The sequence below is a fragment of the uncultured Tenacibaculum sp. genome (genome assembly GCF_947495995.1).
In the GTDB taxonomy this organism is placed as follows: domain Bacteria; phylum Bacteroidota; class Bacteroidia; order Flavobacteriales; family Flavobacteriaceae; genus Polaribacter.
In genome coordinates, this window is the sequence record NZ_CANMAX010000010.1 from 56,985 (window position 1) to 114,655 (window position 57,671).

58 protein-coding genes and 1 tRNA gene (2 of these 59 cut by a window edge) are annotated in these 57,671 nt (G+C 29.8%); 35 read left to right on the forward strand and 24 right to left on the reverse strand.

All coding sequences use genetic code 11. The annotated features are described in order from the left end of the window. Together Q1A15_RS18650 and Q1A15_RS18655 are read right to left on the reverse strand one after the other, a co-directional pair. A protein-coding gene (locus tag Q1A15_RS18650; RefSeq protein WP_299627559.1) for a hypothetical protein crosses the window boundary here: on the reverse strand, positions 1-717 show its 5' portion. 273 nt of this gene lie to the left of the window's left edge; the window shows 717 of its 990 coding nt (coding positions 1-717); it begins with the start codon at positions 715-717; its stop codon lies off the left edge, out of view. Positions 718-854: 137 nt separating this feature from the next. Continuing rightward, positions 855-939 (reverse strand) — tRNA-Ser (locus Q1A15_RS18655). Between the two features lie 307 nt (positions 940-1,246). On the opposite strand from Q1A15_RS18655, the gene aroC reads away from it, so the two are divergent. Together aroC and Q1A15_RS18665 are read left to right on the forward strand one after the other, a co-directional pair. Continuing rightward, positions 1,247-2,308 (forward strand): chorismate synthase, encoded by a 1,062-nt coding sequence (aroC, locus tag Q1A15_RS18660; RefSeq protein WP_299627561.1) that lies wholly within the window; start codon positions 1,247-1,249, stop codon positions 2,306-2,308. An 18-nt stretch (positions 2,309-2,326) separates the two neighbouring features. Continuing rightward, positions 2,327-3,403, forward strand: coding sequence for a hypothetical protein (locus tag Q1A15_RS18665; protein ID WP_299627563.1), 1,077 nt, complete (start codon positions 2,327-2,329; stop codon positions 3,401-3,403). A gap of 71 nt (positions 3,404-3,474) precedes the next feature. Here the strand turns inward: Q1A15_RS18665 and Q1A15_RS18670 are convergent, their stop codons facing one another. Together Q1A15_RS18670 and Q1A15_RS18675 are read right to left on the reverse strand one after the other, a co-directional pair. Beyond that, positions 3,475-4,194 (reverse strand): LytTR family DNA-binding domain-containing protein, encoded by a 720-nt coding sequence (locus Q1A15_RS18670; RefSeq protein WP_299627565.1) that lies wholly within the window; start codon positions 4,192-4,194, stop codon positions 3,475-3,477. Between the two features lie 17 nt (positions 4,195-4,211). After that, positions 4,212-5,306, reverse strand: coding sequence for a histidine kinase (locus Q1A15_RS18675; protein WP_299627567.1), 1,095 nt, complete (start codon positions 5,304-5,306; stop codon positions 4,212-4,214). A 210-nt stretch (positions 5,307-5,516) separates the two neighbouring features. Here Q1A15_RS18675 and Q1A15_RS18680 point away from each other — a divergent pair, with 210 nt between their 5' ends. Beyond that, on the forward strand, positions 5,517-7,832 hold the full coding sequence (locus Q1A15_RS18680; RefSeq protein WP_299627569.1) for an outer membrane beta-barrel family protein: 2,316 nt from the start codon (positions 5,517-5,519) through the stop codon (positions 7,830-7,832). 133 nt (positions 7,833-7,965) lie between these two features. Next, positions 7,966-9,030: a PA0069 family radical SAM protein gene (locus tag Q1A15_RS18685; RefSeq protein WP_299627571.1), complete on the forward strand. Its 1,065-nt coding sequence runs from the start codon at positions 7,966-7,968 to the stop codon at positions 9,028-9,030. 78 nt (positions 9,031-9,108) lie between these two features. Here Q1A15_RS18685 and Q1A15_RS18690 read toward each other — a convergent pair whose 3' ends face one another. Both Q1A15_RS18690 and Q1A15_RS18695 read right to left on the reverse strand, forming a co-directional pair. Next, positions 9,109-9,969, reverse strand: coding sequence for a hypothetical protein (locus Q1A15_RS18690; RefSeq protein WP_299627573.1), 861 nt, complete (start codon positions 9,967-9,969; stop codon positions 9,109-9,111). Positions 9,970-9,990: 21 nt separating this feature from the next. Beyond that, complete coding sequence (locus Q1A15_RS18695; protein WP_299627575.1) at positions 9,991-10,677, reverse strand: DM13 domain-containing protein; 687 nt, start codon at positions 10,675-10,677, stop codon at positions 9,991-9,993. 327 nt (positions 10,678-11,004) lie between these two features. On the opposite strand from Q1A15_RS18695, the gene Q1A15_RS18700 reads away from it, so the two are divergent. The 3 genes from Q1A15_RS18700 (at position 11,005) to Q1A15_RS18710 (ending at position 14,584) form a co-directional block, all read left to right on the forward strand. Then, positions 11,005-11,910: a helix-turn-helix domain-containing protein gene (locus Q1A15_RS18700; protein WP_299627577.1), complete on the forward strand. Its 906-nt coding sequence runs from the start codon at positions 11,005-11,007 to the stop codon at positions 11,908-11,910. Positions 11,911-12,003: 93 nt separating this feature from the next. Continuing rightward, positions 12,004-12,429 (forward strand): nuclear transport factor 2 family protein, encoded by a 426-nt coding sequence (locus Q1A15_RS18705; RefSeq protein WP_299627579.1) that lies wholly within the window; start codon positions 12,004-12,006, stop codon positions 12,427-12,429. A 1-nt stretch (position 12,430) separates the two neighbouring features. Beyond that, entirely contained in the window at positions 12,431-14,584 is a 2,154-nt protein-coding gene (locus Q1A15_RS18710; protein ID WP_299627581.1) for a DUF5916 domain-containing protein, read from the forward strand. Positions 14,585-14,653: 69 nt separating this feature from the next. Here the strand turns inward: Q1A15_RS18710 and Q1A15_RS18715 are convergent, their stop codons facing one another. The 8 genes from Q1A15_RS18715 to Q1A15_RS18750 form a co-directional block, all read right to left on the reverse strand. Then, complete coding sequence (locus tag Q1A15_RS18715) at positions 14,654-16,288, reverse strand: pyruvate dehydrogenase complex dihydrolipoamide acetyltransferase (RefSeq protein ID WP_299627583.1); 1,635 nt, start codon at positions 16,286-16,288, stop codon at positions 14,654-14,656. Between the two features lie 25 nt (positions 16,289-16,313). Further along, positions 16,314-17,303, reverse strand: a complete 990-nt coding sequence (gene pdhA, locus Q1A15_RS18720; protein WP_299627585.1) for a pyruvate dehydrogenase (acetyl-transferring) E1 component subunit alpha — start codon at positions 17,301-17,303, stop codon at positions 16,314-16,316. Between the two features lie 113 nt (positions 17,304-17,416). Next, entirely contained in the window at positions 17,417-18,085 is a 669-nt protein-coding gene (locus Q1A15_RS18725) for a hypothetical protein (RefSeq protein ID WP_299627587.1), read from the reverse strand. A 65-nt stretch (positions 18,086-18,150) separates the two neighbouring features. Next, positions 18,151-18,819 carry a M15 family metallopeptidase gene (locus Q1A15_RS18730; protein WP_299627589.1) on the reverse strand — a complete coding sequence of 223 codons (669 nt, stop codon included), beginning with the start codon at positions 18,817-18,819 and terminating at the stop codon, positions 18,151-18,153. 105 nt (positions 18,820-18,924) lie between these two features. After that, entirely contained in the window at positions 18,925-19,431 is a 507-nt protein-coding gene (locus Q1A15_RS18735; RefSeq protein ID WP_299627591.1) for a nuclear transport factor 2 family protein, read from the reverse strand. 25 nt (positions 19,432-19,456) lie between these two features. Continuing rightward, positions 19,457-21,478: a PspC domain-containing protein gene (locus tag Q1A15_RS18740; protein WP_299627593.1), complete on the reverse strand. Its 2,022-nt coding sequence runs from the start codon at positions 21,476-21,478 to the stop codon at positions 19,457-19,459. After that, positions 21,471-21,815 (reverse strand): PadR family transcriptional regulator, encoded by a 345-nt coding sequence (locus tag Q1A15_RS18745; RefSeq protein ID WP_299627595.1) that lies wholly within the window; start codon positions 21,813-21,815, stop codon positions 21,471-21,473. The genes Q1A15_RS18740 and Q1A15_RS18745 overlap by 8 nt, the downstream gene beginning before the upstream one ends. Positions 21,816-21,827: 12 nt before the next feature. Beyond that, positions 21,828-22,262: a DUF4870 domain-containing protein gene (locus Q1A15_RS18750; RefSeq protein WP_299627597.1), complete on the reverse strand. Its 435-nt coding sequence runs from the start codon at positions 22,260-22,262 to the stop codon at positions 21,828-21,830. A 163-nt stretch (positions 22,263-22,425) separates the two neighbouring features. Between Q1A15_RS18750 and Q1A15_RS18755 the strand changes: the two genes are divergently transcribed. Next, positions 22,426-22,881, forward strand: coding sequence for a DUF4442 domain-containing protein (locus tag Q1A15_RS18755; protein ID WP_299627599.1), 456 nt, complete (start codon positions 22,426-22,428; stop codon positions 22,879-22,881). A 42-nt stretch (positions 22,882-22,923) separates the two neighbouring features. Continuing rightward, positions 22,924-23,727, forward strand: coding sequence for a TIGR00266 family protein (locus tag Q1A15_RS18760; RefSeq protein WP_299627601.1), 804 nt, complete (start codon positions 22,924-22,926; stop codon positions 23,725-23,727). A 54-nt stretch (positions 23,728-23,781) separates the two neighbouring features. Here Q1A15_RS18760 and Q1A15_RS18765 read toward each other — a convergent pair whose 3' ends face one another. Together Q1A15_RS18765 and Q1A15_RS18770 are read right to left on the reverse strand one after the other, a co-directional pair. Next, positions 23,782-25,176 carry a TlpA disulfide reductase family protein gene (locus Q1A15_RS18765; protein WP_299627603.1) on the reverse strand — a complete coding sequence of 465 codons (1,395 nt, stop codon included), beginning with the start codon at positions 25,174-25,176 and terminating at the stop codon, positions 23,782-23,784. Positions 25,177-25,263: 87 nt separating this feature from the next. After that, a complete protein-coding gene (locus Q1A15_RS18770; protein WP_299627605.1) occupies positions 25,264-26,655 on the reverse strand; it encodes a TlpA disulfide reductase family protein in 1,392 nt (463 codons plus the stop codon). A gap of 269 nt (positions 26,656-26,924) precedes the next feature. Between Q1A15_RS18770 and Q1A15_RS18775 the strand changes: the two genes are divergently transcribed. After that, a complete protein-coding gene (locus tag Q1A15_RS18775) occupies positions 26,925-27,728 on the forward strand; it encodes an SDR family oxidoreductase (RefSeq protein ID WP_299627607.1) in 804 nt (267 codons plus the stop codon). Between the two features lie 4 nt (positions 27,729-27,732). On the opposite strand, the gene Q1A15_RS18780 is transcribed toward Q1A15_RS18775, so the two are convergent. Then, on the reverse strand, positions 27,733-28,539 hold the full coding sequence (locus Q1A15_RS18780) for an HAD family hydrolase (RefSeq protein ID WP_299627609.1): 807 nt from the start codon (positions 28,537-28,539) through the stop codon (positions 27,733-27,735). Between the two features lie 438 nt (positions 28,540-28,977). On the opposite strand from Q1A15_RS18780, the gene fsa reads away from it, so the two are divergent. The 4 genes from fsa to Q1A15_RS18800 all read left to right on the forward strand — a co-directional run bounded on the left by fsa (position 28,978) and on the right by Q1A15_RS18800 (position 32,570). After that, the gene (fsa, locus tag Q1A15_RS18785; RefSeq protein WP_299627611.1) at positions 28,978-29,631 is read left to right on the forward strand and encodes a fructose-6-phosphate aldolase; all 654 of its coding nucleotides are present in this window, start codon (positions 28,978-28,980) and stop codon (positions 29,629-29,631) included. 77 nt (positions 29,632-29,708) lie between these two features. After that, a complete protein-coding gene (gene menD, locus Q1A15_RS18790; RefSeq protein ID WP_299627613.1) occupies positions 29,709-31,367 on the forward strand; it encodes a 2-succinyl-5-enolpyruvyl-6-hydroxy-3-cyclohexene-1-carboxylic-acid synthase in 1,659 nt (552 codons plus the stop codon). Then, positions 31,367-31,789 carry a DNA-binding protein gene (locus Q1A15_RS18795; protein WP_299627615.1) on the forward strand — a complete coding sequence of 141 codons (423 nt, stop codon included), beginning with the start codon at positions 31,367-31,369 and terminating at the stop codon, positions 31,787-31,789. The genes menD and Q1A15_RS18795 overlap by 1 nt, the downstream gene beginning before the upstream one ends. A gap of 10 nt (positions 31,790-31,799) precedes the next feature. Then, positions 31,800-32,570 carry a transporter gene (locus tag Q1A15_RS18800; protein WP_299627617.1) on the forward strand — a complete coding sequence of 257 codons (771 nt, stop codon included), beginning with the start codon at positions 31,800-31,802 and terminating at the stop codon, positions 32,568-32,570. A 60-nt stretch (positions 32,571-32,630) separates the two neighbouring features. Here Q1A15_RS18800 and Q1A15_RS18805 read toward each other — a convergent pair whose 3' ends face one another. Next, positions 32,631-33,899 carry an alpha/beta hydrolase-fold protein gene (locus Q1A15_RS18805; RefSeq protein WP_299627619.1) on the reverse strand — a complete coding sequence of 423 codons (1,269 nt, stop codon included), beginning with the start codon at positions 33,897-33,899 and terminating at the stop codon, positions 32,631-32,633. 86 nt (positions 33,900-33,985) lie between these two features. Between Q1A15_RS18805 and Q1A15_RS18810 the strand changes: the two genes are divergently transcribed. From Q1A15_RS18810 to Q1A15_RS18825, 4 genes are read left to right on the forward strand one after another with little or no spacing between them, the layout of a single operon-like run. Next, positions 33,986-34,825 (forward strand): 1,4-dihydroxy-2-naphthoyl-CoA synthase, encoded by an 840-nt coding sequence (locus Q1A15_RS18810; RefSeq protein WP_299627621.1) that lies wholly within the window; start codon positions 33,986-33,988, stop codon positions 34,823-34,825. A gap of 58 nt (positions 34,826-34,883) precedes the next feature. Beyond that, the gene (gene purU / locus Q1A15_RS18815) at positions 34,884-35,753 is read left to right on the forward strand and encodes a formyltetrahydrofolate deformylase (RefSeq protein ID WP_299627623.1); all 870 of its coding nucleotides are present in this window, start codon (positions 34,884-34,886) and stop codon (positions 35,751-35,753) included. A 23-nt stretch (positions 35,754-35,776) separates the two neighbouring features. Continuing rightward, positions 35,777-36,385 carry a fumarylacetoacetate hydrolase family protein gene (locus Q1A15_RS18820; RefSeq protein ID WP_299627625.1) on the forward strand — a complete coding sequence of 203 codons (609 nt, stop codon included), beginning with the start codon at positions 35,777-35,779 and terminating at the stop codon, positions 36,383-36,385. Beyond that, positions 36,386-36,715, forward strand: coding sequence for a hypothetical protein (locus tag Q1A15_RS18825; RefSeq protein ID WP_299627627.1), 330 nt, complete (start codon positions 36,386-36,388; stop codon positions 36,713-36,715). Here the strand turns inward: Q1A15_RS18825 and Q1A15_RS18830 are convergent. Together Q1A15_RS18830 and Q1A15_RS18835 are read right to left on the reverse strand one after the other, a co-directional pair. Continuing rightward, entirely contained in the window at positions 36,712-37,686 is a 975-nt protein-coding gene (locus tag Q1A15_RS18830; protein WP_299627629.1) for an NAD-dependent epimerase/dehydratase family protein, read from the reverse strand. The two genes, Q1A15_RS18825 and Q1A15_RS18830, sit on opposite strands and share 4 nt — an antisense overlap. Then, a complete protein-coding gene (locus Q1A15_RS18835; RefSeq protein WP_299627631.1) occupies positions 37,686-38,471 on the reverse strand; it encodes an SDR family NAD(P)-dependent oxidoreductase in 786 nt (261 codons plus the stop codon). The genes Q1A15_RS18830 and Q1A15_RS18835 overlap by 1 nt, the downstream gene beginning before the upstream one ends. A gap of 218 nt (positions 38,472-38,689) precedes the next feature. Between Q1A15_RS18835 and Q1A15_RS18840 the strand changes: the two genes are divergently transcribed. The 5 genes from Q1A15_RS18840 (at position 38,690) to ftsY (ending at position 41,764) form a co-directional block, all read left to right on the forward strand. Beyond that, the gene (locus Q1A15_RS18840; RefSeq protein WP_299627633.1) at positions 38,690-39,931 is read left to right on the forward strand and encodes a competence/damage-inducible protein A; all 1,242 of its coding nucleotides are present in this window, start codon (positions 38,690-38,692) and stop codon (positions 39,929-39,931) included. Between the two features lie 87 nt (positions 39,932-40,018). Then, positions 40,019-40,258, forward strand: a complete 240-nt coding sequence (rpmB, locus tag Q1A15_RS18845; protein WP_075344434.1) for a 50S ribosomal protein L28 — start codon at positions 40,019-40,021, stop codon at positions 40,256-40,258. Positions 40,259-40,284: 26 nt separating this feature from the next. Beyond that, positions 40,285-40,467, forward strand: a complete 183-nt coding sequence (gene rpmG, locus Q1A15_RS18850; RefSeq protein ID WP_013070733.1) for a 50S ribosomal protein L33 — start codon at positions 40,285-40,287, stop codon at positions 40,465-40,467. 7 nt (positions 40,468-40,474) lie between these two features. Beyond that, positions 40,475-40,627: a DUF4295 domain-containing protein gene (locus tag Q1A15_RS18855; RefSeq protein WP_299627637.1), complete on the forward strand. Its 153-nt coding sequence runs from the start codon at positions 40,475-40,477 to the stop codon at positions 40,625-40,627. 183 nt (positions 40,628-40,810) lie between these two features. Further along, positions 40,811-41,764, forward strand: coding sequence for a signal recognition particle-docking protein FtsY (ftsY, locus tag Q1A15_RS18860; RefSeq protein WP_299627639.1), 954 nt, complete (start codon positions 40,811-40,813; stop codon positions 41,762-41,764). 58 nt (positions 41,765-41,822) lie between these two features. On the opposite strand, the gene Q1A15_RS18865 is transcribed toward ftsY, so the two are convergent. From Q1A15_RS18865 to Q1A15_RS18875, 3 genes are all read right to left on the reverse strand, one after another. After that, positions 41,823-43,217, reverse strand: a complete 1,395-nt coding sequence (locus tag Q1A15_RS18865) for a serine hydrolase domain-containing protein (protein ID WP_299627641.1) — start codon at positions 43,215-43,217, stop codon at positions 41,823-41,825. A gap of 124 nt (positions 43,218-43,341) precedes the next feature. Continuing rightward, positions 43,342-44,118 (reverse strand): LytTR family transcriptional regulator DNA-binding domain-containing protein, encoded by a 777-nt coding sequence (locus Q1A15_RS18870; protein ID WP_299627643.1) that lies wholly within the window; start codon positions 44,116-44,118, stop codon positions 43,342-43,344. 2 nt (positions 44,119-44,120) lie between these two features. Further along, the gene (locus Q1A15_RS18875) at positions 44,121-45,020 is read right to left on the reverse strand and encodes an SH3 domain-containing protein (protein ID WP_299627645.1); all 900 of its coding nucleotides are present in this window, start codon (positions 45,018-45,020) and stop codon (positions 44,121-44,123) included. Between the two features lie 120 nt (positions 45,021-45,140). On the opposite strand from Q1A15_RS18875, the gene Q1A15_RS18880 reads away from it, so the two are divergent. From Q1A15_RS18880 to Q1A15_RS18925, 10 genes are all read left to right on the forward strand, one after another. Further along, positions 45,141-46,778, forward strand: a complete 1,638-nt coding sequence (locus tag Q1A15_RS18880; protein WP_299627647.1) for an amidase family protein — start codon at positions 45,141-45,143, stop codon at positions 46,776-46,778. Between the two features lie 48 nt (positions 46,779-46,826). Beyond that, positions 46,827-48,182, forward strand: coding sequence for a 30S ribosomal protein S12 methylthiotransferase RimO (gene rimO, locus Q1A15_RS18885; RefSeq protein ID WP_299627649.1), 1,356 nt, complete (start codon positions 46,827-46,829; stop codon positions 48,180-48,182). A 180-nt stretch (positions 48,183-48,362) separates the two neighbouring features. Then, positions 48,363-50,582: a hypothetical protein gene (locus tag Q1A15_RS18890; protein ID WP_299627651.1), complete on the forward strand. Its 2,220-nt coding sequence runs from the start codon at positions 48,363-48,365 to the stop codon at positions 50,580-50,582. Positions 50,583-50,912: 330 nt separating this feature from the next. Next, a complete protein-coding gene (locus tag Q1A15_RS18895; RefSeq protein WP_299627653.1) occupies positions 50,913-51,167 on the forward strand; it encodes a hypothetical protein in 255 nt (84 codons plus the stop codon). Then, on the forward strand, positions 51,168-52,577 hold the full coding sequence (locus Q1A15_RS18900; RefSeq protein ID WP_299627656.1) for a GspE/PulE family protein: 1,410 nt from the start codon (positions 51,168-51,170) through the stop codon (positions 52,575-52,577). 2 nt (positions 52,578-52,579) lie between these two features. Then, entirely contained in the window at positions 52,580-53,032 is a 453-nt protein-coding gene (locus Q1A15_RS18905) for a hypothetical protein (protein WP_299627658.1), read from the forward strand. Positions 53,033-53,035: 3 nt separating this feature from the next. Beyond that, complete coding sequence (locus tag Q1A15_RS18910) at positions 53,036-54,283, forward strand: hypothetical protein (protein WP_299627660.1); 1,248 nt, start codon at positions 53,036-53,038, stop codon at positions 54,281-54,283. Further along, positions 54,271-54,612, forward strand: a complete 342-nt coding sequence (locus Q1A15_RS18915; RefSeq protein WP_299627662.1) for a hypothetical protein — start codon at positions 54,271-54,273, stop codon at positions 54,610-54,612. Before Q1A15_RS18910 ends, Q1A15_RS18915 begins: the two co-directional genes overlap by 13 nt. Next, positions 54,599-55,048, forward strand: a complete 450-nt coding sequence (locus Q1A15_RS18920) for a type II secretion system protein (protein WP_299627664.1) — start codon at positions 54,599-54,601, stop codon at positions 55,046-55,048. Before Q1A15_RS18915 ends, Q1A15_RS18920 begins: the two co-directional genes overlap by 14 nt. A gap of 6 nt (positions 55,049-55,054) precedes the next feature. Beyond that, on the forward strand, positions 55,055-56,179 hold the full coding sequence (locus tag Q1A15_RS18925; RefSeq protein ID WP_299627666.1) for a type II secretion system F family protein: 1,125 nt from the start codon (positions 55,055-55,057) through the stop codon (positions 56,177-56,179). A 1-nt stretch (position 56,180) separates the two neighbouring features. On the opposite strand, the gene Q1A15_RS18930 is transcribed toward Q1A15_RS18925, so the two are convergent. Next, positions 56,181-56,594, reverse strand: a complete 414-nt coding sequence (locus Q1A15_RS18930; RefSeq protein ID WP_299627668.1) for a prepilin-type N-terminal cleavage/methylation domain-containing protein — start codon at positions 56,592-56,594, stop codon at positions 56,181-56,183. Positions 56,595-56,677: 83 nt separating this feature from the next. Here Q1A15_RS18930 and Q1A15_RS18935 point away from each other — a divergent pair, with 83 nt between their 5' ends. Both Q1A15_RS18935 and Q1A15_RS18940 read left to right on the forward strand, forming a co-directional pair. Continuing rightward, positions 56,678-57,031 carry a hypothetical protein gene (locus tag Q1A15_RS18935; protein ID WP_299627670.1) on the forward strand — a complete coding sequence of 118 codons (354 nt, stop codon included), beginning with the start codon at positions 56,678-56,680 and terminating at the stop codon, positions 57,029-57,031. Between the two features lie 6 nt (positions 57,032-57,037). Further along, positions 57,038-57,671 carry the beginning of a general secretion pathway protein GspD gene (locus Q1A15_RS18940; protein ID WP_299627672.1) on the forward strand. It continues 1,499 nt past the right edge of the window, so 634 of the gene's 2,133 nt are visible here — the first part of the coding sequence; its start codon is at positions 57,038-57,040; its stop codon lies off the right edge, out of view.

Genomic DNA, 57,671 nt, shown 5'->3' on the forward strand with positions numbered 1-57,671 from the left:
ACTTTCAGGGTTTCTTTCCATTGTATAAATTTTTTCTCGTATCGCAGCGACATTAGAAAGTAAAGATTGAATAGTTGATTTATTAATTTCCGTAGGTAGTGGAACTAAAGAAGTAACAGATTCTCCAGTTATACCTAAAGTATTTATTTCGATACTTCCTTCAATATTTCCGTCTGAAGCTTCTGCTCCTAATCCAAAGACATCAGTAATGCTAAGATTTCTTTTCTTTACTTTAATTTTGGCTGTCATTCGAATACCAACTCCCATTATAATTTTTACAATATCGTATTTACTTTCTGTTTCTCTTATAAAATCACTGTCAGTATTATTTAATAAGTTTATTTCCTGGTCAGTAATTATTGTAAAATCGTCTTTTTTAAGTATTAACTTAGCTTTGTTGTTTATTGAGTCTATAGCTAAAGCGTGTATCGAACTATATTTTATCCAATCGAAAATAACTTCATAGTGACTATTTTTCTTTTTAGCATCTACAAAATTTAAATAGTTGGCTGAAGCTTTTTTTTCAATGTCTATTGAAGAAAATTTTGTTGTCTCATCAGGAAGTTTTTCTAAATAATCTTTATTGGTTGTTTTGTAACCTGATTCTATATAAGTAATAACTGGTAGAGGATCTATAGGGATGTAAGAGGATTTTTGTGCGTAAAATGTACTTGAAATTAATAGAAGTAATAATGTTTTTATGAAGTGTTTTTTCATCTTGAAAATATAATTAGGTTTTCAAGTGAAGTTAATGGTTGTAGGTAAGTTGAGGTATACCTACTTTTAGGTATATTTAGAGTAATAGATAGGTATTATAAAAACAAAAAAGCTTCAAGTTTCCTTGAAGCTTTTCGCGGTGAAAGAGGGATTCGAACCCCCGGACCTGTTACAGTCAATGGTTTTCAAGACCACCGCATTCGACCACTCTGCCATTTCACCAGGCCGAAAACGTTTAACCGTTTTGCGGGTGCAAATATAAGAACCTTTTTTAATTAGAGAAAATAAAATCTAACTTTTTTGAAAAGTATTTTTAAATAAAATCATAAATAATTTACTTTCAGTTTTTTAATTATTGATTTTTTTTGACCTTTTTTATGTCTATAAAATGTTTTGATAGAACAAGGCTTAAAAATTAAATAAAAATGCGAGTCTAAAATTATACAGTCAATAATAATTCTCATTTTTCTGAGTGCTTCTTCTTCTCGATTTAAGTGAAATAGTTACCTTCGTTTCAAAATTAGAAAGTATGTTTAATTCCTTTGGAAATATATTACGAGTATCTACTTTCGGAGAATCACATGGAGTAGCAATTGGAGGAGTTATCGATGGTTTTCCGGCTGGAGTAACAATTGATTTTGATGCTGTTCAAAAAGAATTAGATCGTCGTAAACCAGGTCAGTCAAAAATAGTAACACAACGTAAAGAGCCAGATACTGTAGAGTTTTTATCTGGAATTTTTGATGGTAAAAGTACAGGTATGCCAATTGGTTTTGTAATTAAAAATACAAACCAAAAAAGTAAAGACTATAATCATAATACAAATGTGTATAGACCTTCACATGCAGATTATACATACGATAAAAAATACGGAATAAGAGATTATAGAGGTGGAGGTAGAACTTCTGCTAGAGAAACTGCAAACTGGGTAGTTGCTGGAGCTTTAGCAAAACAATTACTTGCTCATATTTCTATTAACGCATTTACATCTTCTGTAGGAGATATATTTATTGATAAACCTTATCAGGATTTAGATTTTTCTAAAACTGAATCTAATATTGTTCGTTGTCCAGATGAAAAATCTGCTGAACTAATGATTGATAAGATTAAAGAAATTAGAAAAGCTGGTGATACAATTGGAGGAACAATTACTTGTGTTGCTCAAAACGTACCGGTTGGTTTAGGAGAGCCAATTTTCCATAAACTTCATGCAGAGTTAGGAAAAGCAATGTTGTCTATCAACGCTGTTAAAGGATTTGAGTTTGGGAGTGGTTTCTGCGGAGCAAAAATGCAAGGTTCTGAACATAATGATATCTTTAATCCAGATGGAACTACACAATCAAATTTATCAGGAGGAATTCAAGGAGGGATTTCAAATGGAATGGATATTTATTTCAGAGTAGCATTTAAACCTGTCGCTACAATAATGCAAAATCAGCAAACAATTAATTCTGAAGGTGAAGCAACAGAAATACAAGGAAAAGGAAGACACGATCCTTGTGTTGTGCCAAGAGCGGTACCAGTAGTTGAAGCTTTAACAGCTTTAGTTTTAGCTGATTTTTACCTGATGGATAAAACGAGGAAAATTTAATAATAAACGAGAGATAAAATGAGAAGAGGTATTTTTTTAATACTGTTAACAACAGTAATGAATGTTGTAGCGCAAAAAAATATTAAGGGTAAATTAGAGGAGTTAAAAGAATTAAAGTCAAGAGCTTTAGTCGTTGCTATTTTTGAAGAAGATAAAGATTATACTGAAAGACTAGCGAAAAAAATATCAAAAGCAAAAAAAGAAAAAAAGAAAGAAAAATTACAAAGAGAGTTAAGTGGGTATGTAAATCATATCAATTATTTTAATAAAACAATTAAAGAGGTTATTCCAGAATATTGGAAGTTGAATTCAATTGAGGATGTTAAATATCTTACAGGTAAAGAAATTGAAGAATTAAGAAAAGAGAAAAATACTGATTACGCGATCTTAGATTTAAGAGAAGATGAAGTAGTTACTACAGATGCTTTTGGGAGATTTTTTGACTTGAATGTTAATGCAGTTACTTATGGTTTTTCTGAAAAAAAGAGAAGAAAATCTGTTTACAATAATTATTTTATAAATACTAATTATAATCTTCCAGAGAAATATAAAGATCAGCAAGAAGAGTATGTAGAAGCGCTAAAGAGAGAGAAAGAAGGTAAAGAGAAAATTTTAAGTAAAGAGAATATAGTTTGTACGCTTACTTTAATACAGAACCATATTAATAAAGCTATAGAATTAAACAAGAAAATTTCTTTTGAAGATTTTGCTCTAGAACAAGTACAAAATAACTGTTCGGAGTTAAAAGGAAAAAAAGTATTGTTTCAATCAGCAATAGTACACGGTAAAATACTAGATCAATTAAAGGATTTTTATAGTTTAGGAGAAATAGAACTTGTCTCTTCAGAAAGAATTACTGAAGCTTTGAATAATAATGAAGATGTTATTATAGGTTTTCCAATTATAAAAAGATTAGTAAAAATGAAAGGTAGTTTTGGAGCAGTAGGATCTGTAACGGTTAGACCTATGGATAATAAGGCTTTAATGAATGCTAAAACTAAAAAGTTTGTTGGTTTGGTAAAACATTCTGGACTATTAGCTTTTAGGGATTTTAGAAAAAAAGATTTTCAAAAGCTAAATAAACAATGTGAATAAGAGTATTATTTACATTGCCTTTTTAAAAAAGAAATCTCAATACGTTTAAACGTATTGAGATTTTTTTACCATTAATTTTTTAATTGTTGTAAGAACGAAATAGTATTTTCTTTATAACTAATTCCGATAGGAATTTCTACAGCATTTACTTCAATATCATGAGAAGTAAATGCTGTTATTTTTTTAGTATTTATTAAATATGAACGATGAACTCTTAAGAACGATTTGGTGTCTAGTTTTTTTTCAATCTCACTTATGCGATGTTTCGCCACAATACGTTTGTCATCTTCTAAATGAAAACGCACATAATCTTTTAAGCTTTCGATATAAATAATTTGTTCAGTAAAAACTTTATGATGTTTATTTCCTGATTTGATAATCAAAAAATCATCCTCTTCATTATTTACATGTAAAGTTGTTTCATGATTAGTGGAAGTTTGATAACGTGTAAATTTTTCTACAGCTTTAAAAAAACGTTCAAAAGTGATTGGTTTTAATAAATAATCTAAAACTTCTAAATCGTAACTCTCAATAGCATAATCGCGATATGCAGTCGTCAATATTGTTTTTGGTGGATTCTTCAGACTTTTTAAAAAATCAATACCGGTTAAGTTCGGCATGTTTATATCTAAAAAAAGTAAATCAACAGCAGTGGTATGTATAATTTCAAAAGCTTTTATAGCGCTATTGCAAGTTGCAACGACTTCTAAAGAATCAACTTTAGCAATATGATTTTCTATGAGTTTTATAGCCAAAGGCTCGTCGTCAACAATAACACATTTGTATGGCATATACTTTTCTTTTGCAATTATTTTTTAATGATTAACGTAACTGTGAATAACGATTTCGATGGTTCGTTGCTAATTTCTAAAGAATATTGCGAACCATAAATTAAAGATAATTGTTTTTTAATATTGATCAATCCCAGTGGTTTTCGTGTTTTAACTTTTTCAGAATTAGTAATGGAATTCGAAATTGTAAAAGTTAGTTGATTTTCTGTACTTTTTAAATCGATATGTATTTCTGGAGCTGTACTATTTGATTTTTCTCCGTGTTTAAAAGCATTTTCAACTAACGATAATAAAACTAAAGGAGGAATTGTACTTGAAGCTTGTAAATCTTTAGTAAACGATATTTCTAAGTCGTCGTTATAACGAAGTTTTTCTAATGTGATATAGTTTTCAATTAGTGAAATTTCATTTTCTAAAGAAACTAGTTCATCATCACTTTTAAATAATACAAAATCTAACATTTCAGAAAGTTTTGCAATTGCATTAGATGTGTGTGGCGAGTTTAGTACAGACAATGAATAAATATTATTTAAAGTATTAAATAAGAAATGCGGATTTAATTGACCTTTTAGTGTTTTTAATTCTAAGTCGACTTTTTCTTTGTCTATTTCAAGCTGATTCCTTCTTTTTTCCTCACTTTCAAAGTGATATTTTACAGCAGTAAAAATAAAGCTAATATAAACTAATGAAGGAATGTAATTAGGTATTAGATATCTAGGAGTTTGTATAATTTCTAAAAGAGATTCCTTGTGAAAAGGAGGTACTCTATATACACCTTCAATGATATGAATATTGTATAACCTATATAAGTTCGCCATAATGTAAATAATGACGATAAATAAAAGTATACCTAAAACGTATTTTTGTTTTTTAATAAATTTCTCAAAACAGATATATACAACTAAGTAAGAAGTAATAATTGCTGGGATATCGCTAATAATTGAAGTTAAAGGAATTAATTCTTCATAAATAGGATATTTTTCTCCTCTATGCGATCCTGCAGCTATATCTCTAATTAGGTTAAAAATTGTAAAAACACTCCAAAATATTAGGTGTTTTACAATTCTATTTGACTTTATATAGTTTGCGATTTTTTCAAAGAAGTCTACCATATTTCAAAAATACTCAATTGCCTATTTATCCAGTAAAGAATCGATGAATTCGTGCTTTTTACGCCTAAATGCGATTTTTTCTCTCCTGAATTTATGTTTTTGTAGCAAACTTTTAAATCGTCGACTTTTCCTTAGAGTCTGTCTATTTTATGATTTATCAGTGTGAAAAGTGATGATTTTTATCTCTCAATTTTAATTATAAAATAAAAAATGAGGATAATTATCTTATGTGCTTTGTTACTTAATATTTGCGTTTTTAGTCAAGTAACAGTAAAAGGAAAAGTAGTAGACAAGAAAACGAAACAGCCGTTAGAATTCGCAACAATTATTGTTATGAAAGCTGAAACGGAAAAATTTTTAACAGGAACTTCAGCTGATGAGAAAGGAGAATTTTCAGTAGAAGTGAAACCTGATATATATGATATTAAAGTAGATTTTGTTGGGTTTAAACCAATAACTATAAAATCTAAAAAGATTGAAAAACCTGAAGATTTAGGAGTATTGTTTTTAGAAGAAAATAGTACGCAATTAGAAGAGGTAGAAATTAGAACAGAACGATCTACAACAGAATATAAATTAGATAAACGAATATTTAATGTTGGAAAAGATTTAATAGCAAAAGGAGGAAATGCCACAGATATTTTAAATAATGTACCGTCTGTTAATGTTGATTTAGATGGAGCAGTGAGTTTACGCGGAAATGCAAATGTTCGTATTTTAATTAATGGAAAACCTTCCGTGTTAACTTCTAATAACGGATTGGAACAATTACCAGCTTCTACAATAGAGAGAGTAGAAGTAATTACGAATCCGTCTGCTCGTTATGATGCCGAAGGAACAGCTGGAATTTTAAACATCATTTTAAAGAAAAACAAAATAGGAGGTTTTAGTAGTTCTTTACAATTGACAACAGGAGAACCTGCGAACCATGGAATAAATTATAATGTAAATTATAAGAAAGAAACATTTAATGTCTTTGCAAATGCGAGATATAGTTTACAAGAGTTTGAATATGAAGGATCAATTTTTCGAGAGAATTTCGATGTAAACGGGCCAACGTCATTTTTAGATTTAGAAAGAAATACCTTGTTTAGAAGAAATGTGTTCAATTTGTATGTGGGAAGTGATATTTATTTCAATAAACAAAACACAACTACATTTAGCTATTTTCTAAGAAGTAATGTGAGTAGACGTTTTGTAGATTTTAAGTTTGATTTTTTTGATTCAGATAAGAATTTACAAAACTCAATTTTAAATAGAGAAAACTATAGAGAACCTCAAAATTTTAGTAGAATAGAATTTAATCATGTGAAAAAGTTTGCTAAAAAAGGGCAGCAACTTACTATCGATGTTCAATACGATTTTTGGGATGATGATGAAAATGAGTTTGTTGAAGAAGATATTAATGGTAATTCACCAAACATATTACAGAGTAGAGATATAGAAAGTAGTAAAGACCTTTTATTTCAAACTGATTTTAAATTGCCTTTGCAATCAAAAACACATTTAGAATTAGGAGTTAAAGGTGAAGTAAGAGATATTGATAGTGATTATAAGGTTTGGGATAATGGTGTTTTGATTGACAGTTTAGATAATCTTTTAAAGTATAAAGAACGAATTTATGCGGCTTATGTTCAATATGGAAATAGAAAAAACAAACTTCAATATTTATTAGGTTTACGAGGAGAATACACAAACACTTCTAGTACTGATAGAAAGAATGTTTTTGAAACAGATAAGCGTTATTCTAATTTATTTCCAACGGTTCATCTGACTTATAATTTTAATGAAAAAACAAATCTTCAATTAAGTTACAGTAAAAGAATTAGAAGGCCACGTTTTTGGCAATTGAATCCTTTCGGCGGAATTGCAGATCGAAGAAATATTCGTGTGGGTAATCCTGATTTAAATCCAATGTTTACAGATGCTTTCGATGTCGGTTTTCTAAAGAAATGGAAAGGTTTTACGATAAATCCATCTGTGTATTATCAGTATACAATTCAGCTATTTGAGACTTTAGTGAGTGCTAATAGTGATGGAGCAATTATCAGTAAACAAATTAATTCTGGAACAGAGCACAGAGTAGGAGCTGAGTTAGGAATTCAATATGCAGCTTTTTCTTGGTGGCGATTAATGGGAGAAATCAATTATTTTAACTTTCAGCAACAAGGTTTATTTGATGTAAAAGATAATGCGTGGACAGCTAAGTTGAATTCAAGAATGAAATTACCTGCGGTAACAATTCAAACCAATTTAAATTATCAAGGAGAACGTGCTTCTGGTCAAATTATAACTGAACCGATTTTTGTTGTTGATTTAGGTTTGAGTAAAGATTTTTGGAACGATAAAATTTCGGTGACTGCGAATATTCAGAATATTTTTAATTCTAGAGTACAAACGCAAACCATTTCTGGTACTGATTATACTATTTTAAATGAAAGAGCTTTACTCGGACCTCAATTTAGACTTAATGTTACGTATCGTTTTAACAGAAATAAAAAAGATAGAGATCGTTTACCTGATTAATTCAAACATATTTTTGTTAAATTTGTAATATTAAAGAATGGTTTCGGTTTCTGTATCGAGGTTGTATTGAGGAGTTTTTACATCTTTTTCTCAATAAAGATCATTCCATGTGAATTTAATTAAAGTGATTTTTATGGATTATATCAAAGGAAGAGGTGCGCAACATAATACTCATAATAAGTTTTTACAACATAGTCACGAGGTTTTAGATGATTTTTTAAATTATTGTGCTGTTGAAAATGAAGATGCAGACCAGAATAAAACTACATATTTAGAGATTTTTCCGAAAACCATTGTGAATAAAGTAACAAGTCCAGATATCGGAGCTTCATTTTCAATGAATCCTTATCAAGGTTGTGAACATGGTTGTATCTATTGTTATGCAAGAAATTCTCATGAATATTGGGGATATTCAGCTGGATTAGATTTTGAAAGAAAGATTTTATACAAAAAGAATGCGGCAGAGTTACTTGAGAAAAAATTAAGAGGAAGAAATTGGAAAGCGATTCCGATTATGCTTTCTGGAAATACAGATTGCTATCAGCCAATTGAGAAAAAACTAGAAATTACTAGAGAAATATTAAAAGTGCTATTGAAGTTAAAACATCCGGTAGGAATAATTACGAAGAATGCTTTAATACTTCGAGATTTAGATATTTTAAAAGAATTAGCTTCTTTGAATTTATTAAAAGTGAATATTTCGATCACATCTTTATCTGAACAAACGAGACGTATTTTAGAACCTAGAACGGCAACAATTAAAAAACGATTAGAAACAGTTAAAATATTGTCTGAGAATAATATTCCTGTTAATGTTATGATGGCGCCAATTATTCCAGCGATCAATAATCATGAAATTTTACCGTTGGTGAAAAAAGTAAGTGAACTAGGAGCGAAATCCGTTGCTTATACAGTAGTAAGATTAAACGGGGCAATTGGTGAGATTTTTAAAAAATGGGTAGAAAAAACATATCCAGATCGAGCAGAAAAAATATTACATCAAATAGAAGATTGTCATAACGGAACTTTAAATGAATCGCGTTACGGAATACGAATGAAAGGTGAAGGGAAGTTTGCAGAACAAATAGCAATGCAGTTTAAATTGGCAAGAAGATTATATTTAAAAGATAAAACAATGCCAGAATTTGATTGTACAATTTTTGATAAGTTTCAATCGAATCAAATGTCGTTGTTTTAATATTATATAGTATTACAGAAATAAAAAAGCCTTCACTAAAAGTTGTGAAGGCTTTTTCTGTATATAATGAAAAATGATCTATTTAATATCTAGGAAAATCCCACCAGAGAAAGAAGGACTCGCTGCAATGATTTTTCCATCAAAAGCAGAGTCAAAACCTAATGAAATACCTAGTTTTTTAGTGATGTGATAAGCAGCTTCAAATCCAAAACTGCTAAATTCTATATTGTTAGCAAAAATACTTCCGTTACTATTTACGGCACTTAATGTTCCGTTGTTAAAAGATTTTACAACATTTAATCTTGTAATTAGCCAAAGTTTAGAATCGAATACATTAATTCCTGCTTCTAATCCTGTTCTAAATTCATCAGAAAAACCTTCTGTTCTATTGTTGTAGCCTAAATAAGATTTTGCATAAAAAGGCAAGTCGCCTAAAGATGTACTATACCCTAAATGAGTCGATAAATACTGATTAAACTCTCCATCTCCATTCTGGTAACTTCCATCACTTCCTCCAGTGTCTTCACCAGTAGGTAACCCTAAGATAAGTTTTACAGAAGCTGCCCATTTCCCTTTTTTATAAAATCCGTAATTAATTCCTAAATCTACATCTCCAAAAGAAGTTACAGATTCACCAGGTTGAATAACTCCGCCGTTTGTTCCAGAAATTTGATTATTCTGAGAAGAAACAGCAACAAAAGGAACATACGCTAGGATATCTATTTTATCTGTAATTCCATATTCTGCATAAATGTTCGTATTGAATTGAGTTCTTGTTGCATTCGGATCAATTACTCCGGTATCTGTATAGTGTTGATCGTATTGTAAATACCAAGCAGATAATTTATAGTATCCTTTTCCTTTTCCTTTACTCCATTGAGCATAAGTTATCTGAACGAAAGAAAAAGCGATAATTAAAAGTGTGATATATTTTTTCATGATTTAATTGCTGTTAGATAATTATTGAATTGTAGCATCCCCAACCTTTACGCTAAAAGGTTTACACCAGTATAAAATGTTAGAATAATCGTTAATGTCGGTGTTTTCTATTACGTAGCGATGAGATCCATTAAATACTCTTACAGCTTGTATTTCTTTAGCATTGTTAATTGTATTCACGTTGTTTGTTAAATAAATGTACAAACCAGGTAAGCTAGAAGAAGCTCTGTAATCGTCGTTAATTACCAATTCTAAATTATTGGTATTAGGAATTTCTCGAAGTGTAAATGTTCCTTCTAAAACGTAACTACTTGTTGTTCTAATTGTTCCCGTACGTTCAGTGTTGGTGTTATTATCAACTTGATCCATGGTAACAGTAACCATAATTTGATCAGTAATTGTTTCGCCTTCAGTAGAAGTAATAGAAGCAGTAATTGTTGCTTGTCCTTCAGCAACTGCAGAAATTAATCCATCGTTACTAACTGTAGCTATCGTTTCATCAGAACTAGACCAGTCAATTGTAGTGGTAATTGTTTTTCCAACATTATCGGTATATCTAGTAGTTAGCTGAAAAGTATCGTTTAAAGTAATTTCAGTAATAGCATTTGTTATACTGAAAGATGCTTCAACACGATCGTTAATAATATCATCTTCAATACAACTTTGAAAGAATAGAATTAACAGTAGTAAAATGGAGAATTGCTTCATTATTTCATATTTAGTATTGCATTGTTTGTCGATAGAAATATGAAACATTTACAAAGGGCTAAAAGTTAAGTCGATAAAATTTGTTTTTGTATGTATGATGATCAATTAAAAAGAATAAAGCCTTTATAGTAATTGTAAATAATTAGAATCATTTTTTATTTTAGTTGAAAATTTTGTTAGAAGATTATGTTTGATAACCAAGTGTTGTTTTTTATTTGTGGCTTAGGAGTATTTAATGGTTTTCTGGTTGCATTTTATTTCCTTTTTTTTAATCGAGAAAAAAGAACACAGAATCTATTATTCGGGTTATTAGTTCAGTTCCTTAGTATGAGAATTGGTAAATCTTTATACGTGATTTTTACACCAAGAGAAGAGCGAAACATAACTTTAATACAAATTGGTTTATCGGCTTGTTTTTTAATAGGAGTGAGCCTTTTTTACTATATAAAATCGTCATTAGAAAATAGAAAAGAGTTTCCTTTAAAGTGGAAGCTAAACTTCGTTTTTTTAGCATCAATAATTATTGTTTTAGGATTCAATTATCCTTATGAAAACGCTAAGAAATTATGGAGTATGTACATTGTTTATTTTATTTATGCAGTGTGGGGAATTTATGTGTTGGCTACAGGTTATATTCTAAAAGATACATTTAAAAAGCTATTTGAAAAAACTGAAAAATGTACAACTTCCGAACTTTGGTTAATCTGGGTTTATGTTGCTAATTTGTTAATTTTTGTTGCGTACTTAATAGGTATGTTTTATCTATATTTAATTGGTACAATTACATTTTCAATTGTTTTTTATGTCTTGCTGATTTTCTTCTTGTCAAAGAAAAATAGAGAAGAAATTTTTAAAGATATTCCAGAGAAATATGCATCAAAGAAAATTATAGAGACTGAAGCGAAAGGTTTATTAGAAGAGTTAAATGAGTTAATTATTACTCAAGCTTTATATAAAGATACTAATGTGAAAATCTCAGATGTAGCAAAAGGGATCAATATTACACCGCATAAATTATCGCAATTATTAAATGATAACTTAGGGAAAAGTTTTGCGGCTTACATGAATGAGTATAGAATTGAAGAAGCTAAAAAATTACTACAAGAACGAACAGAATTAACACTTGAAGCAATAGGTTTTGAAGCTGGATTTTCTTCTAAATCAAATTTTTACGCGACCTTTAAAAAAGTAGTTGGATTAACTCCATTACAATTCCAAAAACAGTTTTTATAGTCTAGTTTTATAATTCTGGACACCTGAATTATAAAAAATCATCTTATTAAAAAAGTCTTTCAAGAGTTTTGAATCAAATTTAAATTCAAAATTATGAAACGAACTTTATTAGTATGTGCATTTATTTTATCACAAGTTTTATCAGGTCAATCAGAGTTTAGTAACCTAGAAAAAACACTTCAAAATTATATCAAAGGAAGCTCGTATAACGAATTAGATACTTTAAAAAGTGCCTTTGCTGAAAATGCAACTTTATACTTAACAACAAGAGACGGATTCAAAAGATTTACTCCAGAAGAATATGCTGGTTTTTTCAAGAATCGTAAGAAGGGAGAATTTAACGGTCGTGTTGGTAAAGTATTATCGATAGATATTATAAAAGATATCGCTTTTGCAAAGGTTGAAATTGCTGGACCAGATAGAAAATGGGTTTACATAGATTTATTCTTGTTGAAAAAAGTTAACGAGAACTGGCAAATTATCAGTAAAACAGCTACAAAAGTAAAAGACAGTAAGTAGCATGAAAATAATTAAAGTTGTTGTTCTTTTTTTTGTCAGTTTAGTTGGTTTTGCCCAAAGTTCATCAATTCCATTTAAAGCTGTTACTATTGAAATAGATGGAAAGTTGAATGAAGAGGTTTGGAAAACAATTCCAAAGCATACAAATTTTCACAATCTTTTGCCAACAGATGAAGGTTTAGCTAAAAATCAAACAGAAGTCAAAATATATCACGATGGAGAATTTCTATACATAGGAGCTGTATATCACGATACCACTTCTAAGCAACAAGTAAGTTCTTTAAAAAGAGATGTTTCTATAGGTATAAGTGATGCTTTTGTAATGGTTTTAGATACACAACATCAACAACAAAACGGAAATTTATTTGCTGTTAATACTTATGGAACGCAAGTAGATGCTTTGGTTGAACGAAATGAAACTGGCTATGGTTTAAATTTTAGTTGGAATGCAGTTTGGAGAACTAAAACATCGGTTATTGGAAATGATAAAGTTTATGAAATTGCTATTCCTTTTAAAGCGCTAAATTTTGATAAACAGAATACAACATTTGGAGTTCAATTTTACGTGAGAGATATTAAAAATAACTCATGGACAATACTTACTGATTTAAGTAGAAATTATCCAACCTTCGATTTGCGTTTTACAAGAGCATTTACTTTAGAAGAAGTGCCTGAAACGATTCGTTCTCGATTTGCAGTTTCTCCTTCTGTGACTTTAAATTATCAGAATGTTGATAGTGATGAAGAAACTATGTTTAGGCCGAGTTTAGATGTACAATATAATGTGTCTTCTTCCTTAAAGTTGGATGCTACAATCAACCCAGATTTTTCTCAGATCGATGTAGATCAGCAAGTAACTAATCTATCTCGTTTTTCAGTTTTTTTTCCTGAACGGCGAAACTTTTTTTTAGAGAATGCAGATTTATTTTCAAACCTGGGAACATCAGATGTGAATCCGTTTTATTCTAGAAAAATAGGCGCTGAGAATGAAATTCAATTCGGACTAAAATTATCTGGAAACATAGCCCAAAAAACTAGAGTAGGAGTAATGAATGTTCAAACCGATAAGAATGAAAATATTAATGCTCAAAATTATACAGTATTGGTTGGAGAACAGCAAGTGTTAAAGCAGTTATCTGCAACAGCTTTTCTGATAAATAGACAAGAAACAGCTGGATTTAATTTTGTTGATGATTACAATCGCATAACAGGAGTTAATTTGAATTTCAAATCTGATAATAAAAAATGGATTGGATTAGCGAATATGGCGATGAGTTTTAATGATGATATTTCAGGGAAAAACAAATTTTTTAATGTTGGAATTGATTATAACGACAGAGGATTACAAGGAGGTTTTTCTATAAAAAATGTTCAAGATAATTATCTAACAGATGTAGGTTTTACACCAAGATTGTTTACTTACGATGCTATAAATGATTTGCTAGTTAGAGAAGGTTATTATCAAACTTCAAGTAGTTTGCAATACACTAAGTTTTATGATGAATCTAAAAATCTGAATTCTATTCGATATGTGAATTATGTTAACGATACTTACTTTGATATTGATGGAAGTTTAAATCAAATGAGTCATTTTTTGAATTCAGCCGTATTTTTTAAAGATTTCTCAGCAATGTATTATGTATTGAATTATGATGATATTGACCTGAAATATGGTTTTGATATTCTTGGAAACGGTAATGCATTGTCTCCTGATAATTATCAAAACTGGAATATAAAAGTTGGATATAACTCTGCAAATAACCAACAATTTCGTTACCGTGTAAATATTCAAAAAGGAAAGTTCTATGGAGGAGATAAAATTTCAGGAGGAATATATTTGAATTATCAGCTGTTACCTTTTGCTAATTTAGAATTGTCACATGATGTAAATTCTATTGATTTACATGAATTAGGAAAAGAGGTATTTCATTTGAATCGATTCACCGGTCAGATTTTTTTCAATAATCGTTTGAATTGGACGACATATGTTCAATATAATAATCAACGAAATAACTTTAATGTGAATAGTAGATTACAATGGGAATACAAACCGTTGAGTTATGTTTATCTAGTAATCACAGATAACTTTGATGATAATTTTAATCGAACGAATTGGGGAGTTGCATTCAAAATGAATTATAGATTTGATTTTTAATAATGTTAAAAACAAAAAAACTCGAAGAAATAGTCTTCGAGTTTTTTTATATATGTGTTTAAAAACAAGTTACACTAACATGGTAACAGGGTTTTCAATAAATGTTTTTAATGTCTGTAAGAATTGAGCTCCCACAGCACCATCAACAGTTCTGTGATCACAAGCTAAAGTTAACATCATTGTGTTACCAACAACAATTTGCCCGTCTTTCACTACTGGTTTTTGAACAATAGCTCCAACAGATAAAATCGCAGAGTTTGGTTGATTAATGATTGAAGTAAAGCTCTCAATACCGAACATACCTAAGTTAGATACTGTAAACGTACTACCTTGCATTTCGTTTGGCTTAATCTTTTTACTTCTAGCTTTTCCTGCTAAATCTTTAACGCTCGCTCCAATTTGAGTTAATGTCAAAGCATCTGTGTGTTTCACTACAGGTACAACTAAACCTTCATCTACAGCAACTGCAACACCAACATGAATATGACTATGATATTTAGTTACATTTTCTTCCCAAGAAGTATTTACTTGAGGGTGCTTTCTTAATGCCATTGCACATGCTTTAACTACCATATCGTTGAATGATACTTTTACATCTGGAATTGCATTTATAGTTTTACGAGAAGCAATTGCATTGTCCATATCTACTTCAATATTTAAGTAGAAATGAGGAGCAGAGAATTTAGAATTACCTAAACTTCTAGCAATAGCTTTACGCATTTGAGAATTCTTGACATCTTCAGTTCTTTCTTCACCAGCGATAGCAAAACTCGTAACTTGAGGTGCTGCTGATGGAGTAGAAGCTGTAGCAATTGGTTGAGGTGCAGCAGAAGGAGTGTAGTTTTCTACATCTTTCTTTACAATTCTACCATTTTCACCAGAACCTTTAACATCTGCTAAATTTATTCCTTTATCCTTAGCTATTTTTTTAGCTAAAGGAGAAGCAAAAATTCTTCCTCCAGTATTCGTGTTTGTATTTTCTACAGCTTTTGGAGCATTTGAAATAGTTTCTGAAACAGGCTTGCTTTTTTCTTTTTTGTCTTCTGTACTGGGAGTGGTTGTAGCAACTCCGCCATTTTTATGAGCTTCGATAACTGCAGCCACATCTGTACCTTCATTACCTATAATAGCTAAAAGACTATCAACAGGTGCGCTGTTACCTTCTTCAATTCCTATGTGTAATAAAGTTCCTTCGTAGAAAGATTCAAATTCCATTGTAGCTTTATCAGTTTCGATTTCAGCTAAAATGTCACCTTCTTCAACTTTATCACCTACGTTTTTTAACCAAGAAGCTACAGTACCTTCTACCATAGTATCACTTAATCTAGGCATAGTTACTAGTTGAACATCTTCTGGTATACTAGCGCTTCTTGTATTTGAATTTGAAGTTTTCTCTTCTACAGGAGCTTCTTTTGTTTCTTCTTTAGGTGCAGCATTTCCGTTTAATAACGCAGAAAAGTCTTCACCTTCTTCACCTATAATAGCTAATAAAGAGTCTACAGGAACACCTTCACCTTCTTGAACTCCAATATGAAGTAAAGTTCCTTCATGAAAAGATTCGAATTCCATTGTAGCTTTATCAGTTTCAATCTCAGCTAAGATATCACCCTCTTCTACTTTATCACCAACTTTTTTTAACCAAGAAGCTACTACTCCTTCTTCCATTGTGTCGCTTAAGCGAGGCATATTTACTACTGTTGCCATATGTACTAAGTTTTGTTGGTTGCTATTATTTGATAAAAGGATAATCTTCTTGTTCGTATACTACGTCGTGTAAGATGTTAAGATCTGGGAATGGAGATTCTTCAGCGAATTTTTCACATTCTTTCACCATTTCCTTTACTTCTTTATTTACAGCGTCGATTTCTTCGTCTGTAGCGTACTTTTTATCCTTAATGATATCTAAAACTTGAGTGATAGGATCTATTTTTTTGTACTCTTCAACTTCGTCTTTAGTACGATAGTGTTGAGCATCAGACATAGAGTGACCTCTATATCGGTATGTTTTCATTTCTAAGAATGTTGGTCCTTCACCTTTTCTAGCTCTTTGAATTGCTTCATCAACAGCTTCAGCTACTTTTACAGGATTCATTCCGTCTACTGGTCCACAAGGCATTTCATATCCTAAACCTAATTTCCAAATATCTTCGTGGTTTGCAGTTCTTTCTACAGAAGTACCCATTGCATAACCATTGTTTTCACAAATGAAGATAACTGGTAATTTCCAGTTCATTGCCATGTTGAAAGTTTCGTGTAATGAACCTTGACGAGCAGCTCCATCTCCGAAATAACATAAAGTTACAGCATCACTATTATGGTATTTATCACCAAACGCAATTCCTGCTCCTAATGGAATTTGTCCACCAACAATTCCGTGTCCACCATAAAATCTAAATTCCTTAGAAAAGATATGCATAGAACCTCCTAAGCCTTGAGAAGTACCTGTTGCTTTTCCATATAACTCAGCCATTACTCTCTTTGGATCAACCCCCATACCGATAGGTTGAACGTGATTACGATAAGCTGTAATCATCTTATCCTTAGTTAAATCCATAGCATGTAAAGCCCCAGCTAAAACTGCTTCTTGACCATTGTACAGGTGTAAAAAACCTCTAACTTTTTGTTGGATATATACAGCCGCTAATTTGTCTTCGAATTTTCTCCAAAAAAGCATATTCTTATACCAATCAAGATAGGTTTCTTTAGTGATTTTTTTCATTATGAATGTTGTTTGTTTCTAGTTGCTTAATATTAATGCAAGAACAAAAATAACTGTTTTTTATAGAATAAAAAACGCATTAACTAGGATTTATCTCAAACGTTTTCGGAAAGTTATTTGCCTTTTGCAACAATAAGTGTGGCTTTAGCTCCTGTTGCTAGATTCCATTCGTTAGAAGAAAGCACCATACCAGCATCATTGAAAACTTTAAAAGCTGCAGTATTTGGTCCTGATGAACCTTGGTTTAGTGCAACAATTTTAATTCTGTTTACACCTTCTTCTAAAGGAATATTGAAAGATTGTGCTTTTTGTCTTAGTGTTAAATTTGTGATAACAGGAATGTCATTAACATAAATAGTAACTCGATCTCCATCTGGATATTGATGATCTCGACAAACAATTGTTACACTTTTAGATTCGGTACTAATACTTCCTAAATCTTGATCGATTACAGGATAGCTATATTGACCGTTTATCTTTTGAAAGTTTTTTAGATATCTTTCTTCAGCGATTTTAGCTTTGGTTAAAATCCCTTTATTTTTTAAATCTTCTTCTTGTTGTTTTCTTTTTCTCTTTTTTTCTAACTCTTTATTAGCGTTTTTAAAACCATTGTTATTGCCAAAACCTAACGATTTTGGTTTCGTTACTTTTTTTGCAGGAGCAGCAATAAATCCGATAGAAGTTCCTTTTTTAGAACCACTAGTAGAGTTATCGACTTGAGCAAAAGTAGCATTGAAGTTGATGAAAAATGATAAAATAAGAATGTTTAGTAATAATCGCATAATAAACAAGTTATTGCAAAGATAGTGCCGTTTTGTTGAATATAGTCGATAGAAAGTGTTAATTCTTACTTAATAGGGAAATCAAAATATTTTTTAGGAAAAGGCTCGTTTCTAAGCGTAAAATGCCACCATTCATAAGAATAAGGTTTAAATCCATGAGTTAGCATTACATTTCTCAATAACATTCTATTAGCTTTTTGTTTTGAAGTTAATTTACTATGTTTTACATGGGAAATGTTTCCGAAAAAATCATAAGGACTTCCCATGTCTAGCTCTTTATTAGTTTTTAAATTGACTATAGTTAAGTCTACCGAACTTCCTCTTGAATGACCAGATCTCGTAGCGATATATCCTAATTTAAAAAGGTTTCGCTTATTTAGTTTTGGGTAATATTGTTGTTTTGTTAATGTATCGCTAGGGATTTTAGCCCAACGTACAAAATGATTTACTGCCGATTGTGGTCTGTATGCATCAAATATTTTAAGACTTAACCCTTTCTTTAAAAGTTGATCTTGAACTTTTTTTAAAGCATTCGCTGTTTTTGTTGATGTAATTAAAACAGGTTCTATGTAACCATCAACAGGAACTCCCATGAAATTGTTGTTATAGCAGTAACGTAATTCTTGTTGAATAGTAGGGGAGATATCATTCACATATGAGAAACCTTTTGGAAGCTCTTGAGATGAGAGTGATAAAGAAATGAAAAAGAGTAAAGAGGTAAAGAAATGTTTCATGAGGTAAAATTAAGAAAACAAACAAAAAAGCCAAAGCCCTTTCGAGCTTTGGCAAAGTAAACCAAGTATTAGTTTAGAAGTTAGCTAACCGATAAACTAATTTTTTTAATGAAGACTAATTACTCTCGTAATTGTCCATGTATTATTTCCTTTTTTCCAGATTGTAACAAATTTACTAGGAACTGATTTGGCGTTGGGTTCTAGTTTGTTGAAAAACTTATGATATCCCATCTGTACTGCACCGTATCCTGGTATTGGATAAACTTCTATACTACCTTTAGTAAGTGTTCTTGTCACTTTGTTACAAATATTTTTCTTTAATGCAGCTAATATTTCTTCTTTTGATGTAGCTAAACCACCATTATCATGATAAAATTCTAAATCTTCATCAATTAATTTTCTTTGAGTTTCTACATCACAATTGTTGTATGCATTAAAAAAGATGCTGTCCATTTTTACAATTGTGTTATGTAATTCTATATCCTTCGGTGTATAGTTTGGAATTTCGCTTACTTGAGCACTTGTAAACAATGATGCTAGCAAAGACCAAAATAATAAAACTATTTTCCAAAATAGGTTTCCTGTAAAGAAAAAGTCATAAAGTTCTTTCATAGTTAGTAATTTTTTAAGTTAGTTTTTACCAGGTTTTAAAGGCTAATATTCCGTCTTCTTCTTCGTAGTTTCTTAAAAATCCTTTAGAAATAGTTTGTAATGTTCCGTTTGTGATTTTTAATTCGCCTTTATGTCCGTCGTTACAATCGATTTTTAATTTTATTCTTTTAATAGTGTTCTCTTGAGTATATAAAGGATCATAGATTTCAATATCAATATTCTTTTTGTCCTTAAACCAATCAATCAATCTGTTAAGTTGTTCTTCTGTTGTTTGTTTACTAATGATAAACTCAGCTTTAATATCATTGATTGTACTATCAAATAAGAAAGTTAATTCATCATCATTGCTATTATTGTTGGTGTCTTCAGTAGAATCTTTAGTCCATTCATCTGAATCATCGTCTTGATCTTTGTTCCAACCCGAAGTTTCTTTTTTTGAAGATTTACAGTCGATACATTCTAAACCTTTTGATGTCATTTTAAAATGATGACCACTCATATCTCTATCATAAATATCATCTGTGTTTTCTACTTCATATAAGAATCTTTTAGATGAATTTTCAAAGAAAATTGTTGTTCCTTCTGGGATAAATAATGTTAAGTATACTTCTTCTCTTTTCCAGATGTTTTTAAAATCAGATAAGAAATAAGCATCGAAAACAATTTTGTTATCACTTAAATCAAATTTATACTTGATCTTTTCAGCGTTTTTAGCAGCAGATCTATTTTTTCTACCTTTTGATTCTTTTTTAATTTCAATATACGCCTTGTTACTTTCGCTTTTTTCAACATCAATTTTTACATTATTAGAATATTTCATCTTTTTATCATCAACATATACTTCTTTAGAATTTCTTCTTCTTTCTAAGTTGTGTAAATAGTAGATGTCATTATTATTTTTAACTCCAATCTTTAGAGGATTGTTTACGTTATATTCTATAGTTTTTGTGCTTGCTTTTATTCCAGTTCTAGCTCTAGAAGTAGCATATTCTAAACCAGAGAATCCAATTAAAAGTAAAGATGCTAACCAAATTCCAAACAAGGTTAAAGTTGTAGCTGTATTAATTCGTTTAATATTAGGAGATAAAATTCTTAATCCTAAAATAAATAGCGCAAAAAATGGAATTCCAACAACTAACAATCCAAAAATACTTAGTATCCATTCAGGAAAAACTGAATCGTAAAAAAATGGAGGATATTGAACCATATCACCTTCAAAACCCAATATTTCAAGACTACTAATAGAGAATAATGCAAATAACAATGATACTAAAGTAACACCAGAAGCAAAGATGAGTAATGCACCAATGAACTTACCGAAAACCTTAAATATTGAGGATAAAATTTTTCCTACAGTATCTAAAAAATCTTGTAATCCAGATTTAGTTTGAGTACGTAATTTATCATAATCAGTGCTCGAAATCTTGTCAGTAAGCTCATTTGCACCATCTTTTAGCTTCGTTGAGAGGAATTCAAACTCGTTACGAATTTTTTTTTCAATGCTATCAATATTTACAGGCTCGCCTTCCATCTGCAATTTCTCTGTTGTAGTTCTTGCTTCAGGTAATAATACCCATAATATAATATAAGCTAAAACTCCAATTCCAGTAGTTACCGCAGCTAATATAAAAGCTAAACGAATCCATATTGTATCAACATTTACATAATGAGCTAAACCAGAAGCCACACCTCCAAGAAACTTGCTGTCGCTATCTCTAAATAATTTCTTATTTGGATTTCTTTTACGAGTGTAAGTATAGTTTTCACTATATGATTCTTCAGCTTCAGTATAATCTTCAGGCTGTCCCATTATAGCGATAACTTCATCAATGTCTCCTTCATTTACTACTTGTCTAGCGTCTGTGATTCTTTCAGATAATAATTCACTAATTCTAGCTTCGATATCTGAGATAATTTCATTTTTTCCTTGTGGATCATCACTTAACGATCTGGATATCGCATCTAAATATCGTTTTAATTTTTGGTAGGCATTTTCATCTATGTGGAAGAAGAATCCGCCTAAGTTTATATTGATAGTCTTATTCATCTGATGTTGATTTTGTACTTGTTACTTGATTTACTGCATTTACTAAATTATTCCACGTTTTATCGAGTTCTTTCAAAAACATATTACCATTTTCGGTTAACACGTAATATTTTCTTGGTGGGCCAGAAGTAGATTCTTCCCATCTGTACGATAAAAGTCCAGCGTTCTTAAGCCTTGTTAGTAGCGGATATATAGTACCTTCTACTACAATCATTTCTGCACTCTTTAATGTTGTTAAGATTTCTGAAGTGTAGGCATCTCCTTTTTGTAAAATGGAAAGTATGCAATACTCCAAAACTCCCTTTCGCATCTGTGCTTTTGTGTTTTCTATCTTCATTAATAAGGGATGTTATTTTATAAATTTTATAATAAATGGATACTTATAATGTTCTCCATTGTTCGCTTTCATTGAAGCAATAATCACTAAAGCTATTTTAATAAGTGATACAATTCCGACGATAGAGAAGATTCCGAAGAAACTGAAAAAATCACCATTAAAACTAATTTGATGACCAAAGTCTACATGATCGAATCTATCTAATATTCTAAAAATGTTTCTCATGAAAAAAGTAAAGAAGGAAGCACTTAGAATAAAAATATATAGACCGAAACTAATATTAAAATTCACTGCTTCTTTACCATGTTCGTCTAAGAACTGACTTCTATCTTTTTGTGCTTGCCATAAAATAAGTGGCGTAATAATGCTACCTAACGGAAATAAATATCCAGCAAAAGATGAAATGTGTATCAAAAAAGCATTAGTGTTTTCGTTCTGATTTTTCATAATAAAATGATTTATATAATACTTTACAATGCAAATATATATCTAAAAAAAGGTATTATGCAATACATAGTACTAAAATTTAACAAAAATTAACATTTTTTAAGTGGTTTTAGGATAATAATTAAGAAATAAAAAGGCTTAAATTGCGAATAAATACGTTTATATGAAGTTTACACCGAGTAAGATTAATCTTTTTTTACTTTTTAAGTTACCGTCAGCATTTATTACAGGAATTCGAGTAAAATCTATTTCAGACGAAAAAGCAGTAATAAAAGTAAAACATCGTTGGATTAATCAAAATCCGTTTAAATCAATGTTTTGGGCAGTACAAGGAATGGCTGCAGAATTTGCTACAGGAATATTAATGGTGAAGAGTATTCAAGAATCAGGGAAGAAAATTTCTATGCTGGTTACTAATATGAATGCAGAGTTTACAAAGAAAGCTACTGGTAAAATTGTGTTTTCTTGTGATCAAGGCAACTTAATTAAGGAAAAAATAGAAGAAGCAATAGCAACAAAAGAAGGTCAAACTATAATGTTAACTTCTGAAGGGTTTAACGAAGAAGGTGTTTCTGTATCTAAATTTAATTTTGAATGGAGTATTAAAGTAAAAGCGTAACAAAATAAAGAACTTGTAGTCTAATCAAATAAAATAGAATTTATGTTTTTAAAAAATGCACACGAAATAGATTATCATATTTACGGTGAAGAAATGCAATTTGTTGAAATAGAACTTGATCCAGAAGAGGGAGTTGTAGCTGAAAGCGGAAGTTTTATGATGATGGATTCTGATGTGAAAATGAATACCATTTTTGGAGATGGATCTAATCAAGAAAAAGGACTTCTAGGCAAGATTTTTTCTGCAGGTAAGAGAATATTAACAGGTGAAAGTTTGTTTATGACTGTATTTACTAATGTTGGGCATGGAAAAAAACAAGTTTCGTTTGCATCTCCTTATCCAGGAAAAATTATTCCAATTGATTTAAATGAATATGGAGGAAAGTTTATTTGTCAGAAAGATGCTTTTTTATGTGCAGCTAAAGGTGTTTCAATAGGAATAGAATTTTCTAAAAAATTAGGAAGAGGATTGTTTGGAGGAGAAGGATTCATTATGCAGAAAATGGAAGGAGACGGGTTAGGTTTTATTCATGCTGGAGGTACAATGGCGAAAAAAGAATTAAAACCAGGAGAAGTTTTAAAAGTAGATACTGGTTGTATTGTTGGTTTTACACAAAGTGTAGATTATGATATTGAGTTTGTAGGAGGAATTAAGAATACAGTTTTTGGAGGGGAAGGTTTGTTTTTCGCTACATTAAGAGGACCTGGAACTGTGTTTATTCAATCGTTACCATTTAGTAGATTAGCTGGTAGAGTTCTTTCTTCTATTCCTGGAGGAGGAAAAAGTAAAGGTGAAGGAAGTATTTTAGGAGGAATAGGTGATTTATTAGACGGAGATAATTATTAGAAAAATTATAAATAATAAAAAAGGCATAAACTTAAGTTTATGCCTTTTTTAATTTTATTGAATATTCTCTTCGTTAAAAAGTTTAATTAATTCTTTATAACTACTCGGCCTAGGTGCGTTTGAAGTTACAATTTTACCATCAGGATCAATTAAAATGAATCGAGGTAATCCTTTAATTAAGTAATCTTTTGTGAAGTTAAAGTCTTCTTTTGTGGCTCCAGCAAAAAGATGCAAACCAGACATTTCATCTTCTTTAATAGCTTTTTTCCAAGCTTCTTTGTTTTCAAGCTTATCAACACTAATACTAATAAATTCAATGTTCTTTCCGTGATATTCTTGTTCTAATCTCTTTAAAATAGGTGTTTCTTTTCTACAAATACTACACCAAGTAGCCCAAATATCAATAAACTTATATTTTCCATTTCCTATTAAATCATCTAAAGATGTTATTCCTCCTTCATAATTTTCTAGTTTGTTGAATTTTGGAGAGTTTTCTCCTTTAGCAGTAAGCTTTAACTTGTTGTATAAAGCTGTAATTTCTTTTTTGTTAGCCTCGTTACTAGAGAATAACATGTATTTTTTGTAGTATTCTTTTAGGTTAGCAACTCTTGGAATAATATTTATAGCAGCGTTATATAAAAGGTCATTCTTTACTAAAGTATCTCTGATCTCTACGTGAATAGTTTCAATATAGGCTAAATCAAAATCTCGTTCTTCAGATTTTCTTTGATTTGCTTCTTTTTCTAAAAACTCTTTAATCATTCTACGATATGATGAAGAATATATATAGTCATCACTTTTATTAAAATCAATAGTAGAAATTAAATGTGAAGGGAAGTTTTCAGAGACAAGAAATCTATCATTACCATATAGTAGTCTATGAAAGGCTTGATAATTATTAATATTACGAACAAATTCATAATTAATATTTCTCTTTTCTTGCTGAAGATAATTTTCTGGTAATTCAGATTTTTCTGCTAGTTCTTCTAAAGCAGATTTATATCTATCCATTTTACTTAAGAACTCACTTTCCTCTAGGGAAAATAAGCGCTCAGCACTTCCTAAAATAAAACTGTGTTTCTTTATTTTCTTAGTTAAGTAATTGTTGATAGTACGATTCTGACCTTCAAAAATAGGGTCTTTAATGCGCATTTTAGCGTCTACCATTAAATTTAAATCATCGTAGTTTGAAAGATACATATTGATAATTCTTTGATCTATATGTAGTTCGTAATGACCAGGAGTAAAGTCTCTAATGGTGTCAGAAAAACTTTTAGTTTTTCTTCTAAAACGAATATTCTTATCAAATTTATAACCAGATAATTTGATTTTCCTCTTTTTAAAATTATCTACTTTACCAGATAAAACTAAAAAGTCTTTTTGTTTCTCTTCTTTACAATTAAGAAAAAGTAAACTTATGATTAGAAGCGTATAATATTTACTTTTCATGATAATTTTTTAGGGATTTTATTTCTAGGGATAAAAAAAGAGCTATGATTAAATTCATAACTCTTTATATTTTATAAAAGATTTTGATTAAATACCTAAATCTTCGAATAATTCGATAAGCTCTTCACTACGGCTAGGTCTTGGAGCGTTAGCGTTTACAATTTTCCCATCAGGATCGATTAAGATAAATCTAGGTAATCCTTTGATTAAATAATCTTTTGTGAATTGTAATTCTTCTTGTGTTTTACCAGCAAAAAGTTGAATACCACTCATTTCTCTATCCTTAATAGTTTGCTTCCACTTTGCTTTGCTAGATGGTCTATCAACACTTAAACTAACAAACTCAATATTTTTTCCGTGGAATTGTTGCTCAAATCTCTTTAATAAAGGGATTTCTTTTTTACAGAAACCACACCATGTAGCCCATACATCAATATAAACATACTTTCCTTTACCGATTAAATCATCTAAAGAAGTTTTTCCTCCGTTGTAGTTTTCTAATTTATCAAACTTAGGAGAAGGCTGCCCTTTAGCAGTTAACTTTAACTTGTTATATAATTCTCCAATTTCTGCTTTGTTAGCAGTATTAGTAGAATAACTGTTGTACTTTCTGTAGTACTCTTTTAAGTTAATAGTAGTTGTAATTTGCTTTTCAGCAGCTTTGTGTAATAAATCGTTTTTAACTAAAGTGTCGTTAATTTCTGTGTGAACAGTTTCTAAGTATGTTAAATCAAAATCACCATCTTGTCTGTTCTTCTTGTTAGTAACATCATCTAATCTTCTTTTGATTAAATCTCTATATGGCTTAGAGTTAATATAATCTACACTAATGTTTAAATCAATATCGTCTGGAATATCCATTGGGAATTGATCTGAAACTTCAAACTCTTCATCTCCATAAAGAATACGGTGGAAACCTTGGTAGTTCTTAATTGCTAATGCAAATTCGTAGTTAATGTTTCTCATTTCCTTTTCTAAATAATCAGCAGGTAATTGAGAAGCGTTAGCTAAATCTTCTAATGTAGATTTATAGCTATCCATTTTACTTAAAAACTCATCCTCATTCATAGAGAAAAGTTTATTTGCATTTCCTAAAACAACACCAAGCTTTTTAGCTTTTTCAGTGATGTATTTATTAATGTTAGCTGTTGCTCCTTCAAAAACAGGATCTTTAGTTCTCTTTTTTGCATCAACTATTAATTTTAAGTCATCAAGTGAACTTAAATATACTTGTACAGGTCTCTTACCAATCTTTAAAGTATAATGACCCGGAGTGATATTTTTTAATGTATCTAGAAATGTTTTGTTTTTTCTGTCAAAACGAATCTTTCTCTCAAAGTTATAACCAGTAAGTTCTATCGTACGTTTTCTGAAATTATCTACTTCACCAGAAAGCACTAAAAAGTCTTTAGGCTTTTCTTTCTTCTCACAAGAGACGATCAGTGAGACTGCGAACAGTATAAGTAACAATTTTTTCATAATAATGAATTTTACTTTTATAGGGAATAATTAAATTACGTGTTTCAACACCGAAAGTACCTATTTTTTAAAAGACCTCAAAATCTTTAGAGGAAAAATTTGGAAAAAATCCAATGTTTGTGGATTTTTGAGCAATCAGTATCAACTAAATGTTTCTTTTTTGTCTACAAAGGGTTAAGTGTTTGTAAATAAATAATTTCTCTTCCAATATAAGAATAACTTACTGATATATTAAAAAAAATCGAATACTAATAACATAGTTTTAAAACATGAGTAAAGTAGTTTTTATTACAGGTGCATCTTCAGGAATTGGAAAGGCAATGGGTGAATATCTTAAAGTTAAAGGATATACAGTTTATGGTACAAGTAGAAATCCTGATAGAGTTAAAGACGTAGTTTTTCCATTAGTTGCTTTAGATGTTTTAGATGCTGATTCAATTACTAAGGCTATTAAAGAGGTAGTTGATAAGGAAGGAAAAATAGATGTGCTTATAAATAATGCTGGAAAAGGTATTATGGGAGCTATGGAAGATATTGATATTTCTGAGATTGAAGGAGGTTTTAATACGAATTTTCTCGGACCGATTAGAGTGATGAAGGCAGTTTTACCTTTTATGAGAAAAGAAGGAAAAGGGTTGATTATCAATGTTACATCTCTGGCAGGTTACTCAGGTTTACCATTTAGAAGTATTTATTCTTCTAGTAAAGGAGCTTTAGAGTTACTTACTGAATCTGTAAGTATGGAAGTGAAAAGCTTTGGAGTTAATGTAGTGAGTGTCGCGCCTGGTAGTTTTGCAACTAATATAGCATCAGGTAGATATTATACACCTGTTTCTGAAGATTCAGCATATAAAGAAGCTTACAGTAAAAACTTAAAAGTTAGTGACGAATATGTAGATCAAGGTTTAGATCCTTTAGTAATGGCAAAAGCAATTCATAAAATTATAGAATCAAAAAAGCCTAAAGTTCATTATAAAATAGGAGCTTTTATGGAACGTTTTTCAGTGGTGTTGAAAAGAGCGTTGCCAGATAGAGTTTATGAAAAATTAATAATGAATCATTATAAGTTATAAATTTTTATGCTTGTTTTAGTTGTAGCATTTGTTGTAAAATAGATTCTACACCAAAGTTATCGTTGCTTTTAGTAGAAAAATTAGCAGTTTCTTTTACCAAAGGATGTGCGTTTTCCATAGCATAACTAAAATGAGCTCTTTTCAACATTTCAAGATCATTATTATAATCACCAAATATTAAAGTCTCTTCATAAGAGATATTGTGTTCTTCTTGAATTAATTGTACGGCGTGTCCTTTATTGGCATTCATTTCGGAAATGTCTACCCAATGATTAGCTGACACTTTTACTTTAAAATCATTTTCTAAATGTTTTAAATGTGGGTATAAAAACTGTTCTGTACTTATTTCATGATAAATAGCAACCTTGTAAACGGGTTTTTTAATTTCTTCAACTGAATTTATGCTTTCGTAGTTTTTGTAAAACTCAGCCAGTAATTTAAGTAACTCAGGATTTTTACTAGAAGTAAAAGCTCTATCTTTTGTACAATATACAGGATGTGCTTCGGGTAAGTTATCTAAAATGCTAGTAATCGAATTTAAATTTTCTCTTTGCATAGCTGTAGAAAGTAATGTGTTTCCTTCCTTAATTGCAAGTCCACCGTTTTCAGCAACAATAATAATTTCATCTTTAATCTTTTCTAATTTTTCTACCATACTATATAATGGTCTTCCACTTGCAGCAGTAAAAATAATGTCGTGTTTTTTTATTTCACTAAAAAGCTCGAAGAATAAATCGCTCACTTCGTGGTTAGAATTCAAAAGAGTTCCGTCTAAATCAGTAACAATAAGTTTTACTTTCGATAAGTCCATAAAAAAGAATTAAGATTCAAAAATAAATATTGATAAATGTAAAGAACTAATTCGTGTGTTAAGTAATCACTAACTTATATTTTTTGATAGAAAATCTGCTTTATTTCTGAAGAGTGTTAAATTTTTTGAATTAAAAGCACTGTGTTTTGTTAATTAATGTTAATTAACACTGGTTCCTGTAATATTGTAACATTTATTTCACATTTCAAATACAGAAATGCAATAATTTTGCAATTAATATTTGAATTAGTAATCCTCCTTATTACGAACAAACAGCTTTTATGTATTGGCTGTTTGTTCCTGTTTATAGCATTTTCTAATTTTTTTCAATCTAAAAATCTAGCTGAAATAATTCTTATAACTTTATTATAAATAGGTTTATAGAAATCGTTTAAAGTTGTAGTTTTGCGCAAAACACAACTGTTAAACAAAAGATCGATGAAATTTTTTATAGATACTGCAAACCTAGATCAAATTCGTGAAGCTCAAGCTTTAGGTATTTTAGATGGAGTTACTACTAATCCTTCATTAATGGCGAAAGAAGGGATTACTGGAGAAGAAAATATTAAAAATCACTACAAAGCAATTTGTGAGATTGTAGATGGAGATGTTTCTGCAGAAGTTATCGCTACAGATTACGAAGGGATGGTAAGAGAAGGTGAAGCTTTAGCAGCTTTACACTCTCAAATAGTTGTAAAATTACCTATGATTGCTGACGGAGTTAAGGCGTGTAAGTATTTTTCTGATAAAGGTATTAAAACTAACGTAACTTTGGTTTTCTCTGCAGGTCAAGCTTTATTAGCAGCAAAAGCTGGAGCAACTTATGTTTCTCCATTTATCGGACGTTTAGATGATATCTCTACTGATGGATTAAACTTAATCGCAGAAATTCGTCATATCTATGATAACTATATGTTCGAAACAGAAATTTTAGCAGCTTCTGTTCGTCATACAATGCACGTTATTGATTGTGCTAAGATTGGTGCTGATGTTATGACTGGACCATTAAAAGCTATCGAAGGATTATTAAATCACCCGTTAACAACCATTGGTTTAGAGAAGTTCTTAGCTGATTACAAGAAAGGAAACTAATAATAATTAGTATAAATAATTAAGAAGTCCACACAATTCGTGTGGATTTTCTTTTTTAGTAATACTTTTGCAGACTAATGTATCCAGAAAAACAACTTGCACAATTAGTTCTTAACGCATGTCAACAATATAAGATTGACAAAGTAGTGATTTCACCAGGATCTAGAAATGCTCCTTTAACTATAGGGTTTTCTAATATTGAAGGAATTGAAACCTTCAGTATTGTTGATGAAAGATGTGCTGCTTTTTTTGCTTTAGGAATTGCACAGCAAACTAGAAAACCTGTAGCAATTGTTTGTACATCAGGTTCTGCACTTTTAAATTATTATCCTGCAATTGCAGAAGCATATTATAGCCGAATTCCATTATTAGTAATTTCTGCCGACAGACCAAAACATCTTATTGATATTGGAGATGGTCAAACTATTCGTCAAGAAAATGTATTCAAAAATCATATTCTGTATTCGGCAAATCTTATTGAAGATGAAAACGAATTAACTTTTAATACAAGTGAAATTACAAAGGTAATTTCTACTGCAATTTTTAAAAGCGGACCAGTACATATAAATATACCTTTTAGCGAGCCGATTTACAACACAGTTGATCACTTGTCTGAGTATAATTTTGAACGTGTTTCAGAAAAAAAAGAAACGACTGAAGTTGATTTGTATAAAAACTTAGGAGAAACATGGAATGCATCTGAAAAGAAAATGATTCTTGTGGGTGTGAATTTTCCTAATGTAGCACTTCAAAAAGTATTGAATGATTACGCGAACGATCCTTCAGTTTTAATTTTAACAGAAAGTACTTCAAATCTATACAATCCAAAATTTATCAATTCCATAGATCAATTGATAACTAAGTTGGATGATGAAGAATTTAAAAATCTTCAACCAGATATTTTAATAACACTAGGAGGAATGGTGGTTTCAAAAAGAATTAAACAATTCTTAAGAAAATATCAACCTAAACATCACTGGCATATTGATAAGCAAGTGAAATTAGATACTTATTTCTGTTTATCAAATCATATTAAAGAAGCTTCAGAAACTTTTTTTAATGAATTGCGAACTCATATAGATGTTCATGAATTAAGTAATTATCAAAATATTTGGGTAAAAGAAAAAGAATTAAGACAAGAAGCGCATAAAGAATTTGTTCAAAAAACATCGTATTCAGATTTTAGAGTTTTTAAAAATATTTTAGATGCTTTGCCAGATCATTCGCAAGTTCAAGTGAGTAATAGTGCGGTGATTCGTTATATGCAACTTTATAATGTAAATCCTACTTTACGAGTGTTTTGTAATCGTGGTACTAGCGGAATAGACGGAAGTACTTCAACAGCAATTGGAGCGTCGGTTGTAGAAAAAGAAACTACAACTTTAATTACTGGAGATTTAAGTTTCTTTTATGATAGTAATGCGCTTTGGAATACTCATATCCCGAGTAATTTCAGAATAATTATTATTAATAATTCTGGCGGAGGAATATTTAAAATTATACCAGGACCAAAATCTACAAATGCTTTACAGTATTTTGAAACACCACATTGTTTAACGGCTGAACATTTGGCTAAAATGTATGGTTTAGAATATCAAAACGCAGTATCTTTAGATGGAGTAGAGCAAAGATTAGAAGATTTTTATAAAAAGAGTGAAAAGGCAAAAATTTTAGAGATTTTTACGCCATCAGATCAAAACGACACAGTATTAAAAGCATATTTTAACAATTTATAATGGAAGAATTACAAGAAGGAGATAAGGTAGATTTAGTTATCGGAGTACGAACAGCTTTAGGTTATTCGGTTTTGATTAATGAAGAATATGAAGGATTATTATATAACAACGAGGTTTTTTCTGATATTGAAGAAGGAATGAGAACTTCTGGATATATCAAAAAAATTAGAGAAGATGAAAAAATTGACGTGTCTTTAAGGCCACAAGGTTTTAGAAACGTCATAGATGAAGATGTAGATAAAGTACTGAAGAAAATAGAAGAAAAAGGTATGCTAATGTTAACTGATAAAAGCTCTCCTGAGTCAATAAAGTTTCATTTGCAAATGAGCAAAAAAGCATTTAAAAGAGCTATTGGAAGTTTGTATAAACAGCGAAAAATTCAGATTTTTGACGACAGAATTGAGATCGTTAAAAACAAATAAAATTTAAGCTATGAAAAAGATACTTATACTATTATTTGTATCCTTTACTTTTTTTACAACATTTGCTCAATATCAAGAAAATATAGATTCTGGTCGACCAGGAAATGCTATTAGTGTTTTTACTGTTGGTAAAAGCATGGGGCAAATAGAAGCAGGTTTAGATTATTCAGATAATCAACAAATATTTGCTACTTCACCTTTTCTAAGATTTGGAATTACTGAGAAGGTTGAATTAAATGGAGGAGCGAGTTATAATTTTTCCAACTCAGATTTAATTTCATATAATTTAGGAGCAAAGTTCAATATTTTTGAAGGAGACACAATGATGCCTTCTTCTGCTTTCTTATTAAATTTTAATTTTCCGAATAATGAAATAAGTAATGCTGCAGCAACCGCTTTATTTATTTTTAATCATCAGTTTTATGGTGGATTAAACTTCACGGTAAATTTAGGTGCAAGTTTTGACTTAGAAAATACAACTATGATTGGGGTAGATGGAGATGGAAATCCTAGAACTAGTGAAGTGTTACAATTTCAAGGATTGTATACATTTAATTTTTCATACATATTAAACGATAAGTGGACTGTGTTTTTTGAGCCTTTTGGTTCATACGATAAGTTTAGCGACACCAAGTTTAACTTAAGTGTAAACACAGGAGGTTCGTATTTAATAAATAAAAATGTATTGATAGACTTTTTAGTAGGACATGGAATTACTTCAGAAAAGTTTCTAATAGTAAGTACAGGTGTTTCTTGGAGAATACCTTTTAAAAATAAGTAATAAAAAAAGAGTGGTAATTAAATTATCCACTCTTTTTTTATCTAATTATATGTAGAACGACTACTTATTGTCGTCATCATTATCTTCTTTATTATTATCCTCTTCTTCGTCTTCTAATGGTTCATCTTCCAAAGGTAAAGGTTCTTCTTCCTTAGGTGCACTTTTCATAGCATTTTCAATACGAATAATGTTCTCATAAAAAGCTTCAGCATTCGGATTAGAAAGTTCCATTTTTCCGTAAGCTTCTTTATAATAGAATAAGGCTTGCTCGTAATTTTTTCCAGTTTCATGGAATTTACCAACATAGTATTCTCCTAAGTGAGAATCAGGATGTTTAATCATAACAAAGTCACCAAGAACTCTTAAGTAATCACCATCAAGCTTGTCAATAACAATTCCTTCAATAGCATAAATATCTTCAAAACGAACATTTAAGTTTGTTCCATATAAATATTCAATATCTAAATATTTTGTTTCAAGATATTTTATAGCTTCTAACGGACCTAAATCTTTTATTTTTTCATCATATTCTTGTTTTGATATTCTAGGGTATAAACCAAAAATATTACTGAAAGCATCAGGTAAAGCTTTTACCAATGCTGTAGGTTTGTTGGCTTCTTCTTTAAAATCATTAAAAGCAATGTGTAGCTTTTCTGTTTTTAACGATTCTAATCCAGTTTTTAATTGTTCGTGCAAATCTCTTCTTTCTTTTTTCTCATAAGGATTCGAACTTACATACAAGTAAAATTGATTGTCAATTTCATCTAAGCGTTTCAAATCAAAAGTACTCATCAAACGAATGGTTTGATCTGATAACTTTGGAGAAATAGAAACATAAGCATTAAAAATAGGATTCTTTTCTTTTAAAAAATGAAGTAAAAAATTACCAGCATCTCTATCTCCAACAATGGTTAAGTAAGGAGAAGTTCTGTAGTTTGCTTCTAAATACGGAATTAGTTCTTTTTTAATGTAGTTGTAAAACTTTTTAGCATTAGATGTTAAGTTACCACTTTTGGTTACCACAGAAACATCTTGATTATTTCCAGAGTCAACATCTAAACCAACAACAATTTGTTTCGGTGTTAAATCAGCATTTGCATAAATTTTCGAGTTACCAACGTAAATATCGAATAAGTAATCATCATCAAGTACAATTGCAATTGGGTACTTACGTATAGTGTCTAAATTATGTTCTTTAGGAACATATAATTTGATATTACGATCTCTATTAAATTCAACAGAATTAACTTTCTTAGTAGTTATCCCTTGTGAAAAAAGGAATAGGTTAAAAAATAATAAGGGTAATAAAAATAAATTTTTAATCGACATATTTTGTGTTTCTTGTTTAGTACTGAGATACTAAGCTATAATTATAGTATTTTTGCTTTCCTAAATAACGAATTTTTTTTGAAATTATGATGCATATCGATTGGAAAACTGCAAAAGAATATACAGATATAACATACAAGAAATGTAATGGTGTAGCTAGAATTGCTTTTAACAGACCAGATGTTAGAAACGCTTTTAGACCTCATACGACTAGTGAATTATTAGATGCTTTTAGAGATGCACACGAAGATACTTCTATCGGAGTGGTGTTATTATCTGCAGAAGGACCTTCTTCTAAAGATAGAATTTGGAGTTTCTGTTCTGGTGGAGATCAAAAAGCTAGAGGTCATCAAGGATATGTTGGTCAAGATGGATATCACCGTTTAAATATTCTTGAAGTTCAAAGATTAATTCGTTTTATGCCTAAAGCTGTAATTGCTGTAGTACCAGGATGGGCAGTAGGAGGAGGACATAGTCTTCATGTTACTTGTGATTTAACTTTAGCGAGTAAAGAAAATGCTATTTTTAAGCAAACAGATGCAGATGTTACTTCTTTTGATGGAGGTTATGGTTCTGCATATTTAGCTAAAATGGTAGGGCAAAAGAAAGCTAGAGAAATTTTCTTTTTAGGAAGAAATTACTCAGCCCAAGAAGCTTATGAAATGGGAATGGTAAATGCAGTAATTCCTCATGATGAATTAGAAACAACAGCATATGAATGGGCTCAAGAAATTTTAGCAAAATCTCCAACATCAATCAAAATGTTAAAGTTTGCAATGAACTTAACTGATGACGGAATGGTAGGTCAACAAGTATTTGCTGGAGAAGCAACACGTTTAGCTTATATGACAGATGAAGCAAAAGAAGGAAGAGACGCGTTCTTAGAAAAAAGAAAGCCAAGTTTCGAGAAAAAATGGATTCCATAGCGAGTTGTTCGTAATGGAATAAAGTTTTATATCAACCTCATATTTAAAAAATAACCAAGTGCAATCTCAGGTAGTCACATTCTTAATTAAATGTCCTGATCAAAAAGGACTTGTAGCGAAGTTTACTTCTTTCTTTTATGAAGAAGGTTTTAATATCTTAAGTTGTCAGCAATATGTAAATGGAATAGCAGATCGTTATTATATGCGAATACGCTTAGATGCTGAAGATGCTAGCATTTCAAAAGAAGCTTTAGAGAAAAACTTTTCTAGTTTAGCTGCTGCTTTAGATTGCACCTGGTCTGTTCACTACGAAAGTGAAAAGCAAAATGTTGCCATTATGGTTTCACATACAAGTCATTGTTTATATGATTTGTTAGAAAGACAAAGAGAAGGTACAATCGATTGTAATATCAGTTTAATTATTAGTAATCATAATAAGTTGAAACCAATTGCTGATATGTTTGGTATTCCATATTATCACTTGCCAATAACTAAAGCAACAAAAGCTGCGCAAGAAGCTCAGGTTATCGATTTACTTACTCAACATAATGTAGATTTGATTGTGATGGCGCGTTATATGCAGATTCTTTCAGAAGATTTTATTAATAAATATCCTCAAAGAATAATCAATATTCACCATTCTTTTTTACCAGCTTTCCAGGGAGCAAATCCGTATCAAAGAGCTTATGAAAGAGGAGTGAAGTTAATTGGAGCAACAGCACATTATGCTACTGTAGATTTAGATGAAGGTCCAATTATAGAACAAGACGTAGAAAGAATTACTCACGAAAGTACTCCGAAAACATTAAAACAAATCGGAGCAGATGTAGAACGATTGGTATTAGCAAAAGCTGTGAAATGCCATTTACAACATCAAATAATTGTTTCAGATAATAGAGCAATTGTTTTTCCTGAATCAGGAGAATAAATTTTACTTAAGAAGATTTTAGAATGAAGATAATTTGTATTGGACGTAATTACGCAAAACATATAGAAGAATTAGCAAACGAAAAACCAGAGAGTCCAGTTATTTTTTTAAAACCAGATTCGGCAATATTACCTAAAAACATTCCATTTTTTATTCCAACTTTTTCTGAAGAAATTCATTACGAAGTAGAAGTTTTGGTGAAAATAAATAAGGTTGGGAAACATATTTCTCCAAAGTTTGCTCATAAGTATTACGATACTGTTGGTTTAGGTATAGATTTTACAGCTCGTGATGTTCAAGCAAAATGTAAAGAAAAAGGATTGCCTTGGGAAAAAGCAAAAGCTTTTGATGGAAGCGCAATTGTTGGTCAGTTTTTCCCTAAAGAAGAATTTGATTTAGAAAACTTATCATTTCAGTTAAAGAAGAATGAAGAAATAGTTCAAGATGGAAATACAGCTTCTATGCTTTGGAAAATAGATGAGTTAATCGGATATGTATCTCAATATTTTACGCTGAAAAAAGGTGATATTATTTTTACAGGAACTCCTGCTGGTGTTGGTAAGGTTCAAGAAAATGATATTTTAACAGGAATATTAGAAGGAAAACAAGCATTTGAAATTAAAGTGAAATAAATGAATGTAATGCTTTACACAGTTTTAGGGATTATACTTTTTAGTATAGGGAAAACATTCTTTGGTTTAGCTAAAAAATACCGAAAGAATAGATTTGTTTTTACTATAGTAGGAGTATTGTCTTTTGTTCTTGGAGTAATAATTTACATTTTAATTTATGCCGCATTAATAAATGTGCTTCCTGTATTAAACAGATACATTCACGAATATTTATCTTTTGCTGTAGGAGTATTAATAGTTGTACTTATTCACTATCTCTTAGAAAAGAAATGGAAGCAGTATAAAAATGTCGATGCCGAACAAGCAATTGATAAAATAGGAGAAAACTAATTTAGTTTAAACCATTTAATAGCATCTGAAATTCCGTTATCAATAGATCGTTGTTGTAACTTTAATTTCTCTTGGGCTTTTTTGTTTGAATAAAAATTATTGATACACAACGTTTGTACGTTTGTTAGAGAAATATCTGTTTTTACTTTAAAGAAACGAAGTAAATTCCCAATATAACCTATTCCATATAATAAGAATTTTGGAATTTTAACATAAGAAGATTTCTGATTCAATTGTTTCGTAACCTTTTGATAAAACTCTTTATAGGAAAGGTTTTCTCCGCATAAAATATAACTTTCACAATGTACTCCAAGCTCAATTGAATTCACAACAGCTTCAGCTGCATCAATAACATTAATGAAACTTTTTCCGCCTGGTGGATAAAATAGTACTCTTTTATTATAAGTACTTAAAACTAATCTTCCAGAACTTGGTTTAGTATCGTAAGATCCAATCATAAAGGTTGGATTTAATGTAACAAGTTTGGTGTCAGGGTTATCTTTTGCAAGTCGAAGTAATTTCTCTTGTCCTTCTAATTTACTTTTAGCGTATAAAGAATTTGAAAAAGGAAAACGAATTGGTTTTTCTTCATTTCCTAAATCATCTAAACTTCCAAAACCAAAACAGTTGGCCGTACTGATGTAAATGAAGTTTTTTACATTATTCTCTAAAGCACTTTTATATAGGTTTTCTGTTGCAGTTGCATTTACCTCTTGATAAACCGAATAATCTATAATGTCTTGTCCTGTTAAAGCAGCAGCATGAATAATACAATCTATTTCAGGAAGCAAAGCATCGTACGAATCTACTTTAGTAATATCTCCTTTATGTAGTATTAAGTTTTCATGAGGTTCTAAAGCAAAACTTTTTTCGTTTCGTAGTAAACCAATTACAGAATAATCTCTTTGTAATAAAACTGCAATAATGTTTGTAGCTAATAAACCATTAGCACCTGTAACTAAAACTTTCATTAGGCTTGTATTTCTTTTTTCATAGCATTACTTAACATCTTTATTTTCGTGTTTAATGGTAATACATCTAAAATAAATTTACTTATTCTATTTAATCGCCCAGGAATTACTCTTCTTTTTCCTTTAAACATTTTAGAAATACTCATTTCAGCAATTTCATCAAGCTCAACTACACCAAGATTTACAAATTTGCTCTGACTTTCAATTCTTGAAGTAACTTCTTCATTAGTTTTCATAGGTCCCGGATAAATAACCGTTACCGAAACATTCTTTTCTTTTAACTCTTCTCGAAGTCCCATTGAAAAATGATCAATAAATTTTTTAGAAGCAGGATATACAGTTTTGTATCCCATCGGACTAAAAGCAGCCATGCTTGAGACATTCATAATATAACTATTATTACGTTCAATTAAATTAGGTAATAATAGTTTGGTAAGTAAAGCTGTTGAGGTAACATTCAATTGAATTATTTTTTCAATATATCCTAAAGAAACTTCAGTGATTTGTTTTGATCCACCACTACCAGCATTATTAATAAGTACTGAAACATCGTAAGCATTCGCCCATTCACTTAGTGCGATAACATTACTTTTTTCTGTCATATCTGTTTCGAAATATTTTACAGTAACGCCAAATATGTTTTCAATTTCATCGGCGGTAGTACTTAAATTTTCATTCGGAAGAGATACTAGAAGTAAATTATACTTACGTTTTGCAAGTTCTTCAGCAAGAGCTAAACCTAAGCCTTGACTTGCTCCAGTAATTAAAGCAAAATTGTTTTTCATTGAGTGTTTTTCAGTAAAGACTATTAATAATGCATTTAGTTACATCTCCAAGGTAATTTTCATAATTTTTAGAAAATCTTTAGAAAATATGTAAGTATTTTTGTCTTTGGTTGTCATGCAAATGTATTCTTGAAAAGTATTCAAAACAAGCAAACCAATAAGTTTAATAAAAAATTAGGAATACAGATGATCATACAATCAAACTAGAAATACAACTTATGAAAGCAGAAATCATCACTATTGGAGATGAAATCTTAATAGGACAAATTATCGATACCAATTCACAATGGATAGGTAAAGAATTAAATAAAATAGGAGTTTCAGTACATCAAATTTCTTCGATTCAAGATGAAAGAGTGCATATTTTAAATGCATTAAAAGAAGCGCAAGAAAGAGTCGATATTGTAATTATAACAGGAGGTTTAGGTCCGACTAAAGATGATATCACAAAGAAAACTATAGCTGAGTATTTTAATGATAATGAAATTGTAGAGTATCCTGAAGTTATAGAAAACATTAAAAGATTATTCAAAAAGGTGAATCATCCTTTTAATGAAGTGCAAAAATACCAAGCACATTTACCATCAAAAGCAACCTTGCTTCCAAATAGATATGGAACGGCTCCTGGAATGTGGTTTTATGAAAATAATACTGTTTTTGTTTCATTACCAGGAGTTCCTTATGAAATGAAAGGTTTAATGAGTCATGAGGTATTACCACGAATTCAAGAGAAATTTGAATTACCTTTTATTTTACACCGAACAATTCATACGTATGGACAAGGAGAAAGTGTAATAGCGGAGCAGATTGAAGATTTTGAAAACAATTTACCATTACATATCAAATTAGCTTATCTACCATCTTTTGGAAAAGTACGTTTACGATTAAGTGCTAAAGGAGATAATTTAGAGTTTGTTACAGAAACTTTAAATGCCGAGGTAAATAAACTTCAAGAATTAATATCTGATATTATTGTAGGTTTAGATGAAGAACAAACCATAGAAAAAAGTTTAGGAGATTCATTAAAGTCAACACAAAAGACTTTAGGAGTTGCAGAAAGTTTAACAGGAGGTAAAATTGCAGCAACGTTAGTTTCTATTCCTGGAGCATCATCTTATTTTAAAGGTGGATTTGTAGTGTATTCAGCCGAATTAAAGCAGAGTTTATTAGACGTTCCTAAAGCAGTTATTGAAGAACATACTGTTGTTAGCAAAGAAGTTGCAGAGCTTATGGCTAAAGCAACATTAGAAAAATTAAATACAGATTATGCAATATCTGTAACTGGTAATGCTGGACCAACGACAGACAATAATGATAAAAGTGTAGGATTGGTATACATAGGAATAGCAACAAAAGCAACTGTTGAAGTCCATGAATTTAATTTTGGAAAGCCTAGAGAAAAGGTAATAAATAAAACAGTAAATAAAGCTTTAGAACTATTACTTAAAAAGAATATGTAAAATTAATGTTATATAGTTTGTTTTGTATAGTTTAAAATACGTATATTTGCACCTCGTTTAGAAATAACAACAAAAACTGTCAAGAAGATGTCTAGAGTTTGTGAATTAACAGGAAAAAAAGCGATGGTAGGTAATAATGTATCTCACGCTTTAAACAGAACAAAGAGAAAATTCAACGCTAATTTAATGACTAAGCGTTTTTATATTCCAGAAGAGGATAAATGGGTAACATTAAAAGTATCTGCTTCTGCATTAAAAAATATTAACAAAAAAGGTATTACTGCTGTAATCAAAGAAGCTAGAGAAAAAGGCTTCTTAACAAAGTAATTTCTTCTAGATAAAGTATTAGAGAGATGGCAAAAAAAGGAAACAGAGTTCAAGTTATATTAGAATGTACTGAGCACAAAGCTTCTGGTCAACCAGGAACTTCTCGTTACATCACAACTAAGAATAAAAAGAATACTCCTGATAGAATGGAATTAAAGAAATTTAATCCAATCTTAAAGAAGATGACAGTTCACAAAGAAATAAAATAAGTAGGTCATGGCAAAGAAATCAGTAGCAACGTTACAAACAGGTTCTAAGAGATTAACTAAAGCTATCAAAATGGTAAAGTCACCTAAATCTGGTGCTTATGCTTTTGTTGAAGCGATTATGGATCCTACACAAGTTAACGACTTTTTAGCAAAAAAGTAATTCTTGTATACAGTTTACGAAAAAGCTGCTTTCTTAACGAAAGTAGCTTTTTTTGTATATGCTAAAAAGATGTATTTTTGGAGAAAATGTATTGGTATAAAGGTAAATAAAGTGACATTTTGACTGTATTTACATACTGGTACGATTTTTTACACCAAACTATTAAGATTATAACTGTTAACTATGAGTTTTTTTAAAAAAATATTTTCGAAGGAGAAAAAAGAAACTTTAGACAAAGGTTTAGAAAAAACAAAGGAAAGTTTTTTCTCTAAATTGTCTAAAGCTGTTGCTGGTAAATCTAAAGTAGATGATGATGTATTAGATAATCTAGAAGAGGTTTTAGTATCTTCTGATGTTGGAGTAAACACAACATTAAAGATTATTGAAAGAATAGAAGAGCGTGTAGCTAAAGATAAATACTTAGGAACAGAAGAGTTAAATAAGATTTTAAGAGAAGAAATTGCTGGATTACTTTCTGAAACTAATATTGGAGATGAAACAGACTTTACAATACCAGAAAACAAAAAGCCATATGTACTTATGGTTGTTGGGGTTAATGGTGTAGGTAAAACGACTACGATTGGTAAGTTAGCTTCTCAATTCAAAAAGAAAGGTTTAAAAGTTGTTTTAGGAGCTGCAGATACGTTTAGAGCTGCTGCTATTGATCAATTACAAGTTTGGGCAGATCGAGTAGATGTTCCTATTGTACGTCAAGAAATGGGTTCAGATCCAGCTTCAGTTGCTTTTGATACATTACAATCAGGAGTAAATCAAGGAGCAGATGTAATTATTATTGATACTGCTGGACGTTTACATAACAAAGTAAACTTGATGAATGAGTTGACAAAAATTAAGCGTGTAATGCAAAAAGTTGTTGGAGATGCTCCACACGATGTGTTATTAGTTTTAGATGGATCAACTGGACAAAATGCATTTGAGCAAGCAAAACAATTTACAAAGGCAACAGAAGTTACTTCTTTAGCAGTAACGAAATTAGACGGTACGGCAAAAGGTGGAGTTGTAATTGGAATTTCAGATCAATTTCAAATTCCTGTAAAATATATTGGTGTTGGTGAAGGAATAGATGATTTACAAGTTTTTAATAAATACGAATTTGTAGATAGTTTCTTTAAATAAACATCACAGTTAATAAAATTTAAAAGCTACTTTCCTTAAAGAAAGTAGCTTTTTTTATTTAGTTATTTTGTGTTTTTGCTGCTGCAGAAAGATAGTTTAGAAGAAAAGTTAGTAGTAGAAAAAGCGAAATAAGAATCAAACTATATCCACTTGATGGATCGAATTGTAATGTAGTTTTTAAAGAAACACCATTTAATTTCGGAATAAGGACAAGTATTGTAATAGAGAGGGAAATTCCGAAAATTAAAAACAGATTTGGAATTACTTTTTTACTTATATGTTTTGTATAGTTTAGTTTCTTCCATCGTCTAAATTGAAATAGAAATACTAATAAGATTGCTAGAAATACTAGAGGAAGGTTTCTGTAATAAGGAAAAGAAGATTTATTATAGTAACCTTTACCAAGTAAAATTCCATAAATACCGTTTATAATTTCTACATCAGGAGCTTGATTCGAATTAATTAACACCACGATAGCTTTTTTCAGTTTAGGTATAATATACATTTGAGATTCAAAACTTTTATTTGTTCCTCCATGATAAAGTACACTAGCATCATTGTTTACAAACCAACCTAATCCATAAAAAGAATTACTATTTTCTTCTTTCGTCATTAATTGTTGTGTAATGCTAGCTTTTAAAATAGTATTAGGATTGTTATTATAACTATTCATTATGTTACGTAAATAAATCGCCATGTCACTTGCTGAGCTAGAAATTAAACCAGAAGAAACTTCTTTTTCATGAAGTTTTTTATTGAATTTTAGTATCGGATAGTATAGTAAGTATTGATAACTATCTATAATATCAGTATTAATTTCTCCTGAAGTTTTAGTTAACTCCATAGTTTTTGTAATTAATTCTTCAAGAGATTTGTCGTAAGTTTTACCAGTAACATTTTCAATGATTAATCCTAATAATCTATAGTTAACATTAGAATATTTGAAAGGTATTTTAGTGGAATTTTTCAATTCGATTTTTCTTAGTAGTTCTGTATAATAATTTACATAGTCAAAGTTGTTGTCTGTTTTAAATGTTCTTCCCATTTCAGTTGAAATTCCAGAAGTATGTCGTAATAAATTTTCAATGGTAATTTTGTCAGATAGAGTTTTGTCTTTGTATGCAAACCATTTCAAATATTTCGATACTGGATCTTCTAATCTGAGTTTTCCTTGTTCTTGCAATTTTAGAACTAATAATGCAGTAAAAGATTTAGACATAGATCCAATTAAATATTTGTCACCTTTCTTCGCATTTCCGAAATGATTTAGATATACAGTGTTGTTTTCATCAGTAATTGCTACAGCAATGCTAGGTGAATTATAGTACTTTCTTTTACTTTCTATAAAGTTGGTAATTTCATTTGCTGTTTCAATAGTAAGTGTCGTGTTGTTTTGCGCGACAACTGAAGAAAAGATGAATAGTAGTACTTTAAAAAATAAAAATGTTCTCATGTAATTGTGCAATTAATAATTTATTCTGGTGATTAATTTTCAGGATAAAAGTATGAGAACAGTAAATGAAAGACCTTATGTTTACTAGGTTTAGTTGTTAAAGTTGTGTTTTTAGGTGCGAAAATTAAATGACACTTAGATTGTTTTTATAATTTTTTGAAACAGGTATTTCAGTTTGGGTAAGTAAAATGGTATTGGAATTTTTCCAAGATTTAAAATGGTCAATATTAATTAAATGTGAACGGTGTACTTGAATTAAAAACGGTATATCTGTTTGAATTTTCTTTAAAGAAGATCTAATCAGTTTCGATTGTATTGAACTGTTTTCAATAAAAAAGACTTCAACATAATTTTGAGATTTTGAAACACAGACTAAATCCGAAGCTTTGATTTTTAAAATATCTAGTTTGTATTCACCTCTAATAATTAGTTTTTCTTCTGTTTTTTTCTGAGGTAAATTTTTAATGATTTCTTTTTCTTTCGGAAGGAACTTTAGAGTCAAAGTTCTAGCAAAAATTATGATGGGAGTAAAAATGATTGCAGATTTTAAAATTCCGTTGAAATATTCATTGAAATTCCATATTCCATTTAAAAACGGACTTTTATAGTATATAAAACTCAGTATTAAATTCAGAAAATGAAAAGCAACTATTGCTATTATTTCGAATAAGATATTCCATGTTTCGAACTGTCGATATATAGTATCTTGAAAGATGGTTGTGATGAAATAACTTAAAAAAGCGATAATACTAAAACCAAAACTTAAGAATTCCCACCAAGGATAATTTCCATAATTACCACTGTCAAACGGACGAATATAGTAAGTGAAAATAAAAATCCATAAACAAATAAATAAGCCTACAAACGTATGGTGTTTAATAGAAGGATTAAGTTTTATCATTCTTATATTTTTTCAATAAATCCGTCAAAAACATAACCGGTTGTCCAGTTATTATTGCTGTAGTTTTCAACTTTTACCCAATTTCCTTTAATTAATTTTCCTTCGTCATAAAGCTCAAGAGTATTATCAGTCTTATTTTGAATAATTACTTGAGATCGAAAAGGAAGTTTATCTATTTTATTTCCTTTAAGACTTGGTTTATCACGAACAACAAGTCCCTTTTTAGCTATTGCAATATGAATGTTGTTATTAAAGTTTGATTTTGTAGTAATTTTTGTTCCATTCCAAACTAACTTTTCCTGTCTTGTAATTAAATCAATTTTAGGTTTTCCTTCAATATAAGTATATGTCCTAAGTGTATTGTATATGGTGTTTTTCTTTCCAAAAGTGTAGTAAGATTCAGGATCTCCGAATTCTTCTGCATCGAAAATTACATTAGGTAGTTTTATGTATTTACGATCAAGAGTTTCTAAAATATAAACTTTAGTTATGGTGCAAGCACAAGGACATTCATCTACGTCAAAAGTGATAATTCTATTTACATTATCGAGATTATGATGCCTAATTTCAAATACTTTAGCATCATTCTCGTAAAACTCAGCATCTATCTCTAAAGAAGAAATTACTTTTCCAGTTTTATTATATAAGTTAAGTGTTCGTTGACTGTCAGAAAGATCAACATTACTTTTATCAATTTTTGAAACATAAAAATCTTTAGATTCAACGATTGTATCCTTTAAAGAAGTATCATTTTCAAGAGGTTTTACAACTTCTTTAACTTCCTCAGTCTTTTCAGTAGTAGAATTTGTTGTAGTTGTTATTGATGTTTTTTTATCTTCTTCATTTTTACAAGACAACAATGAAAGAGAGATTATCAATGTTAAAAATACGTTCTTAATCATAACAGAATATTTACAAATTCAAATATAAGATATTCGTAATAACCTTATTTAACTTAGTTTTTAGGGACTTAAATTATTCATATCTTTATCATATTCAATAAATCTTCAAAACACAACTTTGTGAAAAATATAATAACCCTACTAGTCATATTTATTTTAATTGGCTGTAAAGAACAAGAGAAAAAAGAAGCAATTCAATATTTTAAGAAGTATGATGAAACTGCTGAAATAGATCAACAGCAAAGTCATGAAAACTCTAGAATGAAGTTTAAGTTACTTCAATCGAAGTTTTTAAATATGAATGAAGTATTCGAGCCTTTTCAAAAAGATTTAGAACAGTTTTCAGAAGAAGAATATAATAGGTTAAAACCTTTAATTATAGAAAGATCGATTCCTGTTATTCAGCAATCTATTAAAGAAGGAAATTTGAGTTATGAAAAACTAACATTGTTTTATTTGTATAGAATTAGAAAGTTTGAAAGTGATTCTACAAAATACTTAAATGCTATTATTAGTTTAAATCCAAATGTAATTCAAGAAGCAAAAGAAAGAGATAAAGCAGCCAAAGAAAAAGAAGTTGATATTTCTTCGGTGTTTGGAATGCCAATTTTGTTGAAAGATAATATCAATACAACTAATATGGTAACTACAGCTGGAGCTTTAGCGCTAAAAGACAATCAAACTAATGATGCTTTTATTACAAAACAATTGAAGACGAATAAAGCTCTAATTCTAGGAAAAGTTAATTTGAGTGAATGGGCGTATTATTTCTGTTCTGGTTGTCCGCTTGGATATAGTGCGATTGGAGGTCAAACTTTAAATCCATACGGAAGGAAAGTTTTTGAAACTGGAGGATCAAGTGCTGGAAGTGGAGTTGCTACTGCTGCAAATTATGCTGTTGCTACAATTGGAACAGAAACAGCAGGATCAATAACATCACCATCAAGTCAGAATTCGGTAGTTGGATTAAAACCTACAATAGGTTTATTAAGTCGTTCAGGAATCGTTCCAATTTCTAGTACATTAGATACACCTGGACCAATGACTAAAAGTGTAATTGATAATTATATTCTTTTAAAAGCTTTATTAGGGAAAGATACATCAGACGAAAAATCGTTTGAACTAACTGAAGATGAAAAGCAGTTTAAAACACAAAATTTAGAAGGGAAAAAGTTAGGAGTTTTCACAGCATTATTAAATGATTCTATCTACAAGAAAACAATAGATGAGATAAAATCAGCTGGAGCTACAATTGTTGAAATATCACCAGAACAAACAAGTTTACAAGGTTTCCTAACCTTATTAAACATTGATATGAAACATGATTTGCCTAAGTATTTAAATGATAAGAAAGTTTCAGAAAAAACAGTAAAAGATCTTGTCGTATTTAATGAGCAAGATTCAATTTTGAGAGCGCCTTATGGTCAACAACTTTTTGAAGGAATTGTAAAAGATACGACATCTGCAGATGCATTTGTAAAAGTGAAATCAAATTTAAAAGAAGCAGGTTTATCTTATTTTAAAGTTTTTGAAACTGAAAAATTAGATGCAATCCTTTCTATTAATAATTTTCATTCAGCATATTCAGCAGTAGCAGAGTATCCTAATTTAACAATTCCGATGGGATACAAAGAAACAGGAGAACCAATTAGTTTGACTTTCATTGGTTTACCAAAAACAGAGTTTAAACTATTATCATTAGGTATGGCTTTTGAAAAATTAACAAAAGAGAGAAAATTACCTAAAGACTATGAGTGATTTATGACGAATAAATCATAATTTTGCACACCTTAAATTTTTAGATAGATGCGCACAAAATCTACAAAACAAAATAAGATCAACGTTGTAACCTTAGGATGTTCTAAAAACGTTTACGATAGTGAAGTGTTAATGGGACAGTTAAAAGCTAATGGTAAAAATGTTGTACATGAAGATCCTGAAGATGATGGAAATATTGTAGTAATTAACACTTGTGGTTTTATAGGTAAAGCCAAAGAAGAGAGTGTTGATACCATTTTACATTACGCGCAAAAAAAGGAAAGAGGAGAAGTTGATAAAGTTTTCGTTTCTGGTTGTTTAAGTGAACGTTATAAACCAGATTTAGAAAAAGAGATCACCAATGTAGATCAGTATTTTGGAACACACGATTTACCAAATCTTTTAAAAGTTTTAGAAGCAGATTACAAACACGAACTAATTGGTGAGCGTTTAACGACAACACCAAAGCACTATGCATATTTAAAAATTGCAGAAGGTTGCGATCGTCCATGTTCATTCTGTGCCATTCCATTAATGCGAGGAAAACATAAATCTACACCAATTGAAGATTTAGTGATTGAAGCTACAAAGTTGGCAGCAAATGGAATTAAAGAAATCATGTTAATTGCTCAAGATTTAACATATTATGGATTAGATATCTATAAAAAAAGAGCTTTAGCAGATTTATTAAGAGCGTTGGTAAAAGTTGATGGAATAGAATGGATTCGTTTGCATTATGCATTTCCAACAGGATTTCCAATGGATGTATTAGAAGTAATGAAAACAGAACCTAAAGTTTGTAATTACTTAGATATTCCATTACAACATATCAATACAGAGATTTTAAAATCGATGAAACGTGGAACAACTCACGAAAAAACAACAAACTTAATTCATAAGTTTAGAGAGTTTGTTCCAGATATGGCAATTCGTACCACACTAATTGTTGGATATCCTGGAGAAACAGAAGAGCAATTCCAAGAGTTAAAAGATTGGGTTGAAGAAATGCGTTTTGAACGTTTAGGTGCTTTTGAATATTCTCATGAGGAAAATACAGGAGCTTATGTTTTAGAAGACGATGTTCCTGCTGATGTGAAATTCCGTAGAGTAAATGAAATTATGGAAGTTCAAAGTCAGATTTCTTGGGAGTTAAATCAAGAAAAAATAGGAAAAACTTTCCGTTGTTTATTCGATAGAAAAGATGGAGAGTATTACTATGGAAGAACAGAGTTTGATTCACCAGATGTTGATAATGATGTTATTGTAGATGCAACAGAACATTACATCAAATTAGGAGAGTTTATCGATGTTGAAATTTATGATGCTGGAGATTTTGATTTACACGGAAAACCAACAGTAAAACAAGAGCCTTTCGTTCCGATGAATCAACGAAAGAAAAAATAAAAAACACTAAAATTAATCCTGCGAGAGCAGGATTTTTTTATTGAGAAAACCCGCTTTTTGAGACAGGAAAAACCTTTGTAAATCAGAGGTTAAAATTCTGAAGAATATCAAGTTTTATCATTGGTTTTTAGCTTTTTGGATGTTTTAGATTGCAAAAGTAAATTATAAACCTTTTGAATCATGTCAACCAAAGAAAAGAACACTACCATTCACTTTAAATCCAGTGAAAAAACAAAATCATTACAGCTAATTGCTTATTTATTTGATAAGAATAAGAAGTTAGTAGAAAAAGTAACAATCAAAGATGATAAAGCTTCATTCAAATCTACTTTTGATAGAAGAAATAGTTCTACAGTACTAGTATTACCTAGTGACGAAGCTATTGCTAACGAGAATGATTATGAAATTCTGGTAACAAAACACAAAGCTTACAGACCAAAAATTCGTTTAAACAGGAGTCAAACTTTAGAAGCTTTAGCTGTACCAGACAAATTAACTGCATTCTGGTTTCGAAAGAAATGTAGAGTTTTAGGAAACGTATCTAAAGTTTTTAATATCAATAATTTTAAAGATAGAAAAGGCTTATGTAATATGCGTGTGCATATTTGTGAAGTAGATAGAATAGAATGGTTGTTGCCAAGAGTTCCAGATGATATCATCATTAAAATTCCAGATTTAATTTTATATCCAGAAATTCCAATGCCGATTCCTACGCTTAAAGATATTCCTGAAAAACCAAAACCACTTCCATTACCTAATTTAAACTTTAATTTTTTTGAAGGAACTAAAAGACCAGAATTAAGTATCAAATTGCCAGAGGAAAATAAATTAGTTTTATCAAAGTTAACACAGCCAATAGTATCTAATCAAAAAGTACTTAGTGTTTTACAAAGTAAAAACCCGAAGTTAATTCGAGAAACAATATTAGATAACTTTCAATTGTTTCATCCTGTTATATGCTTTGTTCCGTGGTTGTGGCATTATTTTTATAGATGTGATCATTTAACAACTGTGTACACAGATAATAATGGAGATTTTGATACTGAAATTTCATATTCAATTTTTGGAGATCATCCTGATTTGTATTTCTGGGTTGAAGCTTTTATCGATGGACAATGGGTAACTGTGTACAAACCTTGGTTGTCTTGTAATACTTATTGGAATTATAAATGTGGAACAGAAGTGAACATAAATATTACTGATGAAAGAGTGCGTTGGGAATGCTCTAATGATATTGACGGAGAATTAATTTGGATTAAGAGAATTAACTGGGGAACAAGTGTTTCTCATATTGAACAAAGAAATACTAACGGATTACCTATTCAGGGGAAATTGTTAAACCGACAAGGATTAACAGATACTCACGAAACCAAAGGAAACTTCAGAAGACCTTTTGGAAAGAACTTATCATTTGTGGTTCAGTTCAGTAAAGATTTACCAAGTAATAAGTATACATATTATAGATGGTCGTATAAAAAAGTAATGCATGCAGATTTATCACCTGCCGTTATTGAAAGAAAACGCTTCAATAATTTAGTTCAGAAAACATATTCATATACATTCAGAGATTCAAACGGACATTTACATTTTAACTATAATGCTGTTAAGTTAGGTCCTTTTGATATTGCTTCTGAAAGAGATTTATATTTAATACCAACCAGTTCGCCACAAGATGCACCATTCAATGCAACTGAGCAAGATGCAGATTGGGATAGAAATACAAGAACTATAGCTTTTGATTCTTCGCTAGATGGAGATGGATTGTATGAGTTTACTCTAGAACTTTTTGATAAAAACGGAAATAAGGTTACTAACATACCAAATGAATTATTCCAAATTCCAAATTTTGATACGTTCACACCATCTGTAAATGCACCATCTATAAATCTGGTCAATAATGTTGGAACAAATACTTGTAGTGCTTTTAAAATGGTCATGCGAATAGATAACAGTCCGACTCAAGCAGATATTTATAAAATAAAAGTAGATGGAGTAGAGGTGAATCCTACTTGCTGTGGTTTTGTTCCTTATGAAAATGTAAACTCTAATATAGAAATTAAATTTAGAGCTTATCATCCACACAATTTCGCAGATTTAAGTTTTGTGGTACAAAAAGGAACATGTAAAGATGATGTACAAACTAAAAAAACAAATGCAAAAGGAATGGTGATAGGAGATGCAATAACAGACACGAGTCCTAACTATATAAGGAACGATTTTAGTCAGTACACAAAAACATTCAAACCAGCAGATTTATTAGGGATTTGTAATAGAGAAGAAAGAGCAGCTTTTGCACAACGATTATATGTAAATGCTTTAGCCACAAATGGAGATCGAGAGATAGATGCTTTTGATTCTTCTAAGTTAGTAGCATTTGCGTTAGATAAAAAGGAGAGTTAGTATACGTTAGTTTATTTGTCTTAATTAAAACCTCGAGAATTAAAAATATTCTCGAGGTTGTTTTTAAATATTTAATTTTGCGATTAAATAATTCTATTACATATAATTTAACTGTTGATTTATCTATATCTATTATTATTGCTGTTAATTTTCTTTCAGGATTTCAGAGAGAGAGAAGTTTATGCTGTATTATTTTATGCGTTAATTTTTATAGGAGGTTATATTTTTTACACAAAAACTTTTTTTGAACTGTATCTTTTTTCTGTTGGAATAAACTTTGTTTTTCTATTATTACTTAGTCTGTGTTTATGGTTATATACAAGATTTAAAATGAAACAATCATTATTTTCTGCTATTGGTTTGGGTGATTTTTTATTTTTTATAGCTCTTGCTGTTGCTTTTCCTTTAACAACATTTTTAATAATTTTTATTACCTCATTATTATTTTCATTATTGTTATTTTTAGTAATTAAGAAAAAACTGAAAGAGAAAACAGTTCCTTTGGCAGGATTTCAAGCTATCTTCTTGTTTTTAATTTTATTATTAAATTTGACATTCGATATAGTTAACCTATATACCGTTTAAATGAAAGAAAAAGTTTTTGATTTATCTACAGATTTAGTGCAGTTAATTCCTTCTGAATTAGCTTATGAGTACAGGATAATTCCAATAGATAATACGAATAATGAAATTACATTTTTAACTGATTCTAAAGATGAAATAGAACTTAAAAATGAATTAGAGATAGTTTTAGGAAATACTGTAAAGCTAGAAAAAGAAAATAAGGAGAGTATTAATAAATATTTACTCACTAATTATAGAAAGAGAAATTCAGGTACTTCTACATTAACATATTCAGATGATTTTTTATTAAATATAATTCATGAAGCTAAAGAAATAGGAAGTAGTGATATCCATTTTGAGGCTTTTGAAGAACATAATAAAGTTCGATTTAGAATAGATGGAAAGCTTATAGAAAAATATTTAATCTCTTTAGGAGAATATCCAAAAATAGTAAACAGACTAAAAATCATGTCTGGAATGGATATTTCCGAAAAAAGATTGCCTCAAGATGGGAGAATAAATATAACGACTGCATATGAAGATTTTGATATTAGAGTTTCTTCTTTACCTACATTACATGGAGAAAAGTTAGTTTTACGTATTCTTTCCAAGAATAATGTTGCAATTCAACTAGATAAATTAGGGTTTACTGAAGAAGAATTACGTTCATATAAAAGAGCTGTGAAAAAGCCGAATGGAATTATACTAATATCTGGCCCTACAGGATCAGGTAAGACAACAACATTATATGCAACGTTAAAAGAATTAAATAAAGAAGATACAAATATTCTTACAATAGAAGACCCTATAGAATATACGTTAGAAGGTGTAAATCAGGTACAGTTAAAAGAAGACATAGGTTTAGATTTTGCTAGTACCTTGAAGACATTTTTGCGTCAAGATCCAGATATCATAATGGTCGGTGAAATTAGAGATGTAGCCACTGCTAATATGGCTATTAGAGCTGCATTGACAGGACATTTAGTATTGTCTACAATCCATACGAACTCAGCATGGGGAACAGTTTCACGATTAATAGATATGGGAGTTCCTTCTTTTTTAATTGCTAGTACATTGAATGTAAGTATTGCACAACGATTAGTAAGGAAATTATGTAATCATTGTAAAGTTGAAGTAAAAGTTAAAGAAGAAGATGTTCCAGAAGAACTGTTTAATAGCAAACAACTTAAAACACATTATAAAGCTGTAGGTTGTGAACATTGTTATCAAACAGGTTATAAAGGAAGAAAAGCTGTTTATGAAATTATTCCTGTAACAAAGCCTATTGAAAAAGCAATTAAGAAAGAAGCATCTGAAATAGAAAGTTACTTAACAGAAAATGATATTAAAACATTAAAAGATAACGCTTTGATTTTGTTGAAAGAAGGAGTGACGTCGGTGGATGAAGTGTATTCATTATTAATATCATAAAGATGAAAAAGCAACAAAAAACATACCTGTTATTAGCTCTAGTTATTATTGTCTGGAGTATTGTGATTTTTCAATTTTTTGGTTACGTTAATGAAAATGAACAAGTACTTCCTGAAGTAAATTACGCGAACTTTAAGCCAAATAAATTCACCAAGAAAGAAAGTTATAAGGTTAGTGTTCATAATAGAGACCCTTTCTTAGGAACATATCGAGTCGTAAAAAAAGCCACACCAAAAAATAAGAAAGTAAGAAAAAAAGAACCAATTATATTTCCTCAAATTAAATATAAAGGAATTATAGTTAATGGAAATAGTAAATCTTTTATTGTTGCTATAGATGGTAGGCAAAAAATAATGAAATTAGGTGTAAAAACTAATGATGTAAAGCTGGTTTCAGGTTCTAAGAAAGAAATTAAAATATTGTATAAAGGTTCATATAAAACAATAAAAAAATAAATGTTGAAGTGGGGTAAAAAAATAAATGCTGGAGCACTTCAATACGTACTAGTTATAGCTGTAATTATTCTTATTATTTTGTTTGCTTTTATTCAATTAATAAACTTACAGCAAAAGACAAATCTAAAAAAAACATTGTATCAAAAGGCTGTTTTAAACGCTAATAATAGTTTCAAGTTTATAGAGGCAAAATCAGTTGGAAATAATAAAGATTTTAAGATAAACTTTCTAGAAAATTCAAATGAAGAAGTTATTCTTAAAAAAAGTTATTGGGGTATTTTTGATTTAATTAATATTACTTCAATAGTAAACAAGGAAAAAGTAAATAAAATAGGTCTCATAGGAAATAAAATTGAGCAAAAAAAAGCGATTTACTTAACAGATAACAATACCCCTTTGGTTTTAGTTGGGAACTCTAAAATTCAAGGCGAAGTATACTTGCCGTTTAGAGGAGTTAAATCAGGAAATATAGCAGGGAATTCATTTTATGGAGGGCAGTTAATTCAGGGAGTTATAAAAAGAAGTTCGTCTAACTTACCTAAAAATGATAGAATACAATCTATCGAAAAAAGACTGGAAGGCTTATTAAATAATGAAGAGAACTTTGAACTTAAAGAAGATTTAAAGGTAATTCGATCTTTTAATGAAAAACCATTACACTATAGAGCTGAAGGAACATTAGTATTACAAAAAGTTTTACTAAAAGGAAACATTATAATTTCATCTCAAAAGAAAATAATTGTAACAAAAGAAACAACATTAGAAGACATCGTTATAATTGCTCCAGAAATAGAAATAGCAACAGGAGTTAAAGGGAGTTTTCAAGCTTTTGCAGCTGATAAGATCAATGTAGGTAGTAACGTAGATTTATATTACCCTTCTGCTTTAGTTGTAAATTTAAAAAAAGAAAAGTTAGAAAATAATAATGGTCTCTTTGTAAATAACAATACTAGTATAAAAGGAACATTGATTTTTTTAAAACAAGAAAAAGAAAGTTTAAATTATTTTCCTCAATTAATATTAGGAGAATATACAAAAATAACTGGAGAAGTTTTTTGCAAAGGCAATACAGAACTTAAAGGAAGTGTAACAGGAGAATTATATACAGACGGATTTATAGCAATTCAGGCAGGTAGTAAATATGTTAATCATATATATAATGGTAACGTTAATGCTAACGATCTCCATAATCAGTATGTTGGTTTAGGTGTAGTTTCAAAAGAAAAAGGAGTTGCTAAATGGTTATACTAAAAAAAATCAAAGCCTCTTCATTAAATGAAGTATTAGTCGCTACAGTTATTGTTGTTTTAGTATTTGGAATAGCAATGGCAATCTTAAGTAATTTATTACGAAATTTAAGTTTGCGTGAAACTCATGAGCAAAATACAGTATTAAAAGAGTTAATGTATCAATATCAAAATGAAAAGATAAAGATTCCATATAATGCTGATGATAGTAAATTTAATTATCAAATAACCTCTACAAAAGAAAATGATTTATACTGGGTAACTTTTGAAGTTACAGGTAAGAGAAGTAATAAAACATTAATGAATAAAATTATCGTTAATGAAAAAGACTAGAGCATTTACATTAACAGAGCTAATAGTCGTTATGATAATATCTACAATTGTAGTTTCATTAGCATTTACAGCTTTGTCTATGGTGAAGAAACAAATAAGAATTATAGAAAAAAGATTGTATTTAAAGGAAGAATTAGTGCAATTAGAGAAAATATTAACAAGAGATTTTAATACATTTCGTACAATTACATTTAATAGCGATATAGTAAAATTCAGCCATGCTTTAGATTCTGTAACATATAAAATAGAAGACACTTTTGTATTGCGAAATAAAGATTCAATTCAATTGAGCTTAAAAAACACCTCATTGTTTTTAAATGGAGTTAAAGTAGCAAAAGGCAATGTGGATGCCATAAGATTTGAAATAGGAGAGTTAAATAACAGACCGACTTTTATATATACTGAAAAGGACGCCGCTTTTTATTTAAATAATTAGATTATAATGGGATTTGAAATTAAAAATGCTACAAAGAATAAAGCAACAAAAGAGTTTGATATAGATACTATTCTTAAAAAAGAAATATCACTATTTGGTAATTCTTTCTCAGATAAGAAAAAAGAGGCATTTTATACAGAATTAGTTGTTTTATTACAGGCAGGTTTAGAGTTGAAAAACGCTTTAGATTTAATTTCTAAAGAACAAAAGAAGGAAAACGATAAGAAATTATTCGAAGAAGTTATTGATGATTTAATTTCTGGAAAAAACTTCTCTGATGCACTTAAAGGGAAAAAAGCTTTTTCAGATTATGAGTTTTATTCTGTACAAATAGGAGAACGAGCAGGAACTTTAATTGAAGTAATAGAAGAATTGAGCCTTTTTTATAAGAGAAAAAACGAGCAAAGAAGAAATATAATAAGTGCACTTTCTTATCCTGTTATTATATTAATTACAGCCTTTTTTGCTGTAGTATTTATGATGCAGTTTGTGGTGCCTATGTTTGCTGATATTTTTAAGCAAAATAAAGTAGAATTACCATGGATAACTAGTAAAATAATAGGAGTGTCTAACTTTTTTAGAGGTTACTATTGGACACTTTTATTAGGAGTTGTATTATTTTTTATACTAAGGAAAGTTTTTTCAAGTAAGACTTGGTATAAGAATTTTTCGTCATTGTTATTATTAAAAACGCCTTTCGTAGGAGAGTTTTTTAGAAAAGTAAAAATAGCCCAATTCACACAGGCAATTACATTGTTGATAGGAGCTAAAGTACCTTTGTTAAATGGAATTCAGTTAACTCAAAAGATGATTACATTTTATCCCCTTCAACAAGCATTATATGAAATAGAATCAGATATTTTATTGGGTAAGTCACTTTCAGAAAGTATAAGTCAACATGCTGTATTTGATTCAAAAATGGTGGCACTAATAAAAGTAGCAGAAGAGACTAATCAAAATCATGTGATATTTCAAAGACTTACAGAACAATATAATAAAGATATAGAGTATAGGTCAAAAAATTTAAGTGCAGTACTAGAACCAGTAATTATTTTATTTTTAGGTGCTATTATAGCCACTATATTAGTAGCAATGTATATTCCGATGTTTAACTTAAGTACTGTGATTTAAATTAGTCTTTAACAACTTCTTTTAAATTTCTGTTTTCGTCAATTTCCCAAACATTTTTTACACCATCACCATCAAAATCTTCAATTGCTGTAGCTCTAGCTTTAAAAGAATTTTTAGAAGCTTCAATTATTTCATAGCTATAATATACATTGTTTCCTGAAACATCATTAGATGGGGGTATATAATCTATGTCGTCAAAATTGTTTGAGTATTTCAAGTTTACATAAAAGTAATCTCTTTGTAGACTATGTAAATGTCCTAATTGTAATTTAGCTTCCATAGTTCTAGCTTTGTTAACTTGTCCAAGTAGTTTAGGCATAGCGATTAAAACTAGAATTCCTATAATTACCATTACTACCAACAACTCTTGTAAGTTGAAAGCAGCTACTTTTTTGTTTAATAATTTCAATTTCATGTCAATACCTTTTTATTTCGATATCGCAAAATTATAAAAAAGAAATTATTTTATACTTTTACACCCGATTTTAATTAAACAATATGAAAAAGACAATAATAATTGGAATATTTTTAACTATGTTGCTTAGTTGCGAAGCGATATTTGTTGAAAATATAAGTGATGAAACTGTTGAGGTTTTAGCACCTAAAAGTGAATTAACAGTAGATGCTGGTTCTATTACCTTTTCTTGGGAAGAACTAGAAGGAACTGATGAATATCACTTAAAAATTGCGACACCTAATTTTTTAAATGCAAGTCAAATAGTGTTAGATACTGTCATAGAGAAAAGATTTTTTTCTCAAAGTTTAAGTACGGGAGAATATGAATGGACTATTATTGGGAAAAATTCGGAGTACGAAACCTTAGAAGAAATTTATAAATTAACTATAAGATAATTGAAGTTGAAAAAGAGCATAGTTTTTATAATAATAGTATTATTGAGTTTACCTTTTTTCGGTCAACAAAAAGATAATAGAATACTTTTATTAGCAAGTAAATTAGATAGCTTGGGAGCTAAGATACCAGCGTTGTATGAGACAATAGATTTTAATGTTAGTGATGTTGAATTACCTGTCTTATTAAATACAATTGCGCAAAAGAAAAAGATTAATATTAGTATTAATTCAGATTTAAGCATTTATAGAGTTACAGATAACTTTTCAAACGTATCTGTTAAAGATATTTTATTACATCTGTGTAGTAAACATTCACTTTCTGTTAGCTCAGTAGGAAATATTATTTCAATACGAAAATATCAAGAAAAAGAAGTCAAAGTTAAACGAGAAATCCCTGTAGAATATAATAAAGAGAAAGATCTTTTCTCAATTGATTTGAAAAATGATAGTTTATCAGTTGCATTAAGGAGAATTACAGATGTAACTGGAGAAAATATGTTATTTGATGTCGGTTCAAGAGATCCTAAAATAACTGCTTTTATTAAAAATAAACCTTTAGAAGGCGCTATTGATAAAATTGCATTTACTAATAATTTAAATGTAACAAAAACCAAGGATGGTTATTTCTTATTCCAGACAA

Excerpts from the sequence above, each read along its gene's own strand:
- Q1A15_RS18900 (WP_299627656.1), top strand. The coding sequence starts at position 51,168 with ATGAAAGAAAAAGTTTTTGATTTATCTACAGATTTAGTGCAGTTAATT.
- Q1A15_RS18855 (WP_299627637.1), top strand. The coding sequence starts at position 40,475 with ATGGCAAAGAAATCAGTAGCAACGTTACAAACAGGTTCTAAGAGATTA.
- Q1A15_RS18840 (WP_299627633.1), top strand. The coding sequence starts at position 38,690 with ATGAAAGCAGAAATCATCACTATTGGAGATGAAATCTTAATAGGACAA.
- Q1A15_RS18665 (WP_299627563.1), top strand. The coding sequence starts at position 2,327 with ATGAGAAGAGGTATTTTTTTAATACTGTTAACAACAGTAATGAATGTT.
- Q1A15_RS18750 (WP_299627597.1), bottom strand. The coding sequence starts at position 22,262 with ATGAAAAATCAGAACGAAAACACTAATGCTTTTTTGATACACATTTCA.
- pdhA (WP_299627585.1), bottom strand. The coding sequence starts at position 17,303 with ATGAAAAAAATCACTAAAGAAACCTATCTTGATTGGTATAAGAATATG.
- Q1A15_RS18760 (WP_299627601.1), top strand. The coding sequence starts at position 22,924 with ATGTTTTTAAAAAATGCACACGAAATAGATTATCATATTTACGGTGAA.
- Q1A15_RS18870 (WP_299627643.1), bottom strand. The coding sequence starts at position 44,118 with ATGATAAAACTTAATCCTTCTATTAAACACCATACGTTTGTAGGCTTA.
- Q1A15_RS18670 (WP_299627565.1), bottom strand. The coding sequence starts at position 4,194 with ATGCCATACAAATGTGTTATTGTTGACGACGAGCCTTTGGCTATAAAA.
- Q1A15_RS18930 (WP_299627668.1), bottom strand. The coding sequence starts at position 56,594 with ATGAAATTGAAATTATTAAACAAAAAAGTAGCTGCTTTCAACTTACAA.
- Q1A15_RS18810 (WP_299627621.1), top strand. The coding sequence starts at position 33,986 with ATGATGCATATCGATTGGAAAACTGCAAAAGAATATACAGATATAACA.
- rpmG (WP_013070733.1), top strand. The coding sequence starts at position 40,285 with ATGGCAAAAAAAGGAAACAGAGTTCAAGTTATATTAGAATGTACTGAG.
- Q1A15_RS18890 (WP_299627651.1), top strand. The coding sequence starts at position 48,363 with ATGTCAACCAAAGAAAAGAACACTACCATTCACTTTAAATCCAGTGAA.
- Q1A15_RS18735 (WP_299627591.1), bottom strand. The coding sequence starts at position 19,431 with ATGAAAGAACTTTATGACTTTTTCTTTACAGGAAACCTATTTTGGAAA.
- Q1A15_RS18905 (WP_299627658.1), top strand. The coding sequence starts at position 52,580 with ATGAAAAAGCAACAAAAAACATACCTGTTATTAGCTCTAGTTATTATT.
- Q1A15_RS18685 (WP_299627571.1), top strand. The coding sequence starts at position 7,966 with ATGGATTATATCAAAGGAAGAGGTGCGCAACATAATACTCATAATAAG.
- Q1A15_RS18680 (WP_299627569.1), top strand. The coding sequence starts at position 5,517 with ATGAGGATAATTATCTTATGTGCTTTGTTACTTAATATTTGCGTTTTT.
- Q1A15_RS18795 (WP_299627615.1), top strand. The coding sequence starts at position 31,367 with ATGGAAGAATTACAAGAAGGAGATAAGGTAGATTTAGTTATCGGAGTA.
- Q1A15_RS18925 (WP_299627666.1), top strand. The coding sequence starts at position 55,055 with ATGGGATTTGAAATTAAAAATGCTACAAAGAATAAAGCAACAAAAGAG.
- Q1A15_RS18875 (WP_299627645.1), bottom strand. The coding sequence starts at position 45,020 with ATGATTAAGAACGTATTTTTAACATTGATAATCTCTCTTTCATTGTTG.
- Q1A15_RS18865 (WP_299627641.1), bottom strand. The coding sequence starts at position 43,217 with ATGAGAACATTTTTATTTTTTAAAGTACTACTATTCATCTTTTCTTCA.
- Q1A15_RS18705 (WP_299627579.1), top strand. The coding sequence starts at position 12,004 with ATGAAACGAACTTTATTAGTATGTGCATTTATTTTATCACAAGTTTTA.
- rimO (WP_299627649.1), top strand. The coding sequence starts at position 46,827 with ATGCGCACAAAATCTACAAAACAAAATAAGATCAACGTTGTAACCTTA.
- Q1A15_RS18755 (WP_299627599.1), top strand. The coding sequence starts at position 22,426 with ATGAAGTTTACACCGAGTAAGATTAATCTTTTTTTACTTTTTAAGTTA.
- Q1A15_RS18765 (WP_299627603.1), bottom strand. The coding sequence starts at position 25,176 with ATGAAAAGTAAATATTATACGCTTCTAATCATAAGTTTACTTTTTCTT.
- aroC (WP_299627561.1), top strand. The coding sequence starts at position 1,247 with ATGTTTAATTCCTTTGGAAATATATTACGAGTATCTACTTTCGGAGAA.
- Q1A15_RS18825 (WP_299627627.1), top strand. The coding sequence starts at position 36,386 with ATGAATGTAATGCTTTACACAGTTTTAGGGATTATACTTTTTAGTATA.
- Q1A15_RS18805 (WP_299627619.1), bottom strand. The coding sequence starts at position 33,899 with ATGTCGATTAAAAATTTATTTTTATTACCCTTATTATTTTTTAACCTA.
- Q1A15_RS18835 (WP_299627631.1), bottom strand. The coding sequence starts at position 38,471 with ATGAAAAACAATTTTGCTTTAATTACTGGAGCAAGTCAAGGCTTAGGT.
- Q1A15_RS18780 (WP_299627609.1), bottom strand. The coding sequence starts at position 28,539 with ATGGACTTATCGAAAGTAAAACTTATTGTTACTGATTTAGACGGAACT.
- Q1A15_RS18740 (WP_299627593.1), bottom strand. The coding sequence starts at position 21,478 with ATGAATAAGACTATCAATATAAACTTAGGCGGATTCTTCTTCCACATA.
- Q1A15_RS18745 (WP_299627595.1), bottom strand. The coding sequence starts at position 21,815 with ATGAAGATAGAAAACACAAAAGCACAGATGCGAAAGGGAGTTTTGGAG.
- Q1A15_RS18690 (WP_299627573.1), bottom strand. The coding sequence starts at position 9,969 with ATGAAAAAATATATCACACTTTTAATTATCGCTTTTTCTTTCGTTCAG.
- ftsY (WP_299627639.1), top strand. The coding sequence starts at position 40,811 with ATGAGTTTTTTTAAAAAAATATTTTCGAAGGAGAAAAAAGAAACTTTA.
- Q1A15_RS18710 (WP_299627581.1), top strand. The coding sequence starts at position 12,431 with ATGAAAATAATTAAAGTTGTTGTTCTTTTTTTTGTCAGTTTAGTTGGT.
- Q1A15_RS18820 (WP_299627625.1), top strand. The coding sequence starts at position 35,777 with ATGAAGATAATTTGTATTGGACGTAATTACGCAAAACATATAGAAGAA.
- Q1A15_RS18915 (WP_299627662.1), top strand. The coding sequence starts at position 54,271 with ATGGTTATACTAAAAAAAATCAAAGCCTCTTCATTAAATGAAGTATTA.
- Q1A15_RS18715 (WP_299627583.1), bottom strand. The coding sequence starts at position 16,288 with ATGGCAACAGTAGTAAATATGCCTCGCTTAAGCGACACAATGGAAGAA.
- Q1A15_RS18730 (WP_299627589.1), bottom strand. The coding sequence starts at position 18,819 with ATGAAACATTTCTTTACCTCTTTACTCTTTTTCATTTCTTTATCACTC.
- rpmB (WP_075344434.1), top strand. The coding sequence starts at position 40,019 with ATGTCTAGAGTTTGTGAATTAACAGGAAAAAAAGCGATGGTAGGTAAT.
- Q1A15_RS18770 (WP_299627605.1), bottom strand. The coding sequence starts at position 26,655 with ATGAAAAAATTGTTACTTATACTGTTCGCAGTCTCACTGATCGTCTCT.
- Q1A15_RS18895 (WP_299627653.1), top strand. The coding sequence starts at position 50,913 with ATGAAACAATCATTATTTTCTGCTATTGGTTTGGGTGATTTTTTATTT.
- Q1A15_RS18800 (WP_299627617.1), top strand. The coding sequence starts at position 31,800 with ATGAAAAAGATACTTATACTATTATTTGTATCCTTTACTTTTTTTACA.
- Q1A15_RS18920 (WP_299627664.1), top strand. The coding sequence starts at position 54,599 with ATGAAAAAGACTAGAGCATTTACATTAACAGAGCTAATAGTCGTTATG.
- Q1A15_RS18775 (WP_299627607.1), top strand. The coding sequence starts at position 26,925 with ATGAGTAAAGTAGTTTTTATTACAGGTGCATCTTCAGGAATTGGAAAG.
- Q1A15_RS18700 (WP_299627577.1), top strand. The coding sequence starts at position 11,005 with ATGAGAATTGGTAAATCTTTATACGTGATTTTTACACCAAGAGAAGAG.
- Q1A15_RS18675 (WP_299627567.1), bottom strand. The coding sequence starts at position 5,306 with ATGGTAGACTTCTTTGAAAAAATCGCAAACTATATAAAGTCAAATAGA.
- Q1A15_RS18695 (WP_299627575.1), bottom strand. The coding sequence starts at position 10,677 with ATGAAGCAATTCTCCATTTTACTACTGTTAATTCTATTCTTTCAAAGT.
- Q1A15_RS18725 (WP_299627587.1), bottom strand. The coding sequence starts at position 18,085 with ATGCGATTATTACTAAACATTCTTATTTTATCATTTTTCATCAACTTC.
- Q1A15_RS18830 (WP_299627629.1), bottom strand. The coding sequence starts at position 37,686 with ATGAAAGTTTTAGTTACAGGTGCTAATGGTTTATTAGCTACAAACATT.
- fsa (WP_299627611.1), top strand. The coding sequence starts at position 28,978 with ATGAAATTTTTTATAGATACTGCAAACCTAGATCAAATTCGTGAAGCT.
- Q1A15_RS18935 (WP_299627670.1), top strand. The coding sequence starts at position 56,678 with ATGAAAAAGACAATAATAATTGGAATATTTTTAACTATGTTGCTTAGT.
- menD (WP_299627613.1), top strand. The coding sequence starts at position 29,709 with ATGTATCCAGAAAAACAACTTGCACAATTAGTTCTTAACGCATGTCAA.